Annotated in this window: 62 protein-coding genes (2 of these 62 only partly in view); 30 read left to right on the top strand and 32 right to left on the bottom strand. The window is 63.0% G+C overall.

The annotated features are described in order from the left end of the window. The 3 genes from K3725_RS10985 to K3725_RS10975 form a co-directional block, all read left to right on the top strand. On the top strand, positions 1–270 hold the 3' portion of the coding sequence (locus K3725_RS10985; protein WP_260015383.1) for a hypothetical protein. Its footprint begins 249 nt before the window's first position; only the last 270 of its 519 coding nucleotides appear in the window; its start codon lies beyond the left edge, outside the window; it ends in the stop codon at positions 268–270. Positions 271–598: 328 nt separating this feature from the next. Next, positions 599–925: a polymer-forming cytoskeletal protein gene (locus tag K3725_RS10980; RefSeq protein ID WP_260015382.1), complete on the top strand. Its 327-nt coding sequence runs from the start codon at positions 599–601 to the stop codon at positions 923–925. A 73-nt stretch (positions 926–998) separates the two neighbouring features. Continuing rightward, entirely contained in the window at positions 999–1,340 is a 342-nt protein-coding gene (locus tag K3725_RS10975) for a zinc ribbon domain-containing protein YjdM (protein ID WP_260015381.1), read from the top strand. A gap of 16 nt (positions 1,341–1,356) precedes the next feature. Here K3725_RS10975 and K3725_RS10970 read toward each other — a convergent pair whose 3' ends face one another. The 4 genes from K3725_RS10970 to K3725_RS10955 all read right to left on the bottom strand — a co-directional run bounded on the left by K3725_RS10970 (position 1,357) and on the right by K3725_RS10955 (position 4,088). Beyond that, positions 1,357–1,791, bottom strand: a complete 435-nt coding sequence (locus K3725_RS10970) for a DMT family transporter (protein WP_260015380.1) — start codon at positions 1,789–1,791, stop codon at positions 1,357–1,359. 153 nt (positions 1,792–1,944) lie between these two features. Beyond that, positions 1,945–2,625, bottom strand: coding sequence for a hypothetical protein (locus K3725_RS10965; protein WP_260015379.1), 681 nt, complete (start codon positions 2,623–2,625; stop codon positions 1,945–1,947). A 13-nt stretch (positions 2,626–2,638) separates the two neighbouring features. Beyond that, positions 2,639–3,295: a DNA-3-methyladenine glycosylase I gene (locus K3725_RS10960; RefSeq protein WP_260015378.1), complete on the bottom strand. Its 657-nt coding sequence runs from the start codon at positions 3,293–3,295 to the stop codon at positions 2,639–2,641. A 28-nt stretch (positions 3,296–3,323) separates the two neighbouring features. Further along, a complete protein-coding gene (locus K3725_RS10955; RefSeq protein ID WP_260015377.1) occupies positions 3,324–4,088 on the bottom strand; it encodes a hypothetical protein in 765 nt (254 codons plus the stop codon). Between the two features lie 745 nt (positions 4,089–4,833). Here K3725_RS10955 and K3725_RS10950 point away from each other — a divergent pair. Continuing rightward, positions 4,834–5,295: a DUF2726 domain-containing protein gene (locus tag K3725_RS10950; protein WP_260015376.1), complete on the top strand. Its 462-nt coding sequence runs from the start codon at positions 4,834–4,836 to the stop codon at positions 5,293–5,295. A gap of 208 nt (positions 5,296–5,503) precedes the next feature. On the opposite strand, the gene K3725_RS10945 is transcribed toward K3725_RS10950, so the two are convergent. Continuing rightward, positions 5,504–6,322, bottom strand: coding sequence for a hypothetical protein (locus K3725_RS10945; RefSeq protein ID WP_260015375.1), 819 nt, complete (start codon positions 6,320–6,322; stop codon positions 5,504–5,506). Further along, the gene (gene parE, locus K3725_RS10940) at positions 6,322–8,280 is read right to left on the bottom strand and encodes a DNA topoisomerase IV subunit B (RefSeq protein WP_260015374.1); all 1,959 of its coding nucleotides are present in this window, start codon (positions 8,278–8,280) and stop codon (positions 6,322–6,324) included. The genes K3725_RS10945 and parE overlap by 1 nt, the downstream gene beginning before the upstream one ends. 383 nt (positions 8,281–8,663) lie before the next feature. Between parE and K3725_RS10935 the strand changes: the two genes are divergently transcribed. The 5 genes from K3725_RS10935 (at position 8,664) to K3725_RS10915 (ending at position 13,653) form a co-directional block, all read left to right on the top strand. Next, the gene (locus K3725_RS10935; RefSeq protein ID WP_260015373.1) at positions 8,664–10,079 is read left to right on the top strand and encodes a pyridoxal-dependent decarboxylase; all 1,416 of its coding nucleotides are present in this window, start codon (positions 8,664–8,666) and stop codon (positions 10,077–10,079) included. Between the two features lie 203 nt (positions 10,080–10,282). Next, positions 10,283–10,891: a carboxymuconolactone decarboxylase family protein gene (locus tag K3725_RS10930; protein ID WP_260015372.1), complete on the top strand. Its 609-nt coding sequence runs from the start codon at positions 10,283–10,285 to the stop codon at positions 10,889–10,891. 182 nt (positions 10,892–11,073) lie between these two features. Further along, positions 11,074–12,003 (top strand): polyphosphate kinase 2, encoded by a 930-nt coding sequence (gene ppk2, locus K3725_RS10925; RefSeq protein WP_260015371.1) that lies wholly within the window; start codon positions 11,074–11,076, stop codon positions 12,001–12,003. A 62-nt stretch (positions 12,004–12,065) separates the two neighbouring features. Then, positions 12,066–12,701 (top strand): DUF1007 family protein, encoded by a 636-nt coding sequence (locus K3725_RS10920; RefSeq protein ID WP_260015370.1) that lies wholly within the window; start codon positions 12,066–12,068, stop codon positions 12,699–12,701. Position 12,702: 1 nt separating this feature from the next. Further along, positions 12,703–13,653, top strand: a complete 951-nt coding sequence (locus K3725_RS10915) for a nickel/cobalt transporter (protein WP_260015369.1) — start codon at positions 12,703–12,705, stop codon at positions 13,651–13,653. Positions 13,654–13,656: 3 nt separating this feature from the next. On the opposite strand, the gene K3725_RS10910 is transcribed toward K3725_RS10915, so the two are convergent. Continuing rightward, complete coding sequence (locus K3725_RS10910) at positions 13,657–14,307, bottom strand: TIGR02453 family protein (protein ID WP_260015368.1); 651 nt, start codon at positions 14,305–14,307, stop codon at positions 13,657–13,659. 112 nt (positions 14,308–14,419) lie between these two features. Here K3725_RS10910 and K3725_RS10905 point away from each other — a divergent pair, with 112 nt between their 5' ends. Continuing rightward, positions 14,420–15,814, top strand: a complete 1,395-nt coding sequence (locus K3725_RS10905) for an MATE family efflux transporter (RefSeq protein ID WP_260015367.1) — start codon at positions 14,420–14,422, stop codon at positions 15,812–15,814. A 40-nt stretch (positions 15,815–15,854) separates the two neighbouring features. On the opposite strand, the gene K3725_RS10900 is transcribed toward K3725_RS10905, so the two are convergent. Next, entirely contained in the window at positions 15,855–16,532 is a 678-nt protein-coding gene (locus tag K3725_RS10900; RefSeq protein ID WP_260015366.1) for a hypothetical protein, read from the bottom strand. A gap of 10 nt (positions 16,533–16,542) precedes the next feature. Beyond that, a complete protein-coding gene (locus K3725_RS10895; protein WP_260015365.1) occupies positions 16,543–16,830 on the bottom strand; it encodes a hypothetical protein in 288 nt (95 codons plus the stop codon). A 97-nt stretch (positions 16,831–16,927) separates the two neighbouring features. On the opposite strand from K3725_RS10895, the gene K3725_RS10890 reads away from it, so the two are divergent. From K3725_RS10890 to K3725_RS10870, 5 genes are all read left to right on the top strand, one after another. Further along, on the top strand, positions 16,928–17,785 hold the full coding sequence (locus tag K3725_RS10890; RefSeq protein WP_260015364.1) for a LysR family transcriptional regulator: 858 nt from the start codon (positions 16,928–16,930) through the stop codon (positions 17,783–17,785). Between the two features lie 66 nt (positions 17,786–17,851). Continuing rightward, the gene (locus tag K3725_RS10885; RefSeq protein ID WP_260015363.1) at positions 17,852–18,298 is read left to right on the top strand and encodes a nucleoside deaminase; all 447 of its coding nucleotides are present in this window, start codon (positions 17,852–17,854) and stop codon (positions 18,296–18,298) included. Positions 18,299–18,606: 308 nt separating this feature from the next. Then, the gene (locus K3725_RS10880; RefSeq protein ID WP_260015362.1) at positions 18,607–18,855 is read left to right on the top strand and encodes an EF-hand domain-containing protein; all 249 of its coding nucleotides are present in this window, start codon (positions 18,607–18,609) and stop codon (positions 18,853–18,855) included. A 271-nt stretch (positions 18,856–19,126) separates the two neighbouring features. Next, complete coding sequence (locus K3725_RS10875) at positions 19,127–20,110, top strand: NAD(P)H-binding protein (RefSeq protein ID WP_260015361.1); 984 nt, start codon at positions 19,127–19,129, stop codon at positions 20,108–20,110. Positions 20,111–20,198: 88 nt separating this feature from the next. Further along, on the top strand, positions 20,199–20,981 hold the full coding sequence (locus K3725_RS10870) for a hypothetical protein (RefSeq protein WP_260015360.1): 783 nt from the start codon (positions 20,199–20,201) through the stop codon (positions 20,979–20,981). Between the two features lie 15 nt (positions 20,982–20,996). Here K3725_RS10870 and K3725_RS10865 read toward each other — a convergent pair whose 3' ends face one another. Together K3725_RS10865 and K3725_RS10860 are read right to left on the bottom strand one after the other, a co-directional pair. Then, entirely contained in the window at positions 20,997–21,410 is a 414-nt protein-coding gene (locus tag K3725_RS10865) for a hypothetical protein (protein WP_260015359.1), read from the bottom strand. A gap of 14 nt (positions 21,411–21,424) precedes the next feature. Then, a complete protein-coding gene (locus tag K3725_RS10860) occupies positions 21,425–22,627 on the bottom strand; it encodes a pyridoxal phosphate-dependent aminotransferase (protein WP_260015358.1) in 1,203 nt (400 codons plus the stop codon). Positions 22,628–22,723: 96 nt separating this feature from the next. Here K3725_RS10860 and K3725_RS10855 point away from each other — a divergent pair, with 96 nt between their 5' ends. From K3725_RS10855 to K3725_RS10845, 3 genes are all read left to right on the top strand, one after another. Next, positions 22,724–23,140, top strand: a complete 417-nt coding sequence (locus K3725_RS10855; RefSeq protein WP_260015357.1) for a helix-turn-helix domain-containing protein — start codon at positions 22,724–22,726, stop codon at positions 23,138–23,140. 9 nt (positions 23,141–23,149) lie between these two features. Beyond that, positions 23,150–23,407, top strand: a complete 258-nt coding sequence (locus K3725_RS10850; protein WP_260018599.1) for a succinate dehydrogenase assembly factor 2 — start codon at positions 23,150–23,152, stop codon at positions 23,405–23,407. Positions 23,408–23,483: 76 nt separating this feature from the next. Further along, on the top strand, positions 23,484–23,981 hold the full coding sequence (locus K3725_RS10845) for a MarR family winged helix-turn-helix transcriptional regulator (protein ID WP_039186275.1): 498 nt from the start codon (positions 23,484–23,486) through the stop codon (positions 23,979–23,981). A gap of 453 nt (positions 23,982–24,434) precedes the next feature. On the opposite strand, the gene K3725_RS10840 is transcribed toward K3725_RS10845, so the two are convergent. Beyond that, positions 24,435–24,863 carry a VOC family protein gene (locus K3725_RS10840; RefSeq protein ID WP_260015356.1) on the bottom strand — a complete coding sequence of 143 codons (429 nt, stop codon included), beginning with the start codon at positions 24,861–24,863 and terminating at the stop codon, positions 24,435–24,437. A 227-nt stretch (positions 24,864–25,090) separates the two neighbouring features. Here K3725_RS10840 and K3725_RS10835 point away from each other — a divergent pair, with 227 nt between their 5' ends. Continuing rightward, complete coding sequence (locus tag K3725_RS10835; RefSeq protein WP_260015355.1) at positions 25,091–25,924, top strand: thymidylate synthase; 834 nt, start codon at positions 25,091–25,093, stop codon at positions 25,922–25,924. Between the two features lie 18 nt (positions 25,925–25,942). After that, positions 25,943–26,422 (top strand): dihydrofolate reductase, encoded by a 480-nt coding sequence (locus K3725_RS10830; protein WP_260015354.1) that lies wholly within the window; start codon positions 25,943–25,945, stop codon positions 26,420–26,422. A gap of 57 nt (positions 26,423–26,479) precedes the next feature. Here the strand turns inward: K3725_RS10830 and K3725_RS10825 are convergent, their stop codons facing one another. Further along, complete coding sequence (locus K3725_RS10825) at positions 26,480–26,686, bottom strand: cold-shock protein (protein WP_260015353.1); 207 nt, start codon at positions 26,684–26,686, stop codon at positions 26,480–26,482. A gap of 189 nt (positions 26,687–26,875) precedes the next feature. On the opposite strand from K3725_RS10825, the gene K3725_RS10820 reads away from it, so the two are divergent. Together K3725_RS10820 and K3725_RS10815 are read left to right on the top strand one after the other, a co-directional pair. Then, positions 26,876–27,193, top strand: a complete 318-nt coding sequence (locus K3725_RS10820) for an arsenate reductase family protein (RefSeq protein WP_260015352.1) — start codon at positions 26,876–26,878, stop codon at positions 27,191–27,193. 42 nt (positions 27,194–27,235) lie between these two features. Further along, complete coding sequence (locus K3725_RS10815) at positions 27,236–27,604, top strand: hypothetical protein (protein WP_019295615.1); 369 nt, start codon at positions 27,236–27,238, stop codon at positions 27,602–27,604. Positions 27,605–27,681: 77 nt separating this feature from the next. On the opposite strand, the gene K3725_RS10810 is transcribed toward K3725_RS10815, so the two are convergent. The 5 genes from K3725_RS10810 to thrS all read right to left on the bottom strand — a co-directional run bounded on the left by K3725_RS10810 (position 27,682) and on the right by thrS (position 32,399). Next, on the bottom strand, positions 27,682–28,245 hold the full coding sequence (locus K3725_RS10810) for a DoxX family protein (protein ID WP_260015351.1): 564 nt from the start codon (positions 28,243–28,245) through the stop codon (positions 27,682–27,684). A 4-nt stretch (positions 28,246–28,249) separates the two neighbouring features. Then, positions 28,250–29,005, bottom strand: a complete 756-nt coding sequence (locus tag K3725_RS10805) for a DUF2063 domain-containing protein (RefSeq protein ID WP_260015350.1) — start codon at positions 29,003–29,005, stop codon at positions 28,250–28,252. Continuing rightward, the gene (locus K3725_RS10800; protein WP_260015349.1) at positions 29,002–29,856 is read right to left on the bottom strand and encodes a DUF692 family multinuclear iron-containing protein; all 855 of its coding nucleotides are present in this window, start codon (positions 29,854–29,856) and stop codon (positions 29,002–29,004) included. The genes K3725_RS10805 and K3725_RS10800 overlap by 4 nt, the downstream gene beginning before the upstream one ends. Positions 29,857–29,925: 69 nt before the next feature. Further along, positions 29,926–30,231: a DUF2282 domain-containing protein gene (locus tag K3725_RS10795; RefSeq protein WP_019295611.1), complete on the bottom strand. Its 306-nt coding sequence runs from the start codon at positions 30,229–30,231 to the stop codon at positions 29,926–29,928. A gap of 221 nt (positions 30,232–30,452) precedes the next feature. Continuing rightward, the gene (gene thrS / locus K3725_RS10790) at positions 30,453–32,399 is read right to left on the bottom strand and encodes a threonine--tRNA ligase (protein ID WP_260015348.1); all 1,947 of its coding nucleotides are present in this window, start codon (positions 32,397–32,399) and stop codon (positions 30,453–30,455) included. Positions 32,400–32,679: 280 nt separating this feature from the next. Between thrS and K3725_RS10785 the strand changes: the two genes are divergently transcribed. Beyond that, positions 32,680–32,928: a hypothetical protein gene (locus K3725_RS10785; protein WP_260015347.1), complete on the top strand. Its 249-nt coding sequence runs from the start codon at positions 32,680–32,682 to the stop codon at positions 32,926–32,928. 45 nt (positions 32,929–32,973) lie between these two features. Here K3725_RS10785 and K3725_RS10780 read toward each other — a convergent pair whose 3' ends face one another. Beyond that, the gene (locus K3725_RS10780) at positions 32,974–33,978 is read right to left on the bottom strand and encodes a DUF4105 domain-containing protein (RefSeq protein ID WP_260015346.1); all 1,005 of its coding nucleotides are present in this window, start codon (positions 33,976–33,978) and stop codon (positions 32,974–32,976) included. Between the two features lie 133 nt (positions 33,979–34,111). On the opposite strand from K3725_RS10780, the gene K3725_RS10775 reads away from it, so the two are divergent. The 4 genes from K3725_RS10775 (at position 34,112) to K3725_RS10760 (ending at position 37,158) form a co-directional block, all read left to right on the top strand. Beyond that, positions 34,112–34,861, top strand: coding sequence for a carboxylesterase (locus K3725_RS10775; protein WP_260015345.1), 750 nt, complete (start codon positions 34,112–34,114; stop codon positions 34,859–34,861). Beyond that, positions 34,861–35,850: a carboxylesterase gene (locus K3725_RS10770; protein WP_260015344.1), complete on the top strand. Its 990-nt coding sequence runs from the start codon at positions 34,861–34,863 to the stop codon at positions 35,848–35,850. The genes K3725_RS10775 and K3725_RS10770 overlap by 1 nt, the downstream gene beginning before the upstream one ends. Next, the gene (locus tag K3725_RS10765; protein WP_260018598.1) at positions 35,850–36,275 is read left to right on the top strand and encodes a VOC family protein; all 426 of its coding nucleotides are present in this window, start codon (positions 35,850–35,852) and stop codon (positions 36,273–36,275) included. The genes K3725_RS10770 and K3725_RS10765 overlap by 1 nt, the downstream gene beginning before the upstream one ends. Before the next feature lie 121 nt (positions 36,276–36,396). Continuing rightward, positions 36,397–37,158 carry an alpha/beta fold hydrolase gene (locus tag K3725_RS10760; RefSeq protein ID WP_260015343.1) on the top strand — a complete coding sequence of 254 codons (762 nt, stop codon included), beginning with the start codon at positions 36,397–36,399 and terminating at the stop codon, positions 37,156–37,158. Here K3725_RS10760 and K3725_RS10755 read toward each other — a convergent pair. Both K3725_RS10755 and phaZ read right to left on the bottom strand, forming a co-directional pair. Next, positions 37,149–37,721 carry a DUF6151 family protein gene (locus K3725_RS10755; RefSeq protein WP_260015342.1) on the bottom strand — a complete coding sequence of 191 codons (573 nt, stop codon included), beginning with the start codon at positions 37,719–37,721 and terminating at the stop codon, positions 37,149–37,151. The genes K3725_RS10760 and K3725_RS10755 overlap by 10 nt on opposite strands. A gap of 4 nt (positions 37,722–37,725) precedes the next feature. Continuing rightward, complete coding sequence (phaZ, locus tag K3725_RS10750) at positions 37,726–39,000, bottom strand: polyhydroxyalkanoate depolymerase (protein WP_260015341.1); 1,275 nt, start codon at positions 38,998–39,000, stop codon at positions 37,726–37,728. A gap of 133 nt (positions 39,001–39,133) precedes the next feature. Between phaZ and K3725_RS10745 the strand changes: the two genes are divergently transcribed. Beyond that, positions 39,134–40,936, top strand: a complete 1,803-nt coding sequence (locus K3725_RS10745; protein WP_260015340.1) for an alpha/beta hydrolase — start codon at positions 39,134–39,136, stop codon at positions 40,934–40,936. A 132-nt stretch (positions 40,937–41,068) separates the two neighbouring features. Beyond that, positions 41,069–41,518 (top strand): phasin family protein, encoded by a 450-nt coding sequence (locus K3725_RS10740; RefSeq protein WP_260015339.1) that lies wholly within the window; start codon positions 41,069–41,071, stop codon positions 41,516–41,518. A 112-nt stretch (positions 41,519–41,630) separates the two neighbouring features. On the opposite strand, the gene K3725_RS10735 is transcribed toward K3725_RS10740, so the two are convergent. Both K3725_RS10735 and K3725_RS10730 read right to left on the bottom strand, forming a co-directional pair. Next, the gene (locus K3725_RS10735) at positions 41,631–43,379 is read right to left on the bottom strand and encodes an adenylate/guanylate cyclase domain-containing protein (protein ID WP_260015338.1); all 1,749 of its coding nucleotides are present in this window, start codon (positions 43,377–43,379) and stop codon (positions 41,631–41,633) included. Positions 43,380–43,494: 115 nt separating this feature from the next. Then, positions 43,495–44,364, bottom strand: coding sequence for an NAD-dependent epimerase/dehydratase family protein (locus K3725_RS10730; protein ID WP_260015337.1), 870 nt, complete (start codon positions 44,362–44,364; stop codon positions 43,495–43,497). A 196-nt stretch (positions 44,365–44,560) separates the two neighbouring features. On the opposite strand from K3725_RS10730, the gene phaR reads away from it, so the two are divergent. Then, entirely contained in the window at positions 44,561–45,118 is a 558-nt protein-coding gene (phaR, locus tag K3725_RS10725) for a polyhydroxyalkanoate synthesis repressor PhaR (protein ID WP_260015336.1), read from the top strand. A 93-nt stretch (positions 45,119–45,211) separates the two neighbouring features. Here the strand turns inward: phaR and K3725_RS10720 are convergent, their stop codons facing one another. From K3725_RS10720 to K3725_RS10680, 9 genes are all read right to left on the bottom strand, one after another. Then, on the bottom strand, positions 45,212–45,406 hold the full coding sequence (locus tag K3725_RS10720) for a hypothetical protein (RefSeq protein ID WP_260015335.1): 195 nt from the start codon (positions 45,404–45,406) through the stop codon (positions 45,212–45,214). Between the two features lie 53 nt (positions 45,407–45,459). Then, positions 45,460–45,981 (bottom strand): hypothetical protein, encoded by a 522-nt coding sequence (locus K3725_RS10715; protein ID WP_260015334.1) that lies wholly within the window; start codon positions 45,979–45,981, stop codon positions 45,460–45,462. Positions 45,982–46,075: 94 nt separating this feature from the next. Beyond that, positions 46,076–47,281, bottom strand: coding sequence for a DegT/DnrJ/EryC1/StrS aminotransferase family protein (locus tag K3725_RS10710; RefSeq protein WP_260015333.1), 1,206 nt, complete (start codon positions 47,279–47,281; stop codon positions 46,076–46,078). 144 nt (positions 47,282–47,425) lie between these two features. Next, the gene (locus tag K3725_RS10705) at positions 47,426–48,736 is read right to left on the bottom strand and encodes an FAD-binding oxidoreductase (RefSeq protein WP_260015332.1); all 1,311 of its coding nucleotides are present in this window, start codon (positions 48,734–48,736) and stop codon (positions 47,426–47,428) included. Positions 48,737–48,842: 106 nt separating this feature from the next. Next, positions 48,843–50,201, bottom strand: a complete 1,359-nt coding sequence (locus K3725_RS10700) for a glutamine synthetase family protein (protein WP_260015331.1) — start codon at positions 50,199–50,201, stop codon at positions 48,843–48,845. After that, positions 50,201–50,881, bottom strand: a complete 681-nt coding sequence (locus K3725_RS10695; protein ID WP_260015330.1) for a type 1 glutamine amidotransferase — start codon at positions 50,879–50,881, stop codon at positions 50,201–50,203. The genes K3725_RS10700 and K3725_RS10695 overlap by 1 nt, the downstream gene beginning before the upstream one ends. A gap of 85 nt (positions 50,882–50,966) precedes the next feature. Next, a complete protein-coding gene (locus tag K3725_RS10690) occupies positions 50,967–52,286 on the bottom strand; it encodes a glutamine synthetase family protein (protein WP_260015329.1) in 1,320 nt (439 codons plus the stop codon). Positions 52,287–52,481: 195 nt separating this feature from the next. After that, positions 52,482–53,288 carry an ABC transporter permease gene (locus tag K3725_RS10685; protein ID WP_260015328.1) on the bottom strand — a complete coding sequence of 269 codons (807 nt, stop codon included), beginning with the start codon at positions 53,286–53,288 and terminating at the stop codon, positions 52,482–52,484. Further along, positions 53,285–53,776, bottom strand: the 3' portion of a protein-coding gene (locus K3725_RS10680; protein WP_260015327.1) for an ABC transporter permease. Its footprint extends 393 nt past the window's final position; 492 of the gene's 885 nt are visible here — the last part of the coding sequence; its start codon lies beyond the right edge, outside the window; the stop codon is at positions 53,285–53,287. Before K3725_RS10680 ends, K3725_RS10685 begins: the two co-directional genes overlap by 4 nt.

Here is a 53,776-nt window from a genome sequence, read left to right as displayed (position 1 = left end):
CAGGCCGATAGTCCGGCCTATGTGTTTGAATTTGAAAATTTTGTTTCATATGCCGTTACTGACGAAATGTACGCGCAAAACAGTAAGGAAGAGATCGGGCAGGGGAACTGGATTAGCATCTACACCCGTTCGCATTTCTTGGATTTTGTCAGGAAGTCCACTTGGGCGTCTACTGATTACCCGGGTGAGTTGACGCACTATCAGATCAACACGCTGGACCACACGGTTGATGTTGTTTGCTATGAACCGGTTGAGTTTTCCGCGGCCTGACTGGCCGATATTGCACATTTGACCCGGTCCCCCGCGCTAGCCCACTCTATCCCTGGTACGGTTCCAGTGACGGCGGGCTCAGATGCAGAAGACGGCTGCGGTCCTGAAGAGTCTGGTGGTGCTGTTGCGCGATGCTTCGGTGATTGCGCTGTTCGTGGTCTTTCTGCTGTTCCTGCAGGTGGAATAGGCGGCCGGCAGCGAGCAAGGCGGCGGAACCTTGCCACCCGGACAGCTGCGGCTTTGGCCCCGGGGCGGCTGTTTGCTAACAACTGTTCAAAATACCCCGGGCGGGCTAGGCTGTCCGGGGTTGCGCAGAAAGGGCTGAGACGTGGTGAATTCGGTAATCGAGAAAGATGTGACGGTTGAAGGCAATATCACCTCCAGCAAGGGCAGCGTCGAAGTCAGGGGCCGGGTTGTCGGCGATGTGTCGGCGCTGGCGGTGACGGTGCTGGAAGGCGGTACCGTGGACGGCGCGCTGAGCGCGAAATCGGTGACCGTGGAAGGCGCCTACAGCGGCAAGATCCAGTGCGAGGACCTGCGTCTGGCGGCCAGCTCGCAGGTGCAGGCGGATGTCTCGGCGCAGACCATGTCGACCGAGAACGGCGCCCAGCTGCAGGGCAATATCAAGGTCAGCGGCAAGAGCAACGGGGCCTAAGCGCAGATGTTCAGGCAGGCGTCAGGCGGTTTGCGTCTGGCCTCGGCCTGTCTGTCAGGCTAACAGTTTGCGCATGACTGACACTTTGCCGCCGTGCCCCGACTGTTCCTCTGCCTATACCTATCAGGTGGATGCCTTGCTGATCTGCCCCGAATGCGCTCATGAATGGGCGGCGGGGGATACCGCAGCGGAGGCCAAGGAAGTGCTCGACAGCGTCGGCAATGTATTGCAGGACGGTGACACGGTAACGGTGATCAAGGACCTGAAACTGAAAGGCACCTCCTCGGTGATCAAGGTCGGCACCAAGGTGCGCGGCATCCGGCTGGTCGACGGCGATCATGACATCGACTGCAAGGTGCCTGGCGTCGGGCCGATCGGGCTGAAGTCGCAGTTCGTAAAGAAGGTGGCGGGCTAGGCCACGGCCTTGCGCCTCAGGCCATCTGGGTGATCCAGACCCCCAGCGCCATCACCGAAATGCCGGCGGCGCGGGTCAGGGTCAGCGGGCTGACCTGGGCGCCGAACAGTCCGAAGTGGTCGATGGCGGCGGCAGAGATCAGCTGGCCGATCAGCACGAAGAACACCGCGTTGCCGACGCCGAAATGCGGCGCCACATAGGTGATTGACAGCACGTAGAAGGCCACCAGAACGCCCGCCAGCAGCAGGTGCTTGGGCGCGGCGGGAATTTTTGCCAGCGCCTGCGGCCCTGCGATCAGCGCGTAAACGGACGTGGCAATCAGCGCGATCAGGAACAGCACCACGGCGGCGGAGGCGGGGGAGCCGATCAGCTTGCCGAGCGCCGCGTTCAGCGCCGCCAGAACCGGAATGCCGAGGCCTGCGGCCAGCATGATGAGGGCGTATTGGGTCATGGCGCGATTCCTGCAGGTTGCTTGCGGATTTGTGGCCGGAAATTCTTCGCCAAGGCAAGGGGTACGTTGCGGCGCAGCGCTGGAATCCGGCGCGATTTCCGGCCATGAAGAACCGATATTTCAGGGCCGTTTTCCGCGGTGGTAAATGGCGGATCAATCGCAGATGCCGTTCAGTTCCGCGTCCTTCCAGGGCATGTAGACCGCGCTCTCGCGGCTTTGCGGCAGCGGGCTGACGGGCATGGCAGCGGACAGCATCCGGTGCAGCCGCCTGGTGCGGGCGGCCTGCGGGGCGAGGGCGCGGCAGCAGACGTATTCCTCGACAATAGCGCCCTGCTGTTCGAACCCGTAGGAGAGGAAGCTGGGGTCGCCCTCCAGATCAAACAGATAGGGATCGCGGTCCTGGCCGTGCTCTGCCGCGGCGCGCAAAGGCGAATAGCCGGTCTGGCGGCGGTTCTGCCATTGCCAGACGTGGGTGGCCTCATGCGCAAGCAGCATCGCCTCGACCAGGTGCAGCCGGTCCGGGTGTTCCGGCAGGTAATTCTCCAGATACCAGTCGCGGGTAAAGAAGATACGGTTGAACAGCGCGACGGCGGCGGGTTTGGCGGTGACGATCTCTTCCTTCACGGGCGGCAGGATGCGCTCGCGGCAGGTGACGCGCGGGCGCGGCATGCGGCGGAAGGTGACCGGCCCCAAGGGCGCGCCCTCGACGATGCGGACCTTGTCTGCGTTGAGGCTGGTGCCGTGCAGGGTGGCCAGATAGGCGCGTTCGGTCTCTGTCAGCGGGCGGCCGCAGGCGGCGAGAAACAGCAGGGCGAGAAGCAGGCAGCGGATCATGTGCGGATCAGCCTCAGCAGCTCATCGCCAGCACGCGGCTGATTTCGGTGAGCGAGCGGCCTGATTGCTGCATCCATTTGTTGAACGCGGACTGAACGGACTTGAGGGCGGTCTTGGAGGTTGCCGGTTTGTCGATGACGCCCTCGGCGATAAGGCGGGCGGTGACGTCCTGTGACAGGATGAAACTGTCGCGGCCGGCAAAGCGCATGGCATATTGGCCGGTCATGCCGCCGAGGCGTGCGCCGCGTTTCTTGAGCATGTCCAGAAGCCCGATGTAGTCGGATGACGGCCAGCCGCCCAGCACTTCGCCTGCGCCGCCCTCATCCCGCAGCTCCATCAGGAACGCGGCATTGGCGCGCACGGTGGCCAGTTTGGCGCCGTTCCTGACCACGCGGGTGTCGCTGAGGATCCGGTCAAACTCGTCCTCCGGCATGAAAGCGCAAGGGCCGGGGTCGAAGCCGTGGAAGACCTCCTCGAACCCGTCCCATTTGGCCTCGATGACTTTCCAGTTGAAGCCCGCCTGAAAGATGCATTTGGTCATCACGGACAGCCAGCGGTCCTCCGGCAGCCCGGTCACCTTGGGGTCGGGTCTTGAGAGTTTTTCCTCCAGCGCCTGCACCCCGCCGTGGCGGTCTGCGGAAAGGGCGTAGATCTCGTCAAAGCTGCGCATGGGCGGGGTCCTGCTGGGTCTCCTCAGGTTAGCGGCGCGCGCGCAGCTCGACAATGGATTTGCCGAGGCGGAAGGGGGCGGCGAAGCTGACGAGGCACAGCGCGATGATCTGCAAGACCAGAATATGGGCGTTGTCCTGCAGGTATTCCCATTCCTCTTTCAGTTTGGAGACATGGTCGATGAGATCGTCATAGGCCCGCGCGATGATCAGGAAGTCGCCTGCAATTGCGGGCACCTTGCGGCGCATGGTGTCGACGGCGGCCTGGGTCGGGGCGTCGAGGGCGGTGAACACAAGAAACGCTTCCGGGTCGAAGGCGCTGGCCTGGGCCTCCATATCCTTCATCTCGTCCATCCCGGCGCGGGTGCCGCCGAACAGGAAGCTGAGGCCCTGCAGCGGCGCGACCTCATCCGTCACCGCGATGAACAGCGGCAGTTCGGCGTTGCCAGCGGTGGAGGCGGAGAGGAATTCGACCTTTTCGCACAGGACCGCGATGTCGGCGTCATAGGCGGGATCGCAGAAGCGCAGGCGGAAGCGGGCGGCGTCGCGGTCAAAGGCGGCCGTTGCGGCATAGGCGATGTCGATCTGGCGTTCGAGCTTTGAGGAATCAGCGGCGTAGATGCCGGAGATCACCGCCACCAGCGCGCCGAAGCCGCCCAGCAGCACCCAGACCAGATCGGCCAGTTTCCAGGCCCGGTGGCCTGCCGGTTTGCGGAACAGGAAGGCGGTGGCGATCAGCCCGGTGACGAAGAACAGGATCAGGAGGGGCAGCTGGTTGTCCGCGATGAAGGTCATGGCTGTCCCCGTTCTGTGATTGGCTGGCCTAACCATAGGAAGGGAAAGCGGTTTCAGGCAACAGCCCTCACGAAGCTGTCACCGGATGCACGGGTTTGGCCGGGCGGGGGTGTGTCCCTGTCCGGTGGCTGTCTGTCGGTCTGTCTGGCCGTCTGCTTGTCTGGGGCCGTTGGGCCGTTTTGCTTGCGTGGCCGTTTCGTGGTGGCCGGTGAAGAGGTGGCGGCGCCGCCAAGAGGCCCGGAGGGGCCGGAGGCGGAGGGCCGGGCAGGGGTGTGCTACGCCCCCATGTCCGCTCGAAAGCTTCCGTTCTGCGGAGAACCCCTGCACCCGATGAAAAGGTGGTCCTGGGGGTTCCCGTATCTCCTGGTGGTACGGGGTGTCAGTCCGCACCGGTGTCGCGACGGATTGGAGTATGGCAGAGCGGGGTTAAAGGCGGGCAACCGGGGCGTGCGGTGGATTGGGGTTTGGCGCAACGGAGGGGCAGAGGGCGTATTCAAAGCTCAAACTTAGGGCGGCGCGAGGGTCTGGCAGGGCAAATCAGCTTATGGTAGTGCGGAGCCCATAGGCAACATGAAGCGTGTGCAATATGGAATTTATACTATTAGCCGCGGTCGGGGTGGCGGTTTGGTTTGTGATAAGGTCGAACAGAAAAAGCTACTCCTACAGAAAACATCCGAGGCCACCGGAGGGACCGGAACCCGTTGAAAGGCAGGCGGAGAGGCCAAGCCGCAAAAATAACTGGGGATTGACGGATCCCAAGAACCAAGCGGCGGCTGTGGCGAAAGTCAACTTTGAGAAGACCAAGCTTATGAATGCGTCTGAGTTTCGCGTGTTTGCGGCTTTGGAAAAAATAATCGATGATCTGGACGAGGGTTATCGCGTCATGGCGCAAACCAGCTTGGGTGAGGTGATAAAACCGAAGCCCAGTTCCGGGGATTGGAAAGAGCGTAAGAATGCCTTTGCCTCAATCAACTCCAAGAGATTGGATTTCGCGGTGATTGATAAATTCGGTTTTGTGGCACTGGCTGTCGAATATCAAGGCAGCGGACACCATCAGGAGACAGCGTTTATTCGGGATGCGGTGAAAAAGGAAGCGTTGCGCCGCGCTGGCATCCGGCTTCTCGAGGTGGAGAAGGGAACAACGCCAAAGGAGCTGAAGCAGTCGGTTCTTACATCACTCGGCAAAAACGGTACCGATGCGGCCTGAGTTCACTCTGCCTTGGGACGTGGCACGCAGCGGCACGGCCCGCGCCTTGGGCTCCGCCCGTTCAGGCCTGAAACGCTCCGCCGGAGCATTTCCGAGACGGCCTTCACTCCCCCCGGGAAGGCGCCTCACGCCTCCCCAAGGTCAGGTGCGGGCCTTGTGGTGCGGGAGGGCAAGCATGCTATTTTCTTATGTCGATTTCGTAGAGAAATTAGTTGAAGTTCGGCGACGACAAAGGCCCAAAGTAACTTTCAAAAGCAATATTAAGCAGATTATTGTACTGAAATGATTTTTCGTAACTAATTGTGGTTACGGTAATATTTTTGCCTTCTCCGAGAAATAGGCTGTGCTCATTCTTGTAATCGAAGCTTTCCGGCTCTAGGTGAAGGTGTGCAATTAGGCCGTCCATGTAAATTCTTGCGATTGGTATCGTTCTTTCAGGTGCGTCACCAAGTGCTGGGATCACCTTTTCGTCTAAAATGGGGCTGTGGTTATGAGGCTCACCTTTAGTCGAAAGCTGGATAAGTGAGATCGGCATTTTAGAGCAGTCAATACGCCCTTCTAATATGGCGAGTTTAGCTTTTTCCTCAATTTCCTTCGGGAGTGAAAAATTTTGCATGTCTGATATTTGGGAAACACTTGCACGCCAAGCGATACTCCAGAAGAACAGACAAACAGCTTCTTGATTGAAGTTGTCTACCGTTCTGATTCCATAGTCTTCAGACATTGGCCCGAGGGTTATATCTTTCGGTAAGTGAAAGTTCCAGCCAGACCAAACCAATTTTGCGCGACGTAGCTCCTTGATCGCAAGGTCGTCAATTTCGCTCAGCAAGTCTTCTCCAGTACGTGTCACTAGAGAAGCATCATACCAGCTCGTCCAACGTTTTAAGTGTCCCCGCCCCTTTGTCGATTGTAAAAGCGGTGACCCTGCCACCGTTGGCCGTGTGAAAGCTTGGGGAATAATATGTGACTTTACAAGTTTGCCCTCATTTCCTGTTAACCGGCAAACTCCGAATTTCTTTTTGGCCATCAAACATCCAGCTCCTCCACGAACTTCGCGTTCTCCTGGATATACTGGAAGCGGAGCTCGGGTTTCTTGCCCATCAGGCGCTCGACCAGGTCGCCGGTCTCGCCGGGCTCGTCCTCGTCGATGGTGACGCGGATCAGCTTGCGGGTCGTGGGGTCCATGGTGGTTTCTTTCAGATCTTTGGCGTCCATTTCGCCAAGACCCTTGAAGCGGCTCACATCGATCTTGCCCTTGCCGCCCAGGCCCTTTTCCAGCCATTTGTCGCGCTCGGCCTCGTCCAGGCAGTAGACGCGTTTCGCCCCTTGGGTCAGGCGGAACAGCGGCGGGCAGGCGAGGTAGAGGTGGCCGCCGTCAATGAGCGGGCGCATCTGGGTGAAGAAGAAGGTCATCAGCAGCGAGGCGATATGGGCGCCGTCGACGTCCGCGTCGGTCATGATGATGATCTTGTCATAGCGCAGGTCATCAAGGTTGAACTTGGTGCCAAGGCCGACACCCAGCGCCTCGCAGAGGTCGTTGATTTCGGCGTTTGAACCCAGCTTGTTGGAGGCGGCGCCCAGGACGTTGAGGATCTTGCCCTTGAGGGGCAGCAGCGCCTGGTTCACGCGGTTGCGCGCGCCCTTGCCGGAGCCGCCCGCGGAGTCGCCCTCGACGATGAACAGCTCGGTGCCGGCGCGATCCTTGGAGGTGCAGTCGGTCAGCTTGCCGGGCAGGCGCAGCTTCTTGGTGGCGGATTTGCGCTGGGTCTCCTTCTCCTGCTTGCGGCGCAGGCGCTCCTCGGCGCGCAGCACAAGAAAGTCGAGGATGGCGCCGGCGGATTTGGTGTCAGCGGCGAGCCAGTTGTCGAAATGGTCGCGGACCGAGTTTTCCACCATCTTGGCGGCAGCCTCAGTCGACAGGCGGTCCTTGGTCTGGCCGACAAAGGCCGGGTCGGCGATGAAGCAGGAGACCAGCGCACAGCCGCCTGCCATCAGGTCGTCGCGGGTGATGTTGCCGGCCTTTTTGTTGCTGACCAGTTCGCCGTAGGCCTTGATGCCCTTGAGGATCGCGGCCCAGAAGCCGGCGACATGGGTGCCGCCCTCGGGTGTCGGGACGGTGTTACAGTAGGACTGGGTGAAGCCGTCGCGCGAGGGCGTCCAGTTGATCGCCCATTCCACGTAGCCCGGCGCGTTGAATTTCTCGCGGAACTCGACCTTGCCCGCAAACGGCACGTCTGCGTAGACGGAGGATTTTCCAAGGACTTCGGTGAGGTAGTCCTTGAGGCCGCCGGGGAAGTGGAAGGTGGCCTCAGTCGGGGTTTCGCCGTCGTCAATCTCGGATTTCCAGCGGATTTCGACGCCGGAGAACAGATAGGCCTTGGAGCGCACCAGGGTGAAGAGGCGCTTGGGCTTGAAGCGGTGGTGGCCGAAGATCTGCTCGTCGGCGTGGAAGGTCACAAAGGTGCCGCGCTTGTTGGGGGCGGCGCCGATTTTCTCAACCGGGCCGAGGGGCAGGCCGCGGGAGAAGCGCTGCTCGAACAGTTCCTTGTTCTTGGCAACTTGCACGACCATGGAATCCGACAGCGCGTTCACCACAGAGGAGCCGACGCCGTGCAACCCGCCGGAGGTCTGGTAGGCCTTGCCGGAGAACTTGCCGCCCGCGTGCAGGGTGCAGAGGATCACCTCCAGCGCGGATTTATCCGGGAACTTGGGGTGCGGGTCGATCGGAATGCCGCGGCCGTTATCCGAGATGGTGACGGCATAGTCGGAGTGCAGGGTCACCTCGATGCGGTTGGCGTGGCCGGCGACGGCCTCGTCCATGGAGTTGTCGAGGATTTCCGCCACCATGTGGTGCAGCGCGCGCTCATCGGTGCCGCCGATATACATGCCGGGGCGCTGGCGGACCGGTTCGAGGCCTTCCAGAACCTCGATCGAGGAGGCGTCATAGGTATCGGATGCAGGCGTGCTGAGGAGATCGTCGGCCATGTGCGGGAGCTGCTCTTCCTTGGTGTTGATTGGCGGCCATTATGGCAGGTGTTGGGGCCGGGTGGAAGAGGGACGCAAGGGGCTGTGGATAAGGCGGGCAGGGCTTTGCAATGCTTAGGGAATTGAGCGGAGAGAGCTGCGCTGCTCCGCAGGGTGGTGCGAATGCGCCGCCCCGAGGGGGCGGAGCGGCGCAGCCCGGCCTTGCTGCCGGGCAAAGTGTGATGCGGTGCGGTTCCGCTGAACTGATGGCATCTGCTGCCTGGCTGGTTTGCAATCCATCGAAGGTTAGTTCCGGCAATCCGGGTGCGGCGATCTTCTCCGTGCAACTGCAGCATTTGCGCGTTAAACCTGCCGCCAGCGGCAGGCAGGAGGAGGGCGCGCAGGTGGCTGAGAAGGGGATCAGGACGCAGGATTGGGCGGCCTTCCGGGCGGAGGCGCAGAGGATGCTGGACGCCGCGCTGGATCAGATGCAGCAGGCGGCGGAGCGCCCCTGGCAGCCGGTGCCGGAGGACATCGATGCGCGCTATGCGGTGACGGCGGAGGCGCGCGGGCCGCGGGAGACGGTGGACCGGATCATCCGCGACGTGCTGCCCTACCACGGCGGTAATATTCATCCGCGGTTCTGGGGCTGGGTGCAGGGGTCGGGGCTGGCCTCGGATCTGATCAGCTCTTTGGCGGCGGCTGCAGTGAACGCCAATATGGGCGGGCGCGATCACGGCGCGAACTACATGGAGCGCGCGGTGGTGGATTGGACCCGCCGCAAGATGGGCATGCCGGAGGGGGCCAGCGGGCTGCTGGTCACCGGCACCTCGCAGGCGACGGTGATTGCCTTTCAGGCGGCGCGGCTGCGGGTGCTGAAGGACCTGCGCAAGACCGGGCAGGGCACGGTGCGGCTGACCGCCTATGCGGGCGAGGGCGTGCACAATGCGACGCTGAAGGCGATGGAGCTTCTGGGCATCGGCTCGGACAACCTGCGCCAGGTGCCGTTGGCGGAGGGCAAGCTGGACTGCGCGGCACTGGCCCGGATGGTGGCAGAGGACAAGGCCGCAGGCGCGCTGCCCTTTCTGGTGGTCGGCAATGCGGGCACCGTGGACCTGGGGCTGTTTGACGATCTGAATGCCCTGGCGGATGCGGCGGCGGACCTGGGGCTGTGGCTGCATGTGGACGGGGCCTTTGGCGCCTGGACGCGGATTGCGGCGGAGCCCTACAGGTCGCTGAGTGACGGGATCGGGCGGGCCGACAGCATTGCGCTGGATTTCCACAAGTGGATGTATGTGGGGTATGACTGCGGCATGGCGCTGCTGCGCAATGAGGAAGAGCACAGGGCGGCCTTTGCGGCGCGGCCCGCGTATCTGGAAGGGGCCGAGCGCGGACTGGCGGGCGGCGAGCCGTGGTTCTGTGACTATGGTATTGACCTCAGCCGCGGCAACCGGGCGCTGAAGGTGTGGACGGCGCTGGAGACCTATGGCGAGGCGGCGTTCTCCGAGGCGATCACCGGCAATTGCGAGCTGGCGGAGTTCATGGCGGCGGAGGTGGAGGCGCAGCCCTGCATGGCGTTGGGGGCGCCGGTGGTGTCAAACGTCTGTGTGTTCACTGCGCGCAGCGATCTGCCGCCGGAGGCGCAGTCTGTGATCAACGCGCATATCGCACAAACCCTGCAGGAAAGCGGCGAGGCGGTGTTTTCAACCACCCGAGCAGACGGCCGCGTGATGCTGCGCGCCGCGATCACCAACCACCGCAGCCGCGAGACGGATGTGCGGGCAGCGATTGCCGCGGTGGCGCGGGAAGCGGCGAAGTAGGGGCTGCTGCCGGCGTGCCGTGACACAAGGTCCGGGCCTGACCTTGGGAAGGTGCGTATGCGCCTTCCCGGGGGGAAGGTCAGGCGCGGGCCGTGCGGCTGGCGCCTCACGCCCCAAGGCCGGGCGGGGTTTGACGCTCCGTTCTGCCTTCCATTGCCGTCGGCTGCCGTTACTCTCCGGACCAGACAGTCAGGGAGAGAGACATGGCCTGGATCAGGACCGTTCCGTTTGAAGAGGCAACCGGCAAGCTGAAAAAGCTCTATGAGCGGGTGACCGGGCCGGGCGGCAATGTCGACAACATCATGATGGTGCATTCGTTGCGGCCGCATTCGATGGAAGGCCATATGGCGCTCTACAAGAACGTGCTGCACCACACCGGCAACAAGATTCCGAAATGGTTCCTGGAGGTGCTGGGGGTCTGGGTCTCCAGCCTTAATGACTGCGCCTATTGCGTCGAGCACCACTTCGCGGGCCTGCAGCGGCTGCTGGGGGATGAACAGCGCGGGCTGGCGATCCGGGCAGCGATCGAGGCGCGCGATCCGGGGGCTGCCGCGCTGGAGCCTGCGCAGGTGCTGGCGATGGGCTACGCGCGGATGCTGACAGAGGAACCCGCCAGTGTGAACGAGGCGGATATAGCGGCGCTGCGGGAGGCCGGATTTGACGACGGAGAAATCCTGGAGATCAATCAGGTGACGGCCTATTTCGCCTATGCCAACCGGACGGTGCTGGGGCTGGGGTGCTCGACCAAGGGGGATGTGCTGGGGCTGAGCCCGAACAATTCGGAGAACCCGGATGATTGGGGGCACACGTAGGGGCTTTGCCCCTCGGCCCTGGCGGGCCTCACCCCAGGACATTTTCAGCCGGATGAAAGGGATCAAGCGGCCTGCCGGGGCCGCTTTTTGTTGCGCGGATGGCGTATCTTTTGATGCAGGTCAGCGCGGGGCGGCGGCGGGGAATGTAAGGTTGCGGCGCAGATTGACAGAGGGAGTATCTGATGGGCGCCGCAGCAAAAAAGATTGTGAACAACACCCCGGGAGACAGGCCGGTAAAGGCAGCCGGGCAGGCCTGCGGGCCCAGTGCCGAGGATATCCGCCGGGCGTTTGAGAGCGGCAGATACCCCTACGCCAAGAAGATGCCGCGCAAGGCCTATGAGGCGGAGAAGGCGCGGCTGCAGGCAGAGCTGCTGAAGGTGCAGCTGTGGGCGCAGAAGACCGGCGGGAAGTTCGTGATGCTGTTCGAAGGGCGCGATGCGGCCGGCAAGGGCGGCACCATCAAACGGTTCACTGAGCACCTGAATCCGCGCTCAGCCCGGGTGGTGGCGCTGAACAAGCCCTCGGACGAGGAGCGCGGGCAGTGGTATTTCCAGCGCTACGTGCAGCATCTGCCGACCGGCGGCGAGATCGTCTTCTATGACCGGTCCTGGTACAACCGTGCAGGCGTGGAGCGGGTGATGAGCTTCTGTGAGCCGAATGAATACCTGGAATTCATGCGGCAGGCGCCGGAGTTCGAGCGGATGCTGGTGCGGTCTGGCATCCGGCTTTACAAGTACTGGTTTTCGGTCACGAAGGCGGAGCAGAAGCGGCGGTTCGTCTCGCGCGAGACCGATCCGCTGAAGCAGTGGAAGCTGTCGCCGATCGACAAGGCCAGCCTGGGGAAATGGGACGATTACACCGAGGCCAAGGAGGCAATGTTCTTTTACACCGACACCGCCGATGCGCCCTGGACCGTGATCAAGTCGAACTGCAAGAAGCGGGCGCGGCTGAACTGCATGCGGCATTTCCTGGCCTCGCTGGACTATCCGGGCAAGGACCCCGGCATCGCCCTGGCGCCGGATCCGCTGATTGTCGGGCAGGCGCATCATGTGATCCATCAGTCCGGTCACATCCTGGGCAAGGCGCTGCATCCGGATAACAGGGCGCGCTGATCCTTGCCGGCCGGGCGGACCGGCGCTTGCGGGGCCGCCGAACTGGGCTTAAGTCTTTGGCCATGAAACATCTTGCTCCGCTTCTGGCACTTGCGCTGCTGGCCCCTGCGGGTGCCGCGGCGCATCCGCATATCTTTGTCGACACCGGAATGAAGCTGGTGGTCACGGACGGCGGGCAGCTGCAGGCGGTGGAGATCACCTGGGCCTATGATGAGTTTTATTCGCTGCTGATCTTTGAGGACCGGGGGCTGGACAGTGATTTTGACGGCAGTCTGACGGCCGGGGAACTGGCGCAGCTGCAAGGGTTTGATCTGGCCTGGAGCGAGGGATTTCAGGGCGATACCTATCTGACACTAGACGGCGAGGCGCTGGGCCTGGGCGCGCCGGAGCATCTGTCGACCGAGGTGAAGGACGGGCGGATCACCACCCGGCACCGGCGGGTTCTGACACAGCCGCAGGCCGCGGACGGCGTGGTGATCAAGGCCTATGATCCGACCTATTACACTGCCTACACGGTAAACCAGGGGCTGGAGGTCAGCGGCGGCTGTCAGGGCAGCATCACCCCGCCAAACCTGGATCAGGCCTATACCCTGGTGGAGGAGCTGCTATATGCAATGCCCGCGGAGCAGGCAGAGGAGACCTACCCGGAAGTGGGAGAGGCCTTTGCCGATACTGTGCGCGTGAGCTGTGGCGCGTAAGGTGAAGATTTTCTTAACAATTGCGGCGCTGGGCGTGGCATCATTGGCCGTCTGGCTCTGGGGATTTGGCGGATCCGGGATGGTGTCCCTTTGGGCTGCCGAGGGCCAGCGAGAGGCGCAGAACGCGATGGCGCGGGGGCTCAGGGCCTTGCGTGCCGGGGAACCGGGGGCGCTGATGGCGCTGCTCAGCTTGTGCTTTGCCTACGGGTTCTTTCATGCCGCCGGACCGGGCCATGGCAAGCTGGTCATTGGCGGCTATGGCATGGGCAAACCGGTGCCGCTGGTTCGGCTGGCGGGTCTGGCGCTGGCGTCCTCGCTGGCGCAGGCGGCGACGGCGGTGGTGCTGGTAGCCGGCGGGCTGCTGCTGCTGGACTGGGGGCGCGAGCAGCTGACCCGCGCGGCGGAGGATGTTCTGGCGCCGCTGTCCTACGGGCTGATTGCGCTGGTCGGGCTGTGGCTGCTGGTGCGGGGGCTGCGGCGGCTGATGGGCAGCCGCACCGTTCCGGCCACTGGTCCTGCCGGGCACCATCACCATCACCATCACCATGATCATCATCACGATCATGCGCATGATCACGATGACGGCGTTTGCGCCTCCTGCGGGCACCGGCACGGGCCGACGGTGGAAGAAGCGGCCAATGTGCATTCGCTGCGCGATGCGCTGGCGATCATCGGTGCGGTGGCGCTCAGGCCCTGCACCGGGGCGGTATTCCTGCTGCTCCTGACCTGGCGGATGGGGGTGCTGTGGGCCGGGATTGCCGGCGCCTTTGCCATGGGGGCCGGCACCGCCACGGTGACAGTGGCTGTGGCCATCGCGGCGGTCACGATGCGCAAGGGGGCGCTGGCGCAGATGGAAGGCACTGGTGCCTTGCGCGCTGCGGCGCTGCTGGAGATCCTTGCCGGCGCCGTGGTGGCGGTGCTGGCCAGCCAGATCATGCTGCGGGCGCTGTAGGCCTCATTCCGCCAAAGCACTGTCCAGCAGGGCAAACATCGGCTCCAGAGTCAGATAGGCCGACATCAGCGCGGCCATCGGGGCGGCTTGCTCGCGCGCGCTCATTTCATGCCAGAGCGTCAGTGACTTGCGCTGCAGCAGCGCGCCGTGGGGATGGGCCTTGCCATAGGGGGCGGGAACACGTTTCAGTTCAGGGTCTCTGGCGGCAAACCCCTTGAGCGCGAGGATGTCGACCAACGCCGCGGTCTCATCGCCGAAAGCGCCGTCGATGGCCTGCCGCCAGCGCGGCAGCTGCGGCTTGCTGAAGCCCATGATGCCGCCGCCTGCGGTGCAGTAATCCGGGGCGATGCCGAAGAACAGCGCGCAGCCTGCGCCGTTCAGGGTCCACATCATGTGCAGATGGGTATTGTAGGGCGTCTTGTCCTTGGAAAACCGCACGTCGCGCTGGGGCCGGAACAGCTTGGCGGTGACTTGCGCGCCGCTTCGGGCGGAGATCGCCTGCGCCACCTCATCCATCATGAGGAGCGCGGGGGACTTCAGCTGCGCCTCGTACCGGTCCTTATGCGCGGTGAACCAGTCCCGGCTGTTGTTCTGCGCAAGCTCCGCCAGAAAGGCGCGGGCGCCGGGGATCAGCTGGGTAAAGGCGTCGGTCATTCAAAGGGGCTCCTGCAAAGGGTTGCTTGTGCAGGATACCACCATGGGCCTGTGCGCAGGCAAGGAAACTCTTCCCTTGCCGGAGCGTGCGGCGGGGCCTAAGGCTGGCAGGATGAGCACGTTAGCGACCAAACACCCTGAGACCAAACACAGCGCAATGCCCCTGCGCGGGCATGTCCGGGCGATTGCCGTTTTGGGGCTGCCGCTGATCGGCGGCCATGTGGCGCAGTTTGCCATCGGCCTGACCGATACGGTCATGCTGGGCTGGTACGGGGTTGATGAACTGGCGGCGGTGACGCTGGGCTCGTCCTATTTCTTCTCAATTTTCCTGTTGGGCTCCGGATTTGCCTTTGCGGTGATGCCGATGGTGGCGGCAGCGGCCGGCGCGGGAGAGGAGCGGCAGATCCGCCGCTCGACCCGCATGGGGCTGTGGCTGTCGCTGGCCTATGGCGTGGCGGCGATGCCGCTGTTGTGGTGGTCGGAGGCGATCCTGCTGGCGCTGGGGCAGGAGGCAAAGGTGGCGCATGACGCGGCGGAGTACCTGCGGATTGCCGGCTGGTCGCTGTTTCCGGCGCTGTTGTACATGGTGGCAAAGTCCTATCTGGCAGCGCTGGAGCGCACCCAGATCGTGCTGTGGCTGTCGGTCTTTGCCGCAGTGATCAACGCGCTGGTGAACTATGCGCTGATCTTTGGCAACTGGGGCGCGCCGGAGCTTGGGATCACCGGGGCGGCGATCGCCTCACTGGTGACCAATGGGGTGTCCTTTGTGCTGGTGCTGGCCTATGCGCTGAAGGTGCTGCCGCAGCATGAGCTGCTTAAGAATTTCCACCGGCCGGACTGGGAGATGCTGGGCAAGGTGCTCCGCATGGGCACGCCCATCGGGCTGACGACGCTGGCGGAGGCCAGCCTGTTTGCGGCCTCGGCCATGATGATGGGCTGGCTGGGCACGGTGCCGCTGGCGGCCCATGGGATCGCGATCTCGCTGGGCGGGCTGACGTTCATGGTGCACCTGGGGCTGTCGAATGCCGCCACCATCCGGGCTGGCAATGCCTTTGGCCGCGGCGACCGCGAGCATCTGGCGCGTGGCGGCAAGGCGGTGACGGTGATGTCGCTGGCGGTGTCGGCGGTGGCAATTGCCTTGTTCCTGACCATCCCGGACCCGCTGATGTCGCTGTTTCTGGATGCGGAAGACCCGCAGAAGGACGCGATTCTGCTGATCGGCGGCGGTCTTCTGGCAGCGGCGGCGCTGTTTCAGCTGATGGATGGCATGCAGGCCGTGGCGCTGGGATTGCTGCGCGGTGTGCAGGACACCGGCGTGCCGATGGTGATTGCCGCGCTCAGCTATTGGGCGGTGGGCATTCCGGCCTCTTATGTCTTTGGCTTCCTGCTGGGCTGGGAAGGCCTGGGGGTCTGGATGGGGCTGGTTGCCGGTCTGACCTGCGCCGGGCTGTTCCTGATGCTGCGGTTCTGGCGCCGTTCCATCAAGGCCGTGGGCGCCGCCGCTTAAGAGATGCGCCTGCCCCATGGAGAGGCAGGCGCCGATTGGCTCAATTCACCGGCTGGGACAGGACCGTTGCCCCCAGATAAGTGAAGGCCGTGAGATGCGCCTTGTTGAAGCGCCCCACCTGTTCCAACACGCCGGGATTGCCGGTGCGGAAGGCCTCGGCCTCTGCGTCAGTCCCGTAGTAGAGAAAAGTGATGTCATCCGGGCGCAGGGTGCCCACGGCCTTTTCCGGGGTCAGGACAGCCTCTGTCTGCCAGACGTTTTCCAGCTCTGCTATGGCGCTGCCGAGAGCGGTGAGGTCATCTGTCCGCCGGGGGACGTCCAGGTTATTGTAGTGTGAGAGCTTCACGATGTATTCGGCCTCCGCCTCCGGTGCGTCTGCCGGAAGCAGGGTGAGGCTGCCCTCAACCATCACCGGCAGCCGGCCGTGATGTGCCAAAGCTGCGGTTGCGCCAGAGGCAGCAAGTGACGCCAGTACCGGGCGGGCGCAGCGGTAGAGGCGGAACCCCTCCATCTGCGGCCAGTCCAGCGGCCCGAGGCTGGCGGAGAGGGTGCCTGAGCGGTGCAGCCTGCAAGCTGCGTCCTGCAGGGCGGCGGCGGCGGTCTCCTCCCATTGGTGAACCGGTGAGGCGGGCTGCGCGGGCCAGGCGAGGAACAGACCGGTCTCCGCCAGTGCGGGCGTTGCAGCGGTGAGGGTAGCTGCGAGAGCGAGGGATTTCATGCGTATCTCCTCACACATCAAAACTGACCGGGCCGCGGCCAAAGACGCTTGCGACGGGCTCGTCCGGGGCGGCCTTGGCAGCGTTGAGCGCCTCCATTGCGCCTTTGGCAAAGGCCAGCGGATGCGCCGGGACCGGCATCTGGGGCGCAAAGCCGTTGAAGCGGGCGGTGAAATGTTCCCTGGTCCAGGTGACGTCGATGCTGGCGGCCTCCGTGCCCTGATACTGGATGCCAAGGCTGAGGCGGCCGGTCATCACTTCGGGAACATCGGCGGATTTGAGGGTGAGCTGGTAGGTCATTTCTGTGTCTCCGTTGCTGTGATGGCCAATTGCTATCGCGGACGGAGTCGTTAGAATATCTACCGATTAAGAACCATTCTGGAACAAATTAGTACCAATGGAAAATTGGGACGATTTCCGCATTTTCCTGGCGCTGGCCGAAGGCGGTACCATCCGCAGCGCGGCGGAGCAGCTGGGCGTGACCCATGTGACGGTCACCCGGCGCATCCGGGCTCTGGAGGCGCGGATCGGGGCCACGCTGTTTGAACGCAGCCCGGCGGGCCACCAGCTGACGCCGGCGGGGCGGACGGTTCTGCCCAAGGCGCTGGAGGCGCGGGGCAGCATCCGGGCTCTGGAGCGGCAGGTGCTGTCGATTGATGCCAAGCTCAGCGGAACGGTGAGCCTGGCGCTGCCGGAGGCGGTGGCCACGGTGCTGATTGCGCCGCTGCTGCCGGAGTTGCGGATGCTCTATCCGCAGATTGTACTGCGGCTGCTGCTGTCTGACCGGCTGGTGAACCTGGCCGGGCGGGAGAGCGACCTGGCGCTGCGGTTGACCGCAAGTCCGCCGGAAACCGCCTTTGGCCGCCGCATTGCCCATAGCCCGCTGTGCGTCTACGCGGCGCCTGCCTATCTGCAGTCCAGGCCGGATCCGGATCATTGGATCGGATTGGACTATGGGCCTGCCCGGGCGCTGGAGGGCACCGCGGACACGCATATTCAGGCCAACGGCATTCTGGCTATGGCAGAATTGCTGAAAGCGGGGCTGGGGGTCGGAGTGCTGCCGTGTTTCCTGGGCGACAGCCACACCGGGCTGCAGCGGCTGCCGGGGGCGGTGATCAAGCCGGACCTGGATCTGTGGCTCTTGGTGCACAAGGATCTGCGGCAGATGGCGCGGGTGCGGGCAGTGGCGGATTTCATTGCCGAGCGCCTGAAGCCGCTGCGGCCGCTGATCGAAGGCGCATCGGTAGCGTCTTGACCGCCCGGAAGCGGGCTGGAAGGCTGGGCGGAACCACGAACAACAACCGGAAAGGGCAGTTTCACGATGATGACAGATGACGACAAGCGCCTGCTGCGCATCGCCTATGAGGAAGCCAAGGCGGGGTTTGATGAGGGCGGCTGCCCGATTGGTTCGGTGCTGGCGCGCAGCGGCCAGGTGGTGGCGCAGGGGCGCAATCAGCGGGTGCAGAGGGGCGACCCGATTGCCCACGGCGAAATGGACGCGCTGCGCAAGGCGGGGCGGCAGAAGAGCTACCGGGACACGGTGCTTTATACTTCGCTGTCGCCTTGCATGATGTGCAGCGGCACCATCGTGCAATTCGGCATCCCGCGGGTGGTGATCGGAGATACGCAGAATTTTGGCGGCAACGAGGACTTCCTGCGCGCCAGGGGTGTCGAGGTGGTGATCGCCGATGATCCGGACTGCATTGCGCTGATGGAGCGGTTTATTCGCGAAAAGCCGGAGCTGTGGGCCGAGGATATCGCGGAATAGGATTCGGGCTTCCGGGGCTGGTTGACGGAAACGGAATTTCGGATTGGTTCCCGGCACCGGTGCATTTTCCGCGGGGCGGGCGGAAAGCCGCAGGAACGCCTGCCGGACGTGCGCGGACAAAGGCCGGTCCGTCCGGCAGGGCGGTAACCTGCTTATTTGAAACGGGAAAAGCGGCGCCGTTGCGCCGGGTTTCCAGTCGGCTGCGGTTGGGGGATGGTACCGCATCAGGGCGCGTCATAGCTGTTTGCCACGGCTCGCGGGACACACCGCGGGCTGCAACAAACCAAATGATGACTGGAGTGTCTCACATGAAAAAGTTTGCCCTGACCGCTGCCGCTGTTGCTGCTCTGACCGCGTCGCCGCTGGCTGCAAAGGACCTGGCTGCAGAGCTGGACGCTGATGGCAACGGTACTTTCTCGCTGGAAGAGCTTCAGCTGGCGTTCCCGGAGCTGACCGCGGAAACCTTTGCCACCATTGATGCCAATGAGGATGGCGAGGCCGATGCGGCAGAGGTGAGCGCGGCAATCGAGGCGGGTGTTCTGACCCAGGCAGGCTGATTGCGGCCAAAGCCGCTGGTGCGCCGTCTTGCTGCACCCCTCTTGCCTTTCGGGGGGAGGCGCATAGTCCCTTCCAGCCGCGCAGGTGACGGCACAGCGCAGGAAAGGCCCCGCGGATTGCGGGGCCTTTTTGCATGTCTGGCAGGGTGGCGGAAGCCGTGCATTTCCCGTCGGGTTTCGGGGGCTGCAGATGGCGGCTTGCCTGTAGGGTCTGCGCAGATTTGAAACCGCGTGCGCCGGGCAGCGGCCTGCGCCGTCAGGAGGCTCAGCCATGTCCAAACCGATCATTCTTATCACCTCGGCCACCGGCCGCATCGGCCGCGAGCTGGTGGCGCGTCTGGCGCAAGGGCAACAGTTCACCGTGCGAGCCTGCTACTTCAGCGAGGCCAAGGCGGAACAGCTGAAGGCGCTGGGAGCTGATGAAGCCGTGAAATTCGACCTGTCGGACCCGGCCACCTGGGAGGCTGCGTTGGAGGGCGTTTCGGCGGTCTACTCCGCCTCGCTGGACCCGATGCTGGAGGGGCATCTGGACTTCTGCAAGGCGCTGGGGGCGCGCAAGGGACAGATCAGGCATGTGGTGCGCGTGAGCTGCATGGGGGCTGACACCAATACCGCCGATTATGATGCGGACACCCATGCGTCGCGCGCCGGTGCGGGCATCCCCTTGATGCTTCAGCACTACTGGTGGGGGGAGAAGGCGCTGATTGACGCCGGGCTGACCGTGACCGCGCTGCGCAACAACTTCTTCATGAACCACCTGCTGAAGACCGACTGCGAAACAATTGAGAGCGAGGGCTGGTTTTCCAACCCGCTGGGGGGCATGCGCAACTCCTTTGTTGCCACCCGCGATATTGCCGAGGCGGCGGCAGTGGTTCTGGCCGAGGGACCTGAGCGCCATGGCAACAAGTTCTATGACATCACCGGCCCGGCACCGCAGTCGATGGCGGAAATTGCCGCCGACCTGGGCCGTGCGATGGGCCGGGAGATCGAATACCGCCCGCAGTCCATGGAACAGTTCGAGGCCGACTTCGGCGCCACCCGGGCGGAGTTCTTCGAGTATCTGACCAACGGTTTCTACACCCGCTGCAGCCCGGATTTCTATAACATCACCGGGCACAAGCCGACGTCCTATTATGACTACCTGACCACCAAGGGCGCCAGCGGCGAAACCGGGCTGGAGGAACTGTGGCAGGGCAACCTGTGGAAAAAGGGCGTGGACGCGATGAAGGAGGCGGCAGGCGCCAAGGCGTCCTGAGGTTCCGGGAGGGGCGGTATCTGCGGCCCTGCCGCATTTATGCTAGGTTTGCCTTCATTCCGGCAAAGCGTCGGAGAGGAGACTTGGCATGCCACACAGAGGTGCAGGTCCACGGTCCGGCGGGCGGCTGACCGCCGTGCTGGCGCTGATGCTGTGCCTGCTGCCCTGTGCCAGTGCGGCCGGGGCGGCGGGGGACACGCCTGAACGCCCGCCGGCGGGGCTGATGTGGAACCGCAGCGGGCTGCCTGCGGTCTTTCCCCTGCAGGTCAGGACACCCGATGGAGGCGACTATTACCTGGTGCTGTCCGGCAGCAAGGGTGATGCGCTGGCGGCCTATATCCGCGGCGGGGAATTCTTCAAGGTTCTGGTGCCGCCCGGGCGCTATGCGCTGCGTTTCGCCGGCGGTGCCGGCTGGCAGGGGGAGGCGCGTTTGTTCGGGCCGGCCACCGAGATTTTTGAATTGTCTGAGCCGCTGACGTTTGAAGTCCGCGGCACAGGGATCAAAGCCGGCCACCGGGTGACGCTGGCGCGGGCGCTGCCGCGCGGCGGTCTGCGGGCAGAAGTTACCGGCCAGTTTGTCTGTCAGGTTGCGAGCCTGGAGGGGGCAATGCCGCGGCGGGCTGCGCAGGAGGGCCGCCGCGGTTTCGGCCTGGGCGGTGATGCGCAGGCAAGGGCTGGGTTGCATCTGAGATGGCGGCTGCGGCTGACAGGGGTGGAGCCGGGCACGCCAGACGCGCGGTGGCAGCGCAGCCTGTTTGTGCTGGGAAACCCGAACCTGCCGAGGCACCTGCCGCATAGGGCATGGCCGGGCCTGCCGCAGGTGCCAACCGGGTTCCGGTCTTATTCTGTCAGGTCGCTGTATTGCGGCTGAGCCGGCGGTGCGGTCCTATTCCCCGCCGCGCTCCTTCATCAGCCGGTCGGCCTTCTTGCGCACCAGCACGTTGCGCAGGTCGTGCATGGCCAGCAGCAGCGCATCGGTGACCTCCTCCAGCTGCGCATCGGTTGCGCGGCTGTTGACCCAATGGGCGGTCAGGTTCAGATGGTCGATGGCGCGGTGGATGTCGTCAACATCGCGGGCCGCCAGGACGTCGGCGCGGGCTTCCATCCAGGATTTGATCTCTGCCAGGTCGTGTTCGCTCAGCTGGCGCTGACCGTGCGGCTTGATCTCGCCGTTGCGGATGTTCACAACGGCGATCTGGTCCATCTCGATCCGCCGGTTGCGGTTCTCGGTATCGACCCGGAAGACAAAAGCGCCGTTCTCACGGACGCGGAAATAATACTCCGGCAGATCGGCGCTCATGCTCATGCCTCCTGTCAGGTCAGCGCGGCGCAGAAGGATTGGATGCGGCGGCAGGCCTCTTCCAGCGCTTCATCCGAGGTAGCGTAGCTCACGCGGAAGTTCGGCGACAGGCCGAAGGCGGCACCGAACACCACCGCGACGTCTGCCTCTTCCAGCAGGGCGGTGGCGAAATCCTCATCCGTTTCAATCACCTTTCCCGCAGGCGTGGTCTTGCCGATCAGCCCTGCGATTGAGGGATAGACGTAAAACGCGCCCTCCGGCACCGGGCAGGTGATGCCGTCGATTTCCGACAGCATGGAGACCACCAGGTCGCGGCGGCGCACGAATTTCTCATTGTTGGGCGCCAGGAAATCCTGGGTGCCGTTCAAGGCCTCCACCGCGGCCCATTGGCTGACAGAGCAGGGGTTGGAGGTGGACTGCGACTGTACCTTGCGCATGGCGGCGATCAGCGTCTCCGGACCTGCGGCATAGCCGATGCGCCAGCCGGTCATCGCATAGGCCTTGGAAACCCCGTTGCAGGTGAGGGTGCGGTCATACAGGCCGGGCTCCACCTGCGCCGGGGTGCAGAATTCGAACCCGTCATAGGCGAGGTGTTCGTACATGTCGTCGGTCATCACCCAAACGTGGGGGTGGCGCATCAGCACGTCGGTCAGCTCTTTCAACTCTGCCCGGCTGTAGCCTGCGCCCGTGGGGTTGGAAGGCGAGTTGAAGATGAACCATTTGGTCTTGGGAGTGATCGCCGCTTCCAGCTGATCCGCGGTCAGCTTGAAGCTGGTCTGCAGCGAGGTTTCTGCAACCACTGGGATGCCGCCGGCCAGCAGCACCATGTCAGGATAGGAAACCCAGTAAGGGGCGGGGATCACAACCTCGTCGCCTTCGTTCAGGGTGGCCATCAGGGCGTTGTACAGCGTCTGCTTGCCCCCGGTTCCGACGGAGACCTGTGAAGGCGTGTAGTCCAGCCCGTGGTCGCGTTTCATCTTGGCGCAGACCGCCTGCTTCAGCTCAGGGATGCCGTCGGGGGCGGTGTATTTGGTCTTGCCCGCAGCAATGGCAGCGACGGCCGCGTCCTTGATGTTCTGCGGCGTGTCGAAGTCAGGCTCACCGGCGCTGAGTCCGATGACGTCACGTCCCGCCGCCTTCAGCTCTGCCGCCTTGGCGGTCATTGCAATGGTGGGTGACGGTTTTACGCGTGAGAGGGTCTCCGACAGGAAAGACATAAGCTGTGCCCCGGTTTGTATGTTTTGCAGAACTGTCATAGGGTGCGGCCAAACAGCGATCAAGCTGCATTGGCGTTTTGAGTAGGAGAACCAACAATGACTGAGCAGACCACAGACTGGTACGGCCCCGACGCTGCAACTTTTGGCGACCGCGTGGCTGCGGCGCGCGAAGCGGCCGGGATGACCCAGGGCCAGCTGGCGCGGCGTCTGGGTGTCAAGAAGTCCACCCTGAGCGCCTGGGAGCGGGACCTGTCGGAGCCGCGCGCCAACAAGCTGACGATGCTGGCCGGCGTGCTGAACGTGTCGATGTCCTGGCTGCTGACCGGCGAGGGTGAGGGCATGTCGGAACCCGCGCCGCTGGAGCTGGAAGCCGGGGATTTCACCAGTATTCTGAATGAATTGCGCTCTCTGCGCAGTGAAATGCGCCAGAACGCCGAGCGTGCTGCCCGGCTGGAAAAGAAACTGCGCACCGTGCTGCAGGTGAATGACGCTCCGGCCGCAGAAAGCGTCTGAGGCCGGATGATGCAGGAAGACCGTGCCACCCGCCTGAAGCGGCTGCAGATGCGTTCGATGCGCCGGGGTATCAAGGAAATGGATATCCTGCTGTCGGCCTATGCGGCGGCCAGCCTGGAGCAAATGGACGCGGCGCAGCTGGATCTTTATGACCAGCTGCTGCTGGAAAATGACCAGGATCTGTACCAGTGGGTGACCGGTCAGGCGGAGCCGCAAGAGCGGTTCCGCGACCTGGTTGCGGACATAGCGCAAACCCACCAAAAATAATAAAATTCCGGCTTAACCGATTTTTCGGGAATTGTTGGCATCTTGTCTCAGAAGCAAATTCGAGTCGGAGATGCGAATGAGTATGGAATTGCCAATTGGCCAGGTGGACCGCAAGGGTTTCATGACTGGCTACCTGGAGGCGCTGGGTCTGCTTGAGCGCCTTCACCGTCTGCTGCTGGACGTCATCAAGGACGAGTTCGAACGCGTTGGTGTATTGGAAATCAATGCGGTTCAAGCGCTGCTGCTGTTCAATATCGGCGACAACGAGGTGACCGCAGGGGAATTGAAAACCCGCGGCTACTATCAGGGCAGCAATGTCAGCTACAACCTCAAGAAACTGGTCGAGATGGGCTATATGCATCATCAGCGCTGCGAGATTGACCGCCGGTCCGTGCGGGTGCGCCTGACCCAGCGCGGCCGCGAGATCCGCGATATCGTTTCGGCGCTGTTTTCCCGCCATGCCGAAGGGCTGGAAGGCAAGAACGTGATCTCCTCCGAAGGGATCGAGGATATTACCGCCTCTCTGAAACGCATGGAGCGCTACTGGTCGGACCAGATCCGTTACATCTATTAAGGGCCTGCCGGCAAAACACACCAGCAGGCAATTGGCCGCGCAGCCGGGGAACACCGGCAGGCCGCTGACAGGGCATGAGGGGAAACCGTGCTCTGATTGGATTGAAGGGTAAGGCGCCGGGTCTCGCGTAGGCCACGGCAGAGGCTGCAGAAGCGGCCGCCCTTTCCGCCCGGCTATTCCGGGCCGCAGTACAGGCGTTCTTTGCACGGACAGCCCCGGCAGGGCTGCGCCGGTTTTTGGCGTGGTGGTGCTGACGGGTTCCGGCTGATTGTTCGCGGCGGCTGCAGCCGTTTCCGGCCATGCTGCTAAGCCTGCCTTGGCGTTTGCCCCGCAACCCGCGAGAGATACGGGGGCAGCCGGACAGCGGCCGGTCCTGCCCGCGAACAGACATGCCCGCGAGCAGACCGCCCAAGAACAGACCTGCCAGGGGCTGGACCGGGCCGGTGATCAGCCTTACCAGTGGCCGGTGTTCTCCATGCTGGCCCAGGGCTCAGCCGGGGGCAGGGAGGTGCCGTTCTGCAGCAGTTCAATGGAAATATTGTCGGGCGATCGCACAAAGGCCATATGCCCGTCGCGCGGCGGGCGGTTGATGGTGACGCCGTTGTCCATCAGATGCTGGCAGGTGGCATAGATGTCATCCACCCCATAGGCGAGATGGCCGAAATGGCGGCTGTCGCTGGGCAGCCCGTCGTCGCCGTCCCAGTTGTATGTCAGCTCGACCGGGGCATCCTCCTGGCCGGGAGGCGCCATGAAGACCAGGGTAAAGCGGCCCTGTTCATTGTCCCAGCGGCGGGTTTCCTTGAGGCCGAGGAGTTCAAAGAAGGCCATGGATTTTTCCAGATCCTTTACCCGGACCATGGTGTGCAAATAGGTGAGCGGCATGATGGTTTCCCCTGATTGGTTTTGCCCGCAGTATTGCCCGCGCTGAATGGAAGGAAAAGCGGCAAAGTGGGGGCTGCCGTCACGATCCTGTGCTCATTTTGCGGCTTTTGATTCCGGCCGGGCCAGATGTAGTATGACCCAAGGGGCAGGGCTCAAGGGATTCCCGCTTGGCCCCGCCGGGCCCGGACGGTAAGACCGGGCCAGCGCCAGAGGGCAGGGAGCAGGCCATGCAACAGTATCACGATCAGCTGCAGTTCATACTGGATCACGGGGTGACGTCGGACGACCGCACCGGCACCGGCACGCTGTCCTGTTTCGGGATGCAGGCGCGCTATTCCCTGGCGGAGGGGTTCCCGCTGGTAACCACCAAGAAACTGCATCTGCGCTCCATCATTCACGAGCTGCTGTGGTTCCTGTCCGGCGACACCAACATCCGCTACCTGAAGGAAAACGGCGTGTCGATCTGGGACGAATGGGCCGATGAGAACGGCGACCTGGGCCCCGTCTACGGCCACCAATGGCGCCGCTTTCCCAAGCTGGAGCTGGCAGAGGGCACCATCGGGGATGAGCCGCTTTACCGTGCGGGCAGTGTCGATCAGATCGCGGATCTGGTGGAGATGATCCGCAAAAGCCCGGACAGCCGCCGCCTGATCGTGTCGGCCTGGAACCCGGCGGATGTGCCGGAGATGGCGCTGCCGCCCTGCCATACGCTGTGGCAGGTGCGGGTTGCGGGCGGCAAGATGCACATGCAGCTCTATCAGCGCTCTGCCGACATGTTCCTGGGGGTGCCGTTCAACATCGCGTCTTATTCTCTGCTGCTGGCCATGCTGGCGCATGTGACCGGCTATGAGGCCGGGGATTTCGTGCACACCATGGGCGATGCGCATATCTATTCGAACCATGTGGAGCAGGTGCAGCTGCAGCTGTCGCGCAGCCCCAAGCCGCTGCCGCAGTTGCGGATCAAGCGTCAGGTGAACTCGATTTTCGACTTCACCTTCGAGGATTTCGAGATCCTGAATTATGACCCCGATCCGGTGATCAAGGCGCCGGTGGCGGTCTAAGGAACAAGGACAACAGGCATGATTACCCTGATCGCTGCGCGGGCGCGCAACGGCGCCATCGGCAAGGACAATGATATCCCCTGGTTTGCGCCCGAGGATTTGAAGGCGTTTCAGCGCGAGACCCTGGGCGGTGCCATCATCATGGGCCGCAACACTTGGGACAGTCTGCCGGTGAAGCCGTTGAAGAACCGGCTCAATCTGGTGGTGTCCTCCAACCCGCAGGCGGCAGAGACCGTGCTGCCCTCGATCGAAGCCGCGGTGCAGGAAGCCTATGCCCAAGGCTACCGGCGCGTCTATGGCATCGGCGGCGAGGGGATCTATCGCGGGATGCTGGGGATGGCAGACAGGCTGCTGGTCACCGAGGTCGATCTGACCATCGAGGATGCCGACGCATTCTTTCCGGAGTTTCAGGAAGACGGCTGGGCCAAGGCCGGGGAAACGGTGCTGCGGGGCAGCGATCCGGCCTGTGTGATGGTGGAGTATCTGCGGCGGGGCTGAGGCCGCCCTCAGTGCCTGCGCCCGGTCAAAGTCCGGGCGCAGCGCAGGCATGAAGCCTTACATCGCCTTGATCTCGGCTGCCATTTGCCGGCCGTCCCGGCCCTCGGTCAGCTGATAGCCGACTTTCATATTGTCGGCGAGACCGGTCATGCCCGACCGCTCCACCGCTGAAATGTGCACGAACACATCCTTGCCGCCTTCATCGGGTTCAATAAACCCGTACCCTTTGGTGGTGTTGAACCACTTCACGGTGCCGCTTGGCATTTCCCGTGTCTCCTTCTACTTTGCACGTCGCCCCGGGATGCCCCGGGGTATCCGGCCCGTTCCCTGATTGCGGGGAACATGGTTAAGCCGAACAACCTAGAGTTTTGCACGGGCTGAACGAAAATCAAGAGAAACCGGTGAATTCTACCATAAATTGTGTGAATGCCGGGTGGGGAGCATGAAGGCATCATGAAAATCTACGGGCTCAAGAACTGCGATACCTGCCGCAAGGCGTTGAAAGCGCTTCCGGATTCGGTTCTGGTCGATATCCGCGCGGATGGCATGCCGGGGGCATTGCTGGAGACCGCCCACGCGCAATTCGGCGACAAGCTGGTCAACACGCGGTCGACCACCTGGAGGGGGCTGAGCGAGGAAGAGCGCGCCGGGGCACCGCTGGATCTTCTGCGGGCGCACCCGGCCTTGATGAAGCGGCCGCTGATCGAGCGTGACGGGGAATTATTCCTGGGTTGGGATCAGAACACCAAGGCGGCCCTTGGCGCGGCTTGAGGCGGCGCATATGTCGTTACCGCAGTTTCTGGGAGAGAATTGATGCGTAATGCAGCCCTTGTTCTGGGGATCATCGCCGGGATTTTCGGCATGGTGGTGGGGTTCTTCGGCTACGGCTACACCGCTGCGGTGGAGCATTTCGGCGAGGTTGAGGGGCTGGCCGAACAGGTTGAGAACGTGGAGAAGCTGCGGCTGCTGGCGGTGCTGTCGCCGCTGCTGGCGATTGCCGGCGGTGCGATGGCACGGGCGCGGGCCCTGTGGGGCGGCATACTGCTGCTGGGGTCGGCGGCGGGGATGTATGCGGGCTTTGGCCTCAACGTCTTTACCATCTTCCCGCTCAGCTTTGCCGCGGTGGGCGGTCTGATGGCGCTGGCAGCGGGTAAGCCGGATGAGCCCAAGGCGCATTTCTGACCCATCATAAATCCACATGACAAAGGCGCCGCTGCCGGGGGCAGGGCGCCTTTTCTTGTTTTCTAGCCTTGGTGGCGTCAGGCGATGGCCGGTTCCATCCGGCTGCGCAGCAGGGCGTCCACAGACAGGGCGCCTGCGCCCTTGACCACCAGAACCGCCAGCAGGAAGACCCAGAACAGCCGCTGGTCCAGGATCACCGCGTCGGGGAAGCGGTCGAACAGCGCGCCAAGGGTTTTATCGTCGGTTGCGCCGTGCCCGTAGATGTCGGTCAGCGACTGCACGATGACGAAGCCGATCATGCCCAGCGAGGCGAGACGGGTCAGCAGGCCAATCACGATCAGCAGCGGCAGGATGAACTCGGCGTAGGTGCCGGCCAGCACTACCAGCTTCTGAAACAATCCGAACTGGGAAACGTCATAGCCCACCGCCTCAAGCTGTTTCGGGAAGATCTGGCTGTAGGCGCCGATCGAGGGGCTGAACAGGCCGAGGATGCCGTCGCCCAGCTTGGTCAGGCCTGAGTTCCAGAAATAGAGCAGCAGGGTGGAGGCAAAGACAAAGCGTGCCGCCAGCGGCAGCAGCCAGTTGCCGCCCCTTTCCACCTGGCGGAAGACGGCGTCGTGAATGGAGACAAGTGCGTGCATGGATTTACCCTTTGCTGTCCAATCCGGTGATCGCGCCGCCCTGCAACAGCAGGGCCAGCGTGGCACCCAGGTCGAAGGTTTCGTCTGCGGCGGCGGCCTGTTCCAGCGCTTCGCCGATGGTGGCACCCTGCATCAGGGCGCGGATCCAGAGTGCGCCCGCGGAGGGCAGGACCTGGGGAATGGAGTCGAATTCAGGGCGAGTGATCAGCACGTCCTGGGCCTGCGGCTCAGGCTTGGGCGCGCCGTCTTCGGTGTTGTAGCGCCAGATGGCGTGAATGGGCCAAGGCGAACAGATAACCTGCACTGCGGGAGCCAGAGACAGGCGGGTGCCCATCAGCTGATCCGGCGTCAGCCCGCCAAGCGCCTCAGGTGCAACGGGCGCGGCATCGGCGGAGTGGTAGGCGCGGCGCAGGGCCAGCTCCAGCCGGGCGACATCGCCAAGGTAGCCCAGATGCCGGAGCTGCTCCATGCCTTCGAGGAAGGCGGGGAAGTGTTCGCCGTAGAACATCATCAGCGGCGAGGACGGCGGATGCTGGCGCAGAAAGATGCCTGCCAGACCATCCATGTTCTGCTTGCCCAGAAGCTTGGCAATCACCGGAAAGGCGCTGTGCATGGCCTCTGTCAGGGAGACCGCCACGTTGTTGCGGTAGACACTGAAACGGCGCCCGGCGGGCTGGTCCTGATGGTCAATCAGACCGTCCGGCACAGGCTGGCCCGCATCCATCATGGCGCGGGTGAACTCTGTCTGGCTGACGCTCATGCCGGGACGCGCTCCAGCGCGGTTGCGGCGCGGGCAGCTTCAGCCTCCAGCACCGGCCAGTCCGGCACGTCATTGTCCCATTCGATCAGCACCGGCTTGGGGCCGGATTTTGCCAGCGTGTAATCCAAGAGCGCCCAGACCGGGTCCACCACCTCACGCCCGTGGCTGTCGATCAGCAGAGGGCGGCCATGGTCGTCCACATCCTCGTCGTGGCCGCCGAGGTGGATCTCACCGACCTTGTCCAGAGGAAAGGCGTCGATATAGCCCTGGGGCGAGAAGTCGAGGTTGGTGGCGGAGACAAAGACGTTGTTGACGTCCAGAAGCAGCCCGCAGCCGGTGCGGCGGGAGATTTCCGCCAGGAACTCCGGCTCGGACCAGGTGCTCTCGGCAAAGGCGAGGTAGCTGGAGGGGTTTTCCAGCAGCATCCGGCGGCCGATGGTGTCCTGCAATTCGTTGATGTGATCGCAGATCCGCTGCAGGCTCGCATCCGTGTAGGGCAGCGGCAGCAAGTCGTTGTAGAAATGACTGTCGTGGGTGGACCAGGCCAGATGTTCGGAGAAGCTGGCAGGGGTCAGCCAGCCAACCAGATGCTTGAGCCGGGCAAGATGGTCTGCGTCCAGGGGGCCTTCGCCGCCGATCGACAGGCCGACGCCATGCACCGACATGGCGAAGTTTTCAGACAGGTGGCGCAGCTGCGCAATTGGACGCCCGCCGTCGCCCATGTAGTTTTCGGCGTGGATTTCCAGCCATTTGACGCTGCCCGGATCGGCGGTGATCTGTGCGAAATGCTGCGGCTTATATCCGACGCCGGGGGCGGCGGGCAGCCTGTCATGTGCAGCAGAGTCGAGCATGGCGTGTCCTGTGGTCCGGGTGCAAAAGGGGCGGGAACTTACACTCCCGCCCCGGAAATCAGGCCGAACTTATGCCGGCAAGTCGCGCTCCAGCGGCTCGAGCGAGCCTTTGCGCTCAGTGCCGTCTGCCATTGCGGGCAGTTCCATGCCCTCGCAGGTGCCGGCATCCACCAAGGTCCAGGCGTTGCCCTGGTAGTCGGTGGTCGAGGTGCCTGCGCAGGTGGTGCCGGGGCCGGCGGCGCAGTCGTTCTGGCCTGCCAGCGAAACGCCGTAGCATTTTTCCTTGGTGGCAGCAGCAGCGGGGATGGTCGAAGCTGCGGTCAGAGCGGCGGCAACGGCGCTGGCAACGGCCAGGGATTTTGCGGTGGTCGACATCTCGTGAATTCCTTTCGGTTTAACGTGCGGTGTCGTGTTGACAGGAAAACACTAACCCATGGTTTTCAGGAATTTAAGTCACGAGGCCGTGTCTCACGTCTGCGTCAGCGCATGTGAGACAGGATTGCAGCGCAAAGGGCTGAAATCGCCGGGTTTTACCCGGTTTTGAAACAAAACGGCCCCCGGATGGGGGCCGCTGATGCTGTTTTCGGGGTGGAATGTTACAGCAGGTCCGGCGGGGTGGCCTCGACCGCCAGCGCCTTTGTAACATTTTCGAGGCTTTCCACGTTGGTCTGTTTTTCGCCAAGACGGCGGACAGACACTGTGCGTTCCTCCACCTCGCGGTGGCCGACGGCGAGAATGACCGGAACCTTGCCCACCGAATGCTCGCGGACTTTGTAGTTGATCTTCTCGTTGCGGATATCGGCCTCGGCGCGCACGCCTGCCTTCTTCAGCTCGGCCACGACCTCCTGCACGTAGTCATCCGCGTCGGAGGTGATCGAGGCGACCACAACCTGACGCGGTGCCAGCCAGAACGGCAGCTTGCCGGCGTGTTCCTCGATCAGGATTCCGATGAAACGCTCGAAGCTTCCAAGGGTCGCGCGGTGCAGCATGACCGGGCGGTGCTTGGCACCGTCGGCGCCGATATAGGTCGCGTCCAGGCGTTCCGGCAGCACGAAGTCCACCTGGTGGGTGCCGCACTGCCAGTCGCGGCCGATGGCGTCGGTCAGCACGAACTCCAGCTTGGGGCCGTAAAAGGCACCTTCGCCCGGGTTCAGTTCCGGCTCGATTCCGGCGGCCCGGGTGGCGGACAAAAGCGCGGCCTCGGCCTTGTCCCAGACCTCATCGGACCCGGCACGGGTGTCCGGGCGGTCAGAGAATTTGACCGAGAACTTCTCAAAGCCCAGATCCTTGTAGATCTTGGACAGGAAGTTGATGAATTCCGCGGTCTCAGATTCAATCTGATCCTCAGAACAGAAGATGTGGCCGTCGTCCTGAGTAAAGCCGCGCACCCGCATGATGCCGTGCAGCGCGCCCGAGGGCTCATACCGGTTGCAAGAGCCGAATTCGGCCATGCGCAGCGGCAGGTCGCGGTAGGACTTGAGGCCCTGGTTGAAGATCTGCACGTGGCAGGGGCAGTTCATCGGCTTCAGCGCGTTCACCGCCTTCTCGCGGGCGTGCTCCTCGTCGACTTCGACGATAAACATGTTCTCCTGGTATTTGTCCCAGTGGCCCGAGGCCTCCCACAGCTTGCGGTCGACGACCTGCGGGGTGTTCACCTCGACATAGCCGCCCTTGCGCTGCTGGCGGCGCATGTAGTCTTGCAGCTGGGTGTAGACGGTCCAGCCGTTCGGGTGCCAGAAGATCTGGCCCGGCGCCTCTTCCTGCATGTGGAACAGGTCCATCTCGCGGCCCAGCTTGCGGTGATCGCGCTTGGCGGCCTCTTCCAGCATGTGGAGATGCGCCTTCAGCTTCTCCTTGCCGGTGAAGGCAACGCCGTAGATCCGCTGCAGCATCGCGCGGGAGCTGTCGCCGCGCCAGTAGGCGCCTGCGATGCTCATCAGCTTGAACGCGTCGCCCGGCAGCTGGCCGGTGTGCTGCAGGTGCGGGCCGCGGCAGAGGTCCTGCCAGTCGCCGTGCCAGTACATCCGCAGCGGCTCATCGCCCGGGATGCTCTCGATCAGCTCGACCTTATAGGGTTCGTTGTTGTCGGTGTAATGCCGGATCGCGCGGTCGCGCTCCCACACCTCGGTCCGGACCTCATCACGCTTGTTGATGATTTCCTTCATCTTTTTCTCGATGGCGCCGAGGTCCTCGGGGGTGAAGGGCTCGGACCGGTCGAAGTCGTAGTACCAGCCGTTTTCAATGACCGGGCCGATGGTGACCTTGGTGTCGGGCCAGATTTCCTGCACCGCACGCGCCATGACGTGCGCCAGATCGTGGCGGATCAGCTCATTGGCCTGGACCTCATCCTTCATGGTGTGGATGGCGATGGTGGCGTCGCCTTCGATCGGCCACTGCAGGTCCCAGTGCTGATCGTTGACGGTGGCAGAGATGGCCTTCTTGGCCAGCGAGGTCGAGATGCCGGCTGCCACCTGCGCAGGGGTTATACCTGCGTCGTAGGAGCGTGCATTGCCATCGGGGAAAGTGAGAGAGATTTGGGCCATTGTCTGGCTGCTCCTCGTCGGTTTGGCGCCCACAGAACGCCCGGTTGCGGGTATGTGTTTGGTCTGCGCGTTTTGCTGCCAATACAGAGGCAAGTCAAGGCGGCATTGCATGTGATTGTAATTGCACCGGAATTTTCGTTTGTGTGCCTGTGCATGCGATTGCACATATATGTATACTGGTAAGCGGTTGAAAAATAACGAAAAAAATCTTGCGATGTTCGGCGATCCGGGGCAGGGTGGCCTGAATATTTGGCCCAATGGACATACCAGGAGTGTTCTGATGACCCGCCCGAACCCGAACTTTGACCTGACGGTTGAAGATGTGGATCTGATTGAAACCGCGCTGAGCCAGTCGCAGAAAATCCTGTCGCACCGCCATCTGTCTTATGAGCATGGCGCGCAGATCGAAGGCGGGGCAAACATGGAGAAGGCGGTGCAGACCGGGGAGACGCTGAGCCGGATCCAGAACCTGCTGGGCCGTTTGCAGATGCAAAAAGTGAGCGGGACACCGGCTGCCGGATTGTCCTGACCGGCCCTCAGCCAAGCGAGGGGCCAGCCCCTCGCGCTCGCCGGGTTATTCGGCTGGCGACGGCACGCCTTCGCGGATCATGGCGGAATAGTCAGGACCGACCCCGTGCGCCTGTGCGATCGATGTGATGCTGCCAAGCGCGCGCAGGTCTTCGACACTTCGGCTTTGATCCAGCACGCCCTGTTCCCAGGCGAATTCCGGCAAGTAACCGTTTGCCAGCACCCGCCAGTCCAGCGGCACGTCACCCGCGAAGCTGCGGATCAGAGTCATCACGACTGTGGTGCAGTTGGTGGTCAGCGAATTATACCACTGGGGCTGTGCCGCCAGGCTGTTGGCGGTCTCGACATACTTCAGCAGCAGGTCCCGGCCGGTGTCGGGGCTGACACCGATGCGGAAAAGCTGCACATCTTCGCCGCGGGCATTGGTGCGGGTGCCGACCAGATCGCGTTCATCCGCGGCGACCAGAACCAGCGTGTTGGACTTGAACAGATCGGCGACGGGGGAGAAGCCGCCGCCCAGCTGGCGCCGCACCTCGACGGACCAGGCGATGTGGTCGCCGCCCTCAAAGCCGAAGCTGACGATCATATGTGCCATCTGCGGGCCGGCCCAATAGGACATGAAGAGGTCGGTGGATTGCAGCTTGGTCAGATCATAACTGCGGGTCTCCCAGGCCTCGGTGAAGTCTTCAGGCGTTTCCCAAGCGAAGTTGCGCACGTTTTCGAGGGTGAGGATGTCGCCCTCGACCGTGCCGGTCACTTGTTGGGCTACATCGGGCGACCAGTTGCGGTCTGCGGGCGGGGTGAGGGTGGACCACCACAGGAGCACGGCAGCCAGCGCCAGCGTAAAAGTGGTGAGCGCGCGCAGGGCGCCGCGGCGGAACAGCCCGGCGATGACGGCAAGACCGAAAAGGGCGAAGCCGCCTGCCAGCACGCCGCGGCCCAGCGCCTCGAACGGCAGCCTGTACCACAAGGCAAGTGCGGCCCAGGCTGTTGCAAGCACAACAGCTAGAATGACAGCGCTAGTGAAAATGCCCTTGAAAAGTCTGAACATGCCTGCTCGGTCCCTGAAAAATTCTGGCGGACCATAAGGAAGGCGAAGGGGGAGTTGCAAGCAGGCAGTGCACCCGCTTGCGGGGCGGGCGGAGCCATGCCACATCTTGGGAAAAGCACAGGAGAGCAAAGACATGCCAGCCGCATCTTACCTCGAGACCGCCCAGGGCCGCCGGATTGCCTATCACAAGAGCGAGGGGCAGGGGCCGTGCGTGGTGTTCCTGGGCGGGCTGAAGTCGGACATGGAAGGTACCAAGGCGGTGCATCTGGAGGCCTGGGCCAAGGCGCGCGGGCAGGCGTTTCTGCGGTTTGACTATTCCGGCCATGGCGAAAGTTCCGGCACCTTTGAGGAGGGCTGCATCGGCGACTGGCACGAAGACACGCTGGAGGCGGTGGCGCAGCTGACCGAAGGGGAGATTGTGCCGGTGGGGTCGTCGATGGGGGGCTGGCAGGCGCTGCTGCTGGCGCGGGAACTGCCGGAACGGATCAAGGGTCTGGTGACCATCGCCGCAGCGCCGGATTTTACCGAGGACGGCTATTGGGCCAACTTCTCGGATGCGCAGAAGGCTGAGCTGGAGAGCCGCGGTTACGTGGAGCTGCCGAGCGATTACATGGAGCCTTACCATATCTCTAAGCGGATGATTGAGGACGGGCGCAAGCGGCTGGTGCTGCGCACACCGCTGTTCCTGCCCTTCAAGGTGCGTTGCCTGCAGGGAACGGCGGATACCGCGGTGTCGACAGAGACCGCGCTGCGGCTGATGGAGCATGCGACCTGTCCCGACATGCGGCTGAACCTGGTGAAGGACGCAGATCACCGGTTCTCGGACGAGGCCTGCCTGAAGATGATCGAGGATGCGGTACTGGACGTCCTGGGCGGCGCCTGATGCGCCGGTTCCGGCGTGCCTTTGGGCGGGGACTGCTGGCCCTGGCGGTGCCCGTTGCGGCGCTGACGGTCTTTGGCCCTTATGAGAATGTGGACCTCACCGCCGGTTTCGATGCGCGTAAGTTCGGTGAAGGCGTTCAGGTTTACTTTGAACGCGTCGAGAGCCGCTACGGCGATATTACCCCCGGCACGGAAAAGCGCGTGGTTTGGGCTGGGCAGGCAGAGACGCGGACGCCCGTGTCGGTCCTGTACATCCATGGGTTCTCCGCCACTTCCGAAGAAATCCGTCCGGTGCCGGACCGGGTGGCTGAAGCCTTGGGCGCCAATCTGGTCTTTACCCGGCTGACCGGCCACGGGCGATCCGGGGAGGCGATGCTGGAGGCCACACCCAAGGCGTGGATGCAGGACACGGCAGAGGCGCTGGCGGCAGCGGCGCAGGTGGGTGAGCGCGTCGTTGTGATCGCCAATTCTACCGGCGCGACCCTCGCCACGGTGGCGGCGCTGGATGCGGGCCTGGCGCAGAATATTGATGCGCTGGTGCTGATGTCGCCGAATTACGGGCTGAACACGGTTTTTGCGCCGCTCTTGACCTGGCCGGCCGCGCGCCACTGGCTGCCGCTGCTGGCTGGGCGGGAGATAGAGCTGCCGGTGCGCAGTGAAGCCTATGGGCGTTTCTGGACCACGCGGTATCCGTCACAGGCCGTACTGCCGATGGCGGCCATGCTGAAAACAGTGCGGGGGATGGATTTTGCCATCGCAAATGTTCCTGCATTGTTCTGGTATTCGGATGGCGATAAGGTGGTGCGGCCGGACATCACAGCTGAGGTCGCCGCAGCCTGGGGCGGCCCGGTTGCTGTGAACCTGGTGCCGCCAGGCGCTGCGGACGATGTGCATGGCCACATTCTGGCTGGAGACATCGTGTCGCCCAGCCAGACGCAGGCGGCGGTGGATGGCATTTTAATTTGGTTGAAAACACAAGGATTTGAATGATGGAGCAGAGGGTTAGCCTGATTACACTGGGTGTGCCGGACATGGAAAAGGCGGCCGCCTTCTACGAGGCCCTGGGCTGGAAAAGGGCTGAAAGCCCGGATGGGGTGATTGCATTTGACCTGATTTCGCAGACGCTGGGCCTTTATCCGCTGGCGGCGCTGGCGGAGGACATCGGCTTGCCGCCTGAAGCTCTGGGTACCGGCGCCATGACGTTGAGCCATAACACCCGCAGCAAGGAAGAAGTGGCGCAGTTGCTGGCAGCAGCAGCGGGGGCTGGAGCTGACGTGCTGAAGCCGGCTCAGGATGTGTTCTGGGGCGGCCATCATGGCTATTTCCGCAGCCCGGACGGGCATGTCTGGGAGGTCGCCTTTAATCCGTTCTCGCCGCTGGCTGAGAACGGCGCGTTCTGCTGGAACGGTTACTGAGCGTGGCGCGTTGGCGGCAGTTCTTTTGTAAATTGCCGCCATTCCGCGGTTTTCCTTGATCCGCAGGTGTGCTGTGCGCAGACTTCCCTGACGGGTGGGAGGCAAACCGCGAGGGCAGGACATGCCTTATGATCAGCAACCGTGCCGCGAACCCCTGGTTCTGCTGCCGGGCATGATGTGCGACGGCAGGATTTTCTACGCTCAGGTCAGGACGTTTTCCGGCAGCATGCCGGTGATGGTGCTGCCGCTGGCCGGCGGCGACACGGTGGAGAAGATCGCAGCCCGGATGCTGAGCCATCTGCCGCCGCGCTTTGCTCTGGCGGGGTTTTCGATGGGCGGTATTCTGGCAATGGAACTGGTGCGCCGGGCACCGGAACGGATCAGCCGCCTATGTATCATCGGGGCCAGCCCGCTGGCCGAGACGCCGGATCAGGCCGCCAGCCGGGAGCCGCAGATTGTCGCTGCGCGCGCCGGACGGCTGGAGGATGTGCTGCGGGAGACGATGCCGACAGAAGCGCTTGCCCCGGGGCCCTTGCGGCTGGAGGTACACAAGCTGTTTTGCCGGATGGGCATGGAGCTGGGGCCGGAAATGTATGTGGCGCAGGCGCGCGCCCTGCAGCGGCGGCCCGATCAGCAGGCCGCGATGCGGCGGGTGCATGTGCCCACGCTGGTTCTGGGCGGTGAGCATGACACGATCGTTCCGCCGGCTAAGCTCGATCTGCTGGCACAGCTTATCCCGGAGGCGCGGCTGGAAATCCTGCCGGATGCCGGGCATTTTCCGGTTCTGGAGCAGCCGGATGCCGTGAACCGGGCGCTGCTGCATTGGCTGGCGGAGCCAGTAGCCGACCGTGCTGCTGAGCCCGCCCTTTCCGCTCAGGGATAAAGTTTCGCGCGCTCTGTCTTGCTGATAAGCTGCGGCTCCGCCGCCGGCTTGCCGGTCTCCGCATCAAAGAACGGCGTGTCCTTCCACCGGCCTGACAGCCGCGCGGTGATCATCCGGCTGAGAATGCCCCAGGCCATGGCGCCGCCGCCCTTGGTGCGGGCTTGCTTGCCGGCAGTGGGGATGAAGGCCTTGGCGCGGATCTTGCCCAAGGCGGATTTGTCCTGAAACAGGTCTGAACGCATGCCGGCAAAGGGCAGGCCGGGCTTGGCCAGGGTATTGGCAAAGGGGGTGCCGCAGCAGGACGCATACCAGCGCAAAGGCCCGCGGGGGCCGAGGCGAAGCGCCTTCAGATGCTCTGCGCCCTGGGTGATGGTGATGGCATCGGGGGCAAGCTGAAAAAGATCGACTGGATCGGGCGCCGGATCGGGCTGGCCGTGGTACAGCTCATTGGCGCGGCAGTCGGCGCAATAGCAGACAACGCGGGTGCCGGTCTTGATGCCTTGCGCAGAAACTACGCCGCGCAAGGCCCCGCAATTGCAGGAGAACGCCAGCCCGTCCGCCATACGGTCAGGCAGCCGTGTTTTTGTTGGCAGGGTTGCGTACCGGCTTCTTGCGGCTGTTGGCGTTCATGAAGTCGATCACCAGCGGACGGATATTGTTGCGCCAGCTGCGGCCTGCAAAGATGCCGTAATGGCCGGCGCCCGGTTCCACATGGCTGGCCTTCTTCTCCTCCGGCAGGCCGGTGCAGAGATCCAGCGCGGCGATGCACTGGCCGGGAGCGGAGATGTCGTCCTTGGCGCCTTCAACGGTTTTGACCGCCACATCGGTAATCTTGGAGAAGTCGATCTTGTGGCCGTTCACCACGAATTCGTTGCGGGCGATCTCGCGCTTCTTGAAGATGCGCTCGACCGTGGACAGGTAGAACTCCGCCGTCATGTCCATCACGGCGAGGTATTCGTCGTAGAAGCGGTTGTGGGCATCGTGGTCGGAAGCTTCGCCGCGGGACACGCGCTGGATCTGGTCCATGAAGGCCTTGGAATGCCGTTCGCCGTTCATCGACATGAAAGACGCGAGCTGCAAAAGGCCCGGGTAGACCTTGCGGCCGACGCCCTTGTACTTGTAGCCGACGCGCTGGATCATGGTTTCCTCGAGCTGGCCCATGGTGACGCGGCGGCCAAAATCGGTGACTTCGGTGGGGGTGGCGTCCGGGTCCACCGGGCCGCCGATCAGCGTCAGCGAGGACGGCTGCGCCTTGGGATCCTGCTCCGCCAGATAGGCGGTGGCGGCAAGCGTCAGCGGCACCGGCTGGCAGACCGCGACCACATGGATGTCGGGGCCCAGCTCGCGCATGAAGTCGACGAGGTAAAGCGTGTAATCCTCGACGTCGAATTTCCCTGCAGAAACAGGGATGTCGCGGGCGTTGTGCCAGTCCGTCACATAGACTTCACAGTTCCTGATCAGACTTTGCACGGTAGAGCGGAGGAGGGTGGCGTAATGGCCGGACATCGGGGCAACCAGCAGCACCTTGCGCGGCTGTTCCTCACGTCCGCTGACCTTGAAATGGATGAGGTCGCCAAAGGGGCGCTCCAGCACATTGGAGATTTCAACAACGTGGTCCTTGCCGTCTTCGCAAGTGAAGGATGGGATGCCCCAGTCGGGTTTCACCACCATGCGCTGATAAGTACGTTCCGTCACTTCACCCCAGGCGGCCATCCAGCTGAGGGCAGGGTTTGGCAAGGCGGAAAAGACCGGGTAAGATGCCATGGAGAGGGCGGTGGCTCCCAGCCATTGGTTGGTGTTCCGGACGGTCTCCATCAGGTCGTAGGTCATCATGTATCGCATGCGCGTCTCCTTCGGGCTTTGCCCCAGCGTCATCGGACCAACAAATCCGGACTATCGGACCAATCGCCGCTTTGCCCTGAAAAATGCAGAAGAGTATTCTGCATAGCAGAAAGCCTATGAGGGATTCTTTTATATGACAACTAGTGACGAATTATCCGCAGCCCCGAATTCTGAGAGCATTGAAAAGCTTAAGGAAAACATGACCCGTGTGGAGGAGCTGAGCAAACGTCTGGCGGATGTCATGTCCCGGAAGGTGCCGCATAACCCGGCGTTGGACGGCCCGAATCAAGAGCTTTATGCGCGTGCAGCAACTGCCTATTGGGCCGAAGCGATGCAGAACCCGGCCAAGATCCTGGAGCAGCAGGTCGAGTACTGGAGCAAGTCTGTGCTGAATTTTGCCGAAGCGCAGAAAGCCCTGGCTGGAAAATTTGAGAACACGGATGACGGCGGCCCGAAGGACCGCCGTTTTTCGAATCCGCTGTGGGAGACCAGCCCGTACTTCAATTTCGTGAAGCAGCAGTACACGACCAACGCGGATGCGATCCGCAAGGCGGTGCAGGAAGCTGTGGACCTGGACCGCAAGGACAAGCAGCGGCTTTCATATTTCGCCGATCAGATCATCGAGATGATGGCGCCGACCAATTTCCTGCCGACCAACCCGGACGCGCTGGAGAAGGCTGTGGAAACAGAGGGCCAGTCGCTGATTGACGGTCTGGAGAACCTGGTTACCGATCTGGAGGCCAACAACGGCGAACTGGTGGTGCGGCTGGCGGATGAGAGCGCTTTTGAGCTGGGCGGCAATATCGCCACCACGCCGGGTGATGTGGTCTACCGCAACCGGATGATGGAGCTGATACAGTACAAGCCTGCGACGGAGTCCGTGCATGAAACACCGATTGTGCTGTTCCCGCCGTGGATCAACAAGTTCTACATCCTCGACCTCAAGGCGCAGAACAGCCTGATCAAATGGGTGACCGAGCAGGGATATACGCTGTTTGTGGTCTCCTGGGTGAATGCGGACGCCAGCCATGCTGATGTGGGGATGGAGGATTACATCCAGGAGGGCTTCCTTGCCGCGATCGAGACCGCCAAGGAGATCTGCAAGGTGAAGCAGGTGAACGCGGTGGGCTATTGCATCGCGGGAACCACGCTGAGCCTGACGCTGTCATTGCTGAAACAGCGCGGCGACAAGTCGGTGAAATCGGCGACCTTCTTTACCACCCTTACCGATTTCGGTGATCAGGGTGAGTTCACCCCATTCCTGCAGAATGATTTCGTCGACGGGATCGAGGCGCAGGTGGAGGAAGAAGGGTTGCTGCGGTCGTGGGTGATTGCGCGCACCATGTCGTTCCTGCGTTCCAAGGACCTGATCTACGGCCCGGCGGTCAAAAGCTACATGATGGGTGAGACGCCGCCTGCGTTTGACCTGCTTTACTGGAACGGCGACGGCGCCAACCTGCCGGGCCGGATGGCGGTGCAGTATCTGCGGGGCCTGTGCCAGAACAACGAGTTTGTCGGCGAAGGGTTCGAGCTGATGGGCCACAAGCTGCATATCAAGGACGTGGATGTGCCGCTGATGGCGATCACCTGCGAGACCGACCATATCGCCCGCTGGAAGGACTGCTATGCTGGTGTGCAGCAAATGGGGTCGCGCAGCAAGAGCTTCATCGTATCCGAGTCCGGTCATATCGCGGGCATCGTCAATCCGCCCAGCAAGAAGAAATACGGCCATTACACCAACGATGATTTGAAGGGCGGCAGCGAGGCCTGGATGGAAGGCGCGGAGTACCATGAAGGCTCCTGGTGGCCGCGCTGGAACGACTGGCTGAAGAAACGCTCCGGCAAGCAGGTTCCTGCCCGCGAGGTGGGGGATTCGAGCTTCGCCTCTTTGATGCCGGCCCCGGGCTCCTATGTGAAGGTGAAGGCAAACCGTTGAATTTGCAGGTGCGGAAGAATTTTTTCTGCACTGCAGCAAAAATCTCTTGAAATGCCGCAGTGCAGCACGCATATTCCTCTCATGCTAAGAGCGCAGGATGGTCCTGCTGCAGCTTTCTGAGGAATTAGAACTATGGCAAAGACCCAAGACTTCACCGCGATGATGAAAGACTTCATGGGCGCCTTCCCGGTCGACACCAAAGCGATGGAAGACGCATTCAAGAACACCGCAGCTCTGAACGAGAAGCTGTCCGCTGTTGCACTGGACGCAGCCGGCAAATCCGCCGAGATCTCCAGCAAGTGGACCAAAGAAACCATCGCCAAGCTGAGCGACGTTTCCAAAGTCAAAGCAGAGCCGGCCGACTACGCAAAAGCCGCAACCGACTTCGCATCCGCTTCCGCTGAAGTGGCTGCCGAGAACATGGCTGCCTTTGCTGAGGTCGCCAAAAAAGTCCAGATGGACACCGTTGAGCTGCTGATGGCTGCTGGCAAGGACGCAACCGAAGAAGCAACCGCAGCCGTGAAAAAGGCCACCGAAGAAGTGACCTCGGCTGCGAAAAAAGCTTCGGCAGCTGCCAAGTAAGAACGACCACGATCCGGCCCTCGCTCTCCTCCCTGATGGCGCCGGAACGTGAAGAAGGGCAGGCCGCAAGGCCTGTCCTTTTGCATTTCAGGGATCACCCGGATTTCACACCTTACTCCGGCAGCCCGGCGCGGCGCAGCCCATCGCAGTAGTGTTCCAGGTCTTCTGTTTTGGCAAAGGGCAACGTGCCCTGGATGCGGGTGACGGAGAACCCGGGTTCCAGCTGTAGGATGCGCCCGCATTCCTGGGCCGCGGCAGCCCGGTCGCCCAGCTGGCCGTAGCAGGCCGCCAGATGGCGGCGCGGGGCAGGGAAGCCGGGAAACAGCCCTACCGCCTTGTTCACTTCAGAGATGCCTGGCCGGTACTCCCGGCACATGTACAGCGCCAGTCCCTTGAACCAATGAAAATAGGTCGGATGGAACGGGTTGCGTGCGGTGGCCTCTTCCAGCTCGGCAAGCGCTTGTTCCGGCTGGCCCTGATAGACCATTGCAAGGCCGCGGAAAGCCATGGTGTCGGTGTCATTCGGGTTGAGCGCCAGGGCGCGCTGGAAATGATCCTCGGCCAGGGGGAACTCGCCCTTGAACAGGTGCATGACGGCCAGACGGCGCTGCGCGACGCTGTCCAGCGGGTCGATACGGGCGGCACGACGCAGTAGCGGGAAGGCCCGGTCCAGGGTTTCCGCAGGCGACTTGCCCCAGCCGCTCATCCATTCCACCAGGTAGGTCAGCGCGAGGCCTGAACAGGCCGTGGCATTGCCGGGGTCGGCATCGCTGGCCTGCTGGTACAGGCTGCGGCATTGCAGCAGCGCCTCGCGGGTGTCCAGGATCAGCGCCTTTGCTTTCAGCACAAGGTCTTTCGCAGTCATAGGGCTGCCGGCTGCAGGGAGCGCAGCCGATTTCCGTTTTGCGGTGGCCTGCAGCTGTCCTGCCAGCGTTTGCGTGATCTGCCGGGTCAGGGCGTCCTGCTGGCCAATGCTGGCTCCGTCCTCCAAATGGTATTGCTCGCTGAGCAGCGTAGTGCCGCTGATCCCATCTGCCAGAGAGACGGCAACCCGCAGTTTGTCCGGCAACTGCCGCACTGTGCCTTCGGCCAGGTACCGCACCCCCAGCTCAACCGCGGCCACGGAAGTTTCAGACGCGCGGCGGGCGTAGCGCAGCGCTGTCGTCCGGGATATCACCCGCAGTTCGCGAAAGCGGGAGAGACCGATTGTGATGTCTTCGGTCAGGGTTTCCGCCAGGCCGTTTGCACTGTCCGAAGCGGCAGGTTTTCCGGTAAACGGCAGAATCGCAACAGAGATTTCATAGGAGGGGCCTTCGGGATCCAGCTGCGGCATGGTGTTTTCGGCAATGCGGAATATCCGCACCGGATCGGATATATTGCGGATGACCTGCAGGCCCAGGTCATCGAAGGCAGCATTGATCCGTCCGCGAACCTGTTCCTGCACGGTGCCGGAGACACAGATTTCGCCCGGCCCGGCCAGGCTTTCGAGCCGGGCGGCAATGTTGACGCAGTTGCCGAACAGGTCGTCTCCGGACGAGATCACATTCCCGCTGTGGATCCCCATTCGCAACACAAGACGCCTGGTGCCCTGGCTGGCTGCCCGGCCCGTTGATTTCCTGGATATCAGCAGGGCTGCCTTAACAGCCTGCAGGGAGGAGGGGAATTCCAGCAGGAACCCGTCCCCCAGTGTTTTGACAAGCTGGCCTGAATACTGACGCGCTGCGGGCACGATGATCTCGTCCGCCAGTTTGCGCACGGCCGCAACAGCCTCGGTTTCTCCGGTTTCCACCATCGCGGAGAACCCGGCCACGTCAGCGATCAGAATGGCAGCTTGTCTCTGTCTGTCCCCTTGGTCAGCCATATTCCCTGCCACCACAGACTCAAAGACCTGATGCCCATTATATCATATTGAGAGTCTTTTCGAAAATTTAGATGCAAATAATATGATACATTATTCAATGGTTTCTGTCCGGGCTTTAAAACTGCGCATCGCGGAAGCTGGCGAATTGCGGTTGCCAGCCGGTCAGATCGCGCAGCTTGCCGGAGCCCATCTTCTGGTCCAGCGTGGGGCCTTCGGCCCAGTCTCCGTATTTGATCAGCACATGTTTCAGGCTGCGCACCACATAGCCGCCGTCATGGCTCCGCCGGCGGGCGATCTCGCGGGTGATTTCGGCCACCGGCACGCCATCCTGAGCGCTGGCGTTGAAATGACCCTCTAGGTCCGGATCCTCGAGGAGCAGGCGGTAAGCGCGGGCCAGATCCTCGCGCTGGACCAGCGGCCAGCGGGTGGAGATGCTGCCCCAGATCTCGAACGGTTTGGCCTGGCTCGCGGCCTCCAGATAGCGGGAAAACGCGCCGCCGTCTTCGTGGTAGACCAACGCAGGGTGGATCACCGCGGCGGAAACGCCTGGGGCGTCCAGCACCATGCGGGCGTTGTGTTGCATCCAGGCAAACGGTTTGATCGGCCGCATCGGGCTGGTTTCATCGGCAACGCGGCTGCCGGTGGCGCCATAGAGCCAGCACCCGCCGGTATAGATCATCCGCAGCGGCTGCGTGCGGAGGGCGGTTTGCTGCAGGATTGCGGTGATGGCCGTGGTATCGGCCTCGCCCATGTCATCTTCGAAGGTTGCGGCCAGCTGGATCAGGCCATCCGTACGGGCCGCTTCGCGCACCCAGACGCCAGGTGCGCGCAGATCGCCCCGCAGGGGGCGGGCGCCCAGGGCTGCCAGCTTACGGTCCGATGTTTCAGACCGGCTGAGGCCGGTGACATTGTGGCCGCGGCGGACCAATTCCCGGGTGACGGCGGTGCCGATTGAGCCGGTGCCGCCCAGGATCAGGATGTTCATTGCTGTATGCTCCCGCTCAAAAAACTGCTGCGGGGGTACTGATAAAAGCTCAAGCCGGGTTCAGGTCAAGCGGTTTTTGCTGCAGACGCCGCAGGGGTGTACAGAACAATTGTTGCGGAAAACACGCCAAGGCTTCCCTTTTGTTCTGCACTGGCATAGGCTTCGCTGCAATGCGTCATGACCGGGGAGGGAACACATGGCAGATCAGGACAAACCCTTGCTGATCAAACGGTATGCGAGCCGGCGGCTTTATAACACCGAGACCAGCGATTACGTCACGCTGGAAGATATCGCGGGGTTCATCCGGGAAGGCCGGGAAGTGCAGATCGTCGATCTGAAAACCGGCGACGACCTGACCCGCCAGTACCTGCTTCAGATCATCGCCGAGCATGAAAGCCGCGGCGAAAACGTTCTGCCGGTCAATGTGCTCAATGATCTGGTGCGCAGCTACATGGTGCCGGGCGGCGGGGTCATGCCGCAGTTCCTGCAGACGTCCTTTGACATGCTGCGCGAAAGCCAGTCGAAGATGATGGAAAACATGAGCGCAATGAACCCGATGTCCAAGATGCCGGGGTTCGAGGCAATGAAGGCGCAGCAGGAGGCGTTCCTGAAGGCAATGACCGGCGGTTTCGGCGCCGGCGGCTGGACGGGCGGCGCGGCTGAGGAGGCGAAATCCGAAAGCAGCGGCGAGGATCTGGACGACATCAAGAAACAGCTGGCAGCGCTGCAGGAAAAATTGTCGAAGATGAAATAACGCCCAAGCCCGGCGCGGACATCCAAATTAACACACAAGCCCCTGTCCGGTTCGGCGGGGGCTTTTTGCTGCGCGGTTACTGACGGGTGCGGATCAGGAGCCGACCTCAACCTTCAGCACGTTGTGCAGGCGGTGATAGGGGGCGTTCTTAACGATCTTGTCCAGATCTTTTGCCGCTGGCTGCGGACGCGCACGCATGAAAAGATAGGCACTGGCGCCAAAAGACAGGGCGCAGGCGCCGATGATCGTGCTGACGATGACAGTCTCAAGTCCCATGGCTTCAAACATGCGTTTCTCCGGTTGCACTGCCAATATAGGGGAAGAAAGCTGAAAATTCCATATCACTTCCCCTCCTTCTTCAGTTTGCCTGCTTCCAGCACATGGCGGGCCAGCGAGTCGGCGCTGTCCCGGTCTTGCGCGCGGCGGCGCATCTTTCCCCGTCCGCCGATGCGGGAGGCGGTAGCAAAAACAAATCCCGAAAATGACAGCAGGGTGAGGCCAAAGGCCAGCCCGCCGGTCACCGTGCCGGCAATTGCCGCGCCAAAGCTTGCCAGCAGCGCGCCAGCGGCCAGACGCTGGGCCCATTGGCCGATGACCTGATCGGCGTCACGGGCCTGGGCCTCAGCCTCCGCGGCCTCAGAGGCATAGGCAGTCAGCAAGTCAGCAACAGCCAGACCGCAGTCCGGATCGTTGGCTGTACGGATGGCCGCCAGCAGAGCGGCGCGTTCCGCGCGGTCGGACACAACCGCGGAGATGATCTGGCGCAGCTCATCACCGGGGACGGCATCGCCCATGCTCAGGGAGTTTGCCATGGCCACCAGCGCGGTGGCCGGGCGCCGTTTGAATTTCAATGGGCCTTTCATGAGCGGCACCGTGGACGGCACAAGACTGGATTGCAATCGCGAAAAGGCCCCGGCGCAGGGGCCGGGGCGGGAACTCGCTAAAGCACTGTCGATCTCAGGCGGCGGCTTTGCCCATTGTCTCTTCTGCGGCAGCCAGCAGGATGTCTGCAATCACGTCCAGCTCCGTGCGGGTCAGGCGCACCGGCAGGCGCACGTCGCAGGCCCTCATCAGCATGGTGCGGGTCTGGGGCAGCTCGGGCTGGTCGCCCAGGAACTGCCAGTTCCAGAAGGCGCGGGCGTTGTCGGTAGACAGGCCAAAGACCTGCACCTTGACGCCCTTGGCCTCTGCGGCGGCGGCAAAGGCACGGGTCTGTGCCTCGCTCAGATCCACCAGGTTGAATTGGATTGAGTCCGGTGCGCGGCGTTCCGGCCCCAGCGGTGCGGGCACGTCGAAGAAAGGCGAGGCGTTCAGCCGCTCCGCTACATAGTTGTGGTTGGCCAATCCGTCGCGTACCCGGCGCGCCAGTTCCGGCAGCTGCGGGCGGATCACCGCGGCGGAGAGGTTGCTCATCCGCAGGTTATACAGTGGCAGCTGGTTCTGCCACTTTGCAAAGGCCTGCTCCAGGTCCGGGGTGTTTTCGCCATGCGGGCCCTTGTGCTTTTTCCAGTTGTGCTCATAGGCGCCGGACATGATTGCGGCGCGGGCGATCAGGTCGGCGTCGTCGGTGATCAGGATACCGCCTTCGCCGGCGTTGACCATCTTGTAGGACTGGAAAGAGAAGCAGCCCACCTTGCCGATGGTGCCGATGTTCCGGCCATTCCAAGTGGTACCCAGAGAATGGGCCGCATCCTCGACCACCGGAATGCCGCGGGCCTCACAAAGAGCCATGATCGCGTCCATGTCTGAGGTATGGCCGCGCATGTGGCTGATGATCACCGCCTGCACGCTGTCCAGCTTGGCTTCGAAATCAGCCATGTCGATGCGGTAGTTGTCCGCCACCTCACACAGCACCGGCACGCAGTCGGCATGCACCACAGAGGAGGGCACGGCGGCAAAGGTGAACGCCGGGATCAGAACGCGGGCATCGCGGGGCAGGCCAAGCGCCTTCAGCGACAGGAACAGCGCCGCCGAGCAGGAGGAGACCGCCAGCGCGTATTTGCTGCCCAGAAGCTCCGCGTACTCCTGTTCCAGCAGCGTGACCGGCGCATCCTGTGGCGCGGTGTAGCGGAACAAGTCGCCCGATTGCATCAGGGCGTCGATGGCGTCGCGGGCGGCTGCGGGAATGGGTTCAGCGTCATGAACGTTGGGCGGCAGGGCCATATTTCAAAATCCTGAATAGTTGCTTTGAGAAATGTAAAACTAAGTGCTCAGGATGCCAAGACCGGACGCGGCGGAATCTGCTGCGCCCGGCAAAATTTCACAGAATTGTTGCGGAGTTGCGCGGAAACCGGCTCGGGCCGCTGCCTAGACGCCCAGCCGGTCGCGCATGGCAAACCAGGTCATCGCCAGCACCAGCAGCGGCGAGCGCATCCGCGGCCCGCCCGGAAAGCGCGGGGCGGGGACACGTGCCAGGGTATTGAACCCCTCGGCTTGGCCCCGGATCGCCTGCGCCATCAGCTGGCCCGCATGGGTTGCGGTGCCGACACCATGGCCGGAGTAGCCGGAGGCGGTCAGCACATTGGGTGCCAGACGTGCCAGGTAGGGCATCCGTTTCATGGTGATGCCCAGAGTGCCGCCCCAGGCATAGTCGATCTTCACATCCTTCAGATGCGGGAAGATCTCGGCCATAGGCTTGCGCACTGTGGCCTGAATATCTGACGGGAACCGGTAGCCATAGCTCTCGCCGCCGCCGAACAGCAGCCGCTTGTCATGGCTGAGGCGGAAGTAGTTGACCACGAACTTGGTGTCCGCGACGGCGACGTCACGGGTCAGCACCCGGGCGGCGTCCTCGCCCAGCGGTTCGGTGGCCACCACGAAGTTGTTGATTGGCATCACCCGTGCTGCCACCTGGCCGTTCAGCCCGCCGAGGTAACCGTTGCAGGCCAGGATCAAGTGGCCCGCGGTTACGGTGCCGCCCGCGGTGCGGATTCGCAGCTGGCGGCCCTCCTGGATGTCCAGCACTTCGCTGCCCTCGTGGATCACGGCCCCGGCAGCGGCGGCTGCGCGGGCCAGCCCCAGCACATAGGCAAGCGGATGCAGATGGCCCGCACCCATATCGAGAGAGCCCCCAACATAGGCCTGCGACGGGCAGAGCGCCTGCATCGCGTCGCGGTCCAGCAGCTCGATCTGATCATAGCCGTAGCGGTTTTGCAGATGTTCCGCGTAGGTGTGCTCATGCGCCGTTTCGCCCTTGGAGAAACAGGCGTGCGCGACGCCGGGCTTCAGGTGGCAGTCGATGCCGTGGCGGGCCACCAGATCCTTCACCAGATCCTTGGCACCTTCGGCCAGATCCCAGAGCTTACGGGCATCATCCAAACCGACCAGCTTTTCCAGCCCGTCCTGCTCCATCCGCTGGCCGCTGCCCAGCTGGCCGCCGTTGCGGCCCGAAGCGCCAAAGCCCACCCGCTGCGCTTCCAGCAGAGTAACGGACAGGCCGGCTTCTGCCAGATGCAGCGCGGCAGAGAGGCCCGTGTAGCCGCCGCCGACGATGCAGACGTCCGCCTTTATGTCGCTGTCCAGCGCGGGAAAGCGCTCCAGCGGCGCGGCGGTCGCCGCATACCAGCTGTCCGGATACTCGCCCTTGCGGTCATTGGAATAGAGCAGGTTCATCGCCATCCCGCACCTCACCTGTTGGCGGGGGCCCCGGAAGGCGTCCCGCAGTTCTTCTTTGCCAAAGTACTCAAGTGCACAGGCGCTGCACCTGGGCGCAGCGCCTGCGGCTTTAGACGTTCATCAGCAGATGCTCGCGCTCCCAGGGGGAAATCACCTGCAGGAACTCCTCATACTCGGCGCGCTTCACGATGGAGTAGACGCGGGCAAAGTCCGCCCCCAGCACCTCGTGCAGCTCCTTGGCCTCGTCGAACAGGTCCAGCGCCTGGCCCATCACCTGCGGGATATCGCCTTCGCCTTCATAGGCGTCGCCCTTGAACTGCTTGCGCGGGCGCTCCTCGTTGATCAGGCCGAGATAGCCGCAGGCCAGCGACAAAGCGATGCCCAGATAGGGGTTGCAGTCCATGCCGGCGATGCGGTTTTCCACCCGCCGCGCCTCAGGGCCAGACAGCGGCACGCGTATGCCGGTGGTGCGGTTGTCGCGCGCCCATTCCAGATTGATCGGCGCGGCGTGGTCTTTCACGTAGCGGCGGTAGGAATTCACATAGGGTGCCATCACAGCCAGACCGGCAGGCAGGTGGTTCTGCAAACCTGCGATGAAGTTGTAGAACGCGTCCGTCTCGCCGCCCTGGGGGCCGGAGAAGATGTTCTGGCCGGTTTCCACATCCAGGATCGAATGGTGGATGTGCATGGCCGAACCGGGCTCATCCTCGATCGGCTTGGCCATGAAAGTGGCAAAGCAGTCGTGGCGCAGCGCCGCCTCGCGGATCAGGCGCTTGAAGTAGAACACCTCATCCGCCAGCTTGACTGGATCGCCGTGGCGCAGGTTGATCTCCAGCTGGCCGGCGCCGCCTTCCTGGGTGATGCCGTCGATCTCGAAGCCCTGCGCCTCGGCAAAGTCGTAGATGTCGTCGATGACGGGGCCGAACTCGTCCACTGCAGTCATCGAATAGGCCTGACGCGCCGCAGCCGGGCGGCCGGAGCGGCCCATCATCGGCTCGATCTCCTTGGCGGGGTCGATATTGCGGGCAACCAGGAAAAACTCCATCTCCGGCGCCACAACCGGTTTCCAGCCCCTGTCGTGGTACAGCTGCACCACGCGCTTCAGAACGTTGCGCGGGCTGTAGGGGATCGGCTGGTCATGCCGGTCATAGGCGTCGTGGATCACCTGCAGGGTCCAGTCGCCGGTCCAGGGCGCAGCCGTGGCCGTCGACATGTCCGGTCTCAGGGTCATGTCCTTTTCGATCCAGCCGTCCTCATCCGCGGCATCGGCCCAGTCCCCGGTGATGGTCTGGTAAAAGATGCTGTCGGGCAGATGGAAATAGTCGGTCTTTGCGAACTTCGATGCCGGTACCGCCTTGCCGCGGGCGATACCGGGAAGGTCCGAGATAACGCATTCGACTTCGTCGAGACGACGCCCCTCCAGATAGGCTTTTGCTGCTTCGGGAAGGGTGTCGAGCCAGGCTGACATTAGGTCCTCTCTTTCCTGTAAAAATCTGCGAGGAGGGTTGCGATATCTTGGTTGTCCACGGGGGTGTCCAGCGCAGCGGCTGCACGGTCCAGCAGGTCGTCAGGCACCACGCCGCGGCCGCGTTTTTCGATCAGGCCGCCAACGAAGGCATTGGGGAATTCAGGATGGGGCTGCCAGGAGATGATGTGGTCGCCATAGGCGAGGATGCCGTTCCGGCAAAAATCATTGCCGCCAAGCACGCGGGCGTCTTCGGGCAGCTTCACCACCTGGTCCTGGTGCCAGGCGTTCAGTGTCAGGTCCTTGCCATCCGCCTGATAGGTGACCGGGCCGACGGCCCAGCCGCCTTCGAACTTCTCGACCTTGCCGCCAAGCGCCTGGGCGATGATCTGATGGCCGAAGCAGATGCCGGCCAGCGGCTGCTTCTGCGCATGGATGGCCCGGATCAGATCCTCCAGCGGCGGAATCCAGGCGTGGTCCTCATAGGCGCCGTGCTTGGAGCCGGTGATCAGCCAGGCGTCGGCGTCCTGAGGCCCGTCAGGCAGAATGCCGTCCACCACCGCCCAGGTCTGAAACTCAAACCCGTTACCATCCAGCATGTCGCGGAACATGGCGTCGTAGTCGCCGAAGTCTCCGAACAGGTCTTCGGGGGAGTGGCCGGTTTGCAGGATGCCGATTTTCATGAGTCACCAAATTTGATCAAATTGAGCCTAGCCGAGGGAGCCGCAGCGGGCAAGGGCCTTGCCGGACGCCGCAGGCAAAGCGGGTTTATACCGCTTCCAGCCAGGACAGCCAATGGCTTTCCCCGGGGCGTTCCGCAAAGCCCTTGAGCTCCTGCCGCTTGGTCATCACCAGGTTGCGGATGGCGAGGTCCGGCAGAATGCGGGCGATCAGCGGGTCGGTGTCGAACCAGTTGATCGCGGTCTCCCAATCAGCGGCCAGCTGCGGCAGGCCCTCGATCTCGTAGATGTTGCCGTCGGAAGGGGCGGGCGGCTGCATCTTGTCTTCGATCCCGGCCATGGCCGCGCCCAGTACCGCGGCGAGCATCAGGTAGGGATTGATGTCGCCGCCTGCGACCCGGTGCTCGATGCGGCGCGCCTTGGGGCTGCCGCCGGGAATGCGGATGGCAGCGGTGCGGTTTTCATAGGCCCAGGCGGCACTGACCGGGGCGTGGGCGCCCGGCACCAGCCGGTCATAGGAGTTGCCATGCGGGGCAAAGATCAGCGAGCTGGCAGGCATCGCCGCCAGACAACCGGCCACTGCGTGCATCAGCAGATCAGACCCTTTGTCGCTGCCGTCATCAAAGATGTTGTTGCCGTCCTGATCCTCGACCGAAAAATGCACATGCATACCGATACCGGCCTCGTCGGCATAGGGTTTGGCCATGAAGGTCGCGGCAAAACCGTGTTTGCGCGCAAGCCCTTTCACCAAAGCCTTGAACAGCCACGCATCATCGGCGGCGCGCATGGCTTCCTGATGAAGAAGGTTGATCTCGAATTGGCCGAGGCCGGCCTCGGAAATGGCGTCCTGTGCCGGAATGCCCATCGCCTCTGCGCCGTCGTAGAGATCGGAGAAGAACTCGTCAAAAGCGTCCAGTTCGGCAATCGACAGCACCGATTGCTGGTCCAGTTCGCGCCCCGTGAGCGGGTCGATCGGCGGGGCCGGGCGGGCGCCGCTGTCGTCCAGCAGGCTGAACTCCATCTCGGTCGCGGCAACTACGGTCCAGCCGCGGGCGGTGTAGCGCGACAGCACTTCGCCCAGCACATGGCGGGGATCGCCCAGAAAAGGGGAGCCATCCTCCCAGTACATCGCCATCGGCACCAGCGCCGACGCGGTCTTAAGCCAGGGCATCGGCACCGGGCCGCGTTCGGTGGGCAGCATCACGCCGTCGGCGTCGCCGGTTTCAAACACCAGCGGACTGTCTTCGACATCGCGGCCCCACAGGTCGACGTTGAGGGCGGAAACCGGCATCCGCGCGCCGCCGCTTTCCAGCTTGCCTGCCTGGCTTGCGGGCAGCCGCTTGCCGCGCATCTGGCCATTCATGTCACAGGCGGCAATGCGGATTGTCTTCAGTCCGGGCAGGTCCATTTGGGGCTCCATTCGTGCGTTGCGCCAACCCTAGCCTAAGGAAATCCATTCGCCAAGATAATTTGATCAAAAGTTTGAAGCGGTGGCGGGAAGGCGTGTTTCAGGGACGCGCGCCGGGCCGCTTGGGGGACCGTATGTCTGTCCGTGCTTGGGGTGCGCCCAAAGAAAATGGCTCCCGAGGGAGCCATTCTGCGTTTAGCGGATCAGGCTGATCCTCAGCCTGGGCTTGGCGCGCCGTTCCTGCGGCAGGTGCCGGTTCAGCCGCCGGTTCACAAAGCCGAACAAGGAAATGATCACCAGCGTCAGCAGGATGAAGTAGAAGGCCAGGATCGGGTAGGGGACAAACGGGTTGAAGGTCTTGTCCGCGAAATAGCTGGCGTAATACAGCGCGTCGCCCTGCTGCCGCCAGGCCGGGAAGCCGGAGAAGAACACAAGCGTAGTTGCGTGGAACAGGAATATCGCCTCGTTGGTATAAGCAGGCCAGGCCAGCCGCAGCATGGTCGGGAAGGTGATGCGGCGGAAGCGGTTCCAGCCGGTCATGCCATAGGCATCGGCGGCCTCGATATCGCCCTTGGGGATCGACAGGAGGGCGCCGTAGAAGATCTCGCCCGAGTAGGCTGCGGTATTGCAGAACAGAACGACCAGCGCCCCCAGCCAGGCGGAGGTGAACGGGTCAAAGAAGCTGGAGACGCCTTTCAGGCTGAGGAAGCAGGCGTAGGCAAAGAAGAACTGTATGAACAGGGGGCTGCCGCGGAACACGAAGATGAACCACTCCGCTGGTTTGCGGAACAGCGCATTGGAGCTGGACTTGCCAACCGCCAGGGCGACGGCCAGGAAGAAGCCGGTCATCAGCGCCAGCGCCCCGAAATAGACGTTCCAGATCAGGCCGGAGCCGATCAGGGTGAAATGCTCGCACAGGGTATATTCGCCCCGCGGCAGAAGCCGTTCGCCAAAGCCCAGGGAGCGGAAGGCATAGGCCTGGATCGTTTCAACGCAACTCATGCCGCTGCCTTTCTTTGGGCTTCACCTGCTGCAGTGGCCTGGCCCTTGGTCAGGCGGGCCATGATGCGGTCCAGCACAACTTCGGAGACTTTGGTAAAGCAGAGGTAGAACACCAGCAGGGCCGCGAAATACCAGACATGCCAGTTCGGGTGCGGGTAGTCGGTGAAGCGCGCGGTCTTGGTGCCGCCCAGCTCCCGTGCCCAGTAAACGATGTCTTCTACCCCCAGCAGGAACAAGAGCGGCGTGGACTTGATCAGCACCATCCACAGGTTCGACAGGCCCGGCAGCGCATAGACCCACATCTGCGGCACCAGGATGCGCCAGAACGCCTGGCGGTGGGTCATGCCGTAGGCCTCCGCCGTTTCGATCTGGGCGCGCGGCACGGCGCGCATCGCGCCAAACAGCACGTTGGCAGCAAAGGCGCCAAAAACGATCGAGAAGGTCAGCACCGCCAGGAAAAAGCCGTAGGTCTCATGCACCCATTGCGG

It is taken from the genome of Leisingera sp. S132 (assembly GCF_025144465.1).
Lineage (GTDB): Bacteria > Pseudomonadota > Alphaproteobacteria > Rhodobacterales > Rhodobacteraceae > Leisingera.
Note: the sequence above shows the minus strand (reverse complement) of the source record. Positions and strands in the feature narration are given on the sequence as shown.

Coding starts and splice junctions, on each gene's coding strand:
- K3725_RS10900 (WP_260015366.1), bottom strand. CDS start 16,532: ATGAAATCCCTCGCTCTCGCAGCTACCCTCACCGCTGCAACGCCCGCA.
- K3725_RS10920 (WP_260015370.1), top strand. CDS start 12,066: ATGAAACATCTTGCTCCGCTTCTGGCACTTGCGCTGCTGGCCCCTGCG.
- K3725_RS10880 (WP_260015362.1), top strand. CDS start 18,607: ATGAAAAAGTTTGCCCTGACCGCTGCCGCTGTTGCTGCTCTGACCGCG.
- thrS (WP_260015348.1), bottom strand. CDS start 32,399: ATGGCCCAAATCTCTCTCACTTTCCCCGATGGCAATGCACGCTCCTAC.
- K3725_RS10860 (WP_260015358.1), bottom strand. CDS start 22,627: ATGTCTTTCCTGTCGGAGACCCTCTCACGCGTAAAACCGTCACCCACC.
- parE (WP_260015374.1), bottom strand. CDS start 8,280: ATGGCCGACGATCTCCTCAGCACGCCTGCATCCGATACCTATGACGCC.
- K3725_RS10745 (WP_260015340.1), top strand. CDS start 39,134: ATGACAACTAGTGACGAATTATCCGCAGCCCCGAATTCTGAGAGCATT.
- phaR (WP_260015336.1), top strand. CDS start 44,561: ATGGCAGATCAGGACAAACCCTTGCTGATCAAACGGTATGCGAGCCGG.
- K3725_RS10820 (WP_260015352.1), top strand. CDS start 26,876: ATGAAAATCTACGGGCTCAAGAACTGCGATACCTGCCGCAAGGCGTTG.
- K3725_RS10815 (WP_019295615.1), top strand. CDS start 27,236: ATGCGTAATGCAGCCCTTGTTCTGGGGATCATCGCCGGGATTTTCGGC.
- K3725_RS10835 (WP_260015355.1), top strand. CDS start 25,091: ATGCAACAGTATCACGATCAGCTGCAGTTCATACTGGATCACGGGGTG.
- K3725_RS10800 (WP_260015349.1), bottom strand. CDS start 29,856: ATGCTCGACTCTGCTGCACATGACAGGCTGCCCGCCGCCCCCGGCGTC.
- K3725_RS10765 (WP_260018598.1), top strand. CDS start 35,850: ATGGAGCAGAGGGTTAGCCTGATTACACTGGGTGTGCCGGACATGGAA.
- K3725_RS10755 (WP_260015342.1), bottom strand. CDS start 37,721: ATGGCGGACGGGCTGGCGTTCTCCTGCAATTGCGGGGCCTTGCGCGGC.
- K3725_RS10740 (WP_260015339.1), top strand. CDS start 41,069: ATGGCAAAGACCCAAGACTTCACCGCGATGATGAAAGACTTCATGGGC.
- K3725_RS10850 (WP_260018599.1), top strand. CDS start 23,150: ATGCAGGAAGACCGTGCCACCCGCCTGAAGCGGCTGCAGATGCGTTCG.
- K3725_RS10970 (WP_260015380.1), bottom strand. CDS start 1,791: ATGACCCAATACGCCCTCATCATGCTGGCCGCAGGCCTCGGCATTCCG.
- K3725_RS10785 (WP_260015347.1), top strand. CDS start 32,680: ATGACCCGCCCGAACCCGAACTTTGACCTGACGGTTGAAGATGTGGAT.
- K3725_RS10870 (WP_260015360.1), top strand. CDS start 20,199: ATGCCACACAGAGGTGCAGGTCCACGGTCCGGCGGGCGGCTGACCGCC.
- K3725_RS10715 (WP_260015334.1), bottom strand. CDS start 45,981: ATGAAAGGCCCATTGAAATTCAAACGGCGCCCGGCCACCGCGCTGGTG.
- K3725_RS10855 (WP_260015357.1), top strand. CDS start 22,724: ATGACTGAGCAGACCACAGACTGGTACGGCCCCGACGCTGCAACTTTT.
- ppk2 (WP_260015371.1), top strand. CDS start 11,074: ATGGGCGCCGCAGCAAAAAAGATTGTGAACAACACCCCGGGAGACAGG.
- K3725_RS10955 (WP_260015377.1), bottom strand. CDS start 4,088: ATGACCTTCATCGCGGACAACCAGCTGCCCCTCCTGATCCTGTTCTTC.
- K3725_RS10705 (WP_260015332.1), bottom strand. CDS start 48,736: ATGGCGATGAACCTGCTCTATTCCAATGACCGCAAGGGCGAGTATCCG.
- K3725_RS10975 (WP_260015381.1), top strand. CDS start 999: ATGACTGACACTTTGCCGCCGTGCCCCGACTGTTCCTCTGCCTATACC.
- K3725_RS10840 (WP_260015356.1), bottom strand. CDS start 24,863: ATGCCGCTCACCTATTTGCACACCATGGTCCGGGTAAAGGATCTGGAA.
- K3725_RS10825 (WP_260015353.1), bottom strand. CDS start 26,686: ATGCCAAGCGGCACCGTGAAGTGGTTCAACACCACCAAAGGGTACGGG.
- K3725_RS10780 (WP_260015346.1), bottom strand. CDS start 33,978: ATGTTCAGACTTTTCAAGGGCATTTTCACTAGCGCTGTCATTCTAGCT.
- K3725_RS10885 (WP_260015363.1), top strand. CDS start 17,852: ATGATGACAGATGACGACAAGCGCCTGCTGCGCATCGCCTATGAGGAA.
- K3725_RS10945 (WP_260015375.1), bottom strand. CDS start 6,322: ATGGCCAAAAAGAAATTCGGAGTTTGCCGGTTAACAGGAAATGAGGGC.
- K3725_RS10720 (WP_260015335.1), bottom strand. CDS start 45,406: ATGTTTGAAGCCATGGGACTTGAGACTGTCATCGTCAGCACGATCATC.
- K3725_RS10760 (WP_260015343.1), top strand. CDS start 36,397: ATGCCTTATGATCAGCAACCGTGCCGCGAACCCCTGGTTCTGCTGCCG.
- K3725_RS10905 (WP_260015367.1), top strand. CDS start 14,420: ATGAGCACGTTAGCGACCAAACACCCTGAGACCAAACACAGCGCAATG.
- K3725_RS10685 (WP_260015328.1), bottom strand. CDS start 53,288: ATGAGTTGCGTTGAAACGATCCAGGCCTATGCCTTCCGCTCCCTGGGC.
- K3725_RS10730 (WP_260015337.1), bottom strand. CDS start 44,364: ATGAACATCCTGATCCTGGGCGGCACCGGCTCAATCGGCACCGCCGTC.
- K3725_RS10805 (WP_260015350.1), bottom strand. CDS start 29,005: ATGAGCGTCAGCCAGACAGAGTTCACCCGCGCCATGATGGATGCGGGC.
- K3725_RS10865 (WP_260015359.1), bottom strand. CDS start 21,410: ATGAGCGCCGATCTGCCGGAGTATTATTTCCGCGTCCGTGAGAACGGC.
- K3725_RS10700 (WP_260015331.1), bottom strand. CDS start 50,201: ATGTCAGCCTGGCTCGACACCCTTCCCGAAGCAGCAAAAGCCTATCTG.
- phaZ (WP_260015341.1), bottom strand. CDS start 39,000: ATGCGATACATGATGACCTACGACCTGATGGAGACCGTCCGGAACACC.
- K3725_RS10910 (WP_260015368.1), bottom strand. CDS start 14,307: ATGACCGACGCCTTTACCCAGCTGATCCCCGGCGCCCGCGCCTTTCTG.
- K3725_RS10710 (WP_260015333.1), bottom strand. CDS start 47,281: ATGGCCCTGCCGCCCAACGTTCATGACGCTGAACCCATTCCCGCAGCC.
- K3725_RS10965 (WP_260015379.1), bottom strand. CDS start 2,625: ATGATCCGCTGCCTGCTTCTCGCCCTGCTGTTTCTCGCCGCCTGCGGC.
- K3725_RS10845 (WP_039186275.1), top strand. CDS start 23,484: ATGAGTATGGAATTGCCAATTGGCCAGGTGGACCGCAAGGGTTTCATG.
- K3725_RS10690 (WP_260015329.1), bottom strand. CDS start 52,286: ATGGACCTGCCCGGACTGAAGACAATCCGCATTGCCGCCTGTGACATG.
- K3725_RS10795 (WP_019295611.1), bottom strand. CDS start 30,231: ATGTCGACCACCGCAAAATCCCTGGCCGTTGCCAGCGCCGTTGCCGCC.
- K3725_RS10695 (WP_260015330.1), bottom strand. CDS start 50,881: ATGAAAATCGGCATCCTGCAAACCGGCCACTCCCCCGAAGACCTGTTC.
- K3725_RS10960 (WP_260015378.1), bottom strand. CDS start 3,295: ATGCGCAGCTTTGACGAGATCTACGCCCTTTCCGCAGACCGCCACGGC.
- K3725_RS10895 (WP_260015365.1), bottom strand. CDS start 16,830: ATGACCTACCAGCTCACCCTCAAATCCGCCGATGTTCCCGAAGTGATG.
- K3725_RS10775 (WP_260015345.1), top strand. CDS start 34,112: ATGCCAGCCGCATCTTACCTCGAGACCGCCCAGGGCCGCCGGATTGCC.
- K3725_RS10735 (WP_260015338.1), bottom strand. CDS start 43,379: ATGGCTGACCAAGGGGACAGACAGAGACAAGCTGCCATTCTGATCGCT.
- K3725_RS10770 (WP_260015344.1), top strand. CDS start 34,861: ATGCGCCGGTTCCGGCGTGCCTTTGGGCGGGGACTGCTGGCCCTGGCG.
- K3725_RS10875 (WP_260015361.1), top strand. CDS start 19,127: ATGTCCAAACCGATCATTCTTATCACCTCGGCCACCGGCCGCATCGGC.
- K3725_RS10810 (WP_260015351.1), bottom strand. CDS start 28,245: ATGCACGCACTTGTCTCCATTCACGACGCCGTCTTCCGCCAGGTGGAA.
- K3725_RS10930 (WP_260015372.1), top strand. CDS start 10,283: ATGGCCTGGATCAGGACCGTTCCGTTTGAAGAGGCAACCGGCAAGCTG.
- K3725_RS10830 (WP_260015354.1), top strand. CDS start 25,943: ATGATTACCCTGATCGCTGCGCGGGCGCGCAACGGCGCCATCGGCAAG.
- K3725_RS10890 (WP_260015364.1), top strand. CDS start 16,928: ATGGAAAATTGGGACGATTTCCGCATTTTCCTGGCGCTGGCCGAAGGC.